This is a genomic window from Streptomyces sp. NPDC055099 (assembly GCF_053607685.1).
The window spans coordinates 309,716-363,327 of the sequence record NZ_JBSGUA010000009.1 but is presented as its reverse complement, the minus strand read 5'-3'; the positions used below and the strand labels follow the sequence as shown (position 1 = coordinate 363,327).

The window sequence follows — 53,612 nt, the reverse complement described above, 5'->3', positions numbered from 1 at the left end:
GCGGGGGCGGGGCCCTACCCCCGCCCCCACCACCGCTTCCCCTACTTACGGAGCCCTCATGGGACGTTATGTGATCCGGCGTCTGCTGCAGATGATCCCGGTCTTCTTCGGCGCCACGCTGCTGATCTTCCTGATGGTGAACGTGATGGGCGACCCCATCGCGGGCCTCTGCGGGGACCGGAAGTGCGACCCCGCGACGGCCACCCAGCTGAAGAAGGAATTCGGCCTCGATAAGCCCGTGTGGCAGCAGTACGTGACCTACATGGGCAATGTCTTCACCGGCGACTTCGGTACCGCCTTCAACGGGCAGAAGGTCACCGAACTGATGTCGACCGCCTTCCCGCTGACCATCCGGCTGACGCTCGTCGCCATCGTCTTCGAGATCGTCATCGGCATCTCGCTGGGCGTGGTGACCGGGCTGCGGCGCGGGCGTCCCATCGACACCGTCGTGCTGCTCCTGACGCTCGTCGTCATCGCCATCCCCACCTTCGTCACCGGCCTGCTCCTCCAGCTGCTGCTCGGCGTCGAATGGGGCGTGATGAAACCCTCCGTCTCCTCGGAGGCGCCCGTCAACGAACTCATCGTGCCGGGACTCGTGCTCGCCTCGGTGTCCCTGGCGTACGTCACCCGGCTCACCCGGACCTCTATCGCCGAGAACCGCCGCGCCGACTACGTCCGTACGGCCATCGCGAAGGGCCTGCCCAGGCGCCGCGTCATCACCCGGCACCTGCTGCGCAACTCACTCATCCCGGTGGTCACCTTCATCGGCACGGACATCGGCGCGCTGATGGGCGGCGCGATCGTCACCGAGCGCATCTTCAACATCCACGGCGTCGGCTTCCAGCTCTACCAGGGGATTCTCCGCCAGAGCACCCAGACCGTCGTCGGCTTCGTGACCGTCCTCGTCCTGGTCTTCCTGGTGGCCAACCTGATCGTCGACCTGCTGTACGCCGTACTCGACCCGAGGATCCGCTATGCCTGAACCCCGAGAGCCAGACGGAGCCATCGCCCCGACCGGCGCGGGCGGCGCCATGGACCTCGCGGCGACCGAGGGGTCGACGCTGGAGAAGGCCCCCACGGGTTCCGGCGGCCCCGGCCCCTCCGCCCCGGCCCGCAGCCTGTGGTCCGACGCCTGGCGCGAGCTGCGGCGGAACCCGGTCTTCATCATCTCCGCCCTCATCATCGTCTTCCTCGTCGTCATCGCGATCTGGCCCTCCCTGATCGCCTCCCGCAACCCGCTCGACTGTGACCTCGCCAACGCCCAGAAGAGCTCCACGGCCGGCCACCCCTTCGGCTTCGACGGACAGGGCTGCGACGTCTACACGCGGACCGTGTACGGGGCCCGCGCCTCCGTCACCGTCGGCGTCTGCGCCACGCTCGGCGTCGCGATCCTGGGCAGCGTCCTCGGCGGGCTCGCGGGCTTCTTCGGCGGGGTCTGGGACGCGATCCTCTCCCGCATCACCGACGTCTTCTTCGCCATCCCCGTCGTACTCGGCGGCCTGGTGCTCCTGTCGGTCGTCACCAGCAACACCGTCTGGCCGGTGATCGGCTTCATGGTCCTGCTCGGCTGGCCGCAGCTCTCCCGCATCGCCCGCGGCTCCGTCATCACCGCCAAGCAGAACGACTACGTGCAGGCGGCGCGCGCCCTGGGCGCCTCCAACTCGCGGATGCTGCTTCGGCACATCGCGCCGAACGCCGTCGCCCCGGTGATCGTCGTCGCCACCATCGCGCTCGGCACGTACATCGCCCTGGAGGCGACCCTGTCGTACCTCGGCGTGGGGCTGAAGCCGCCGACCGTGAGCTGGGGGATCGACATCTCGGCCGCGTCGCAGTACATCCGCAACGCCCCGCACATGCTGCTCTGGCCCGCGGGAGCCCTTGCGATCACCGTGCTCGCGTTCATCATGCTCGGCGACGCGGTGCGCGACGCCCTCGACCCGAAGCTGAGGTAGGCGCCCATGGCAACCGTGGCATCCGAGGCGTCCGTCAACCAGGCGCCCCCGCTGCTCGAAGTGCGTGATCTGCACGTGGAGTTCAGGACCAGGGACGGCGTCGCCAAGGCCGTCAACGGCGTCGACTACACCGTCGGCGAGGGCGAGACGCTCGCCGTGCTCGGCGAGTCCGGGTCCGGCAAGTCCGTGACCGCGCAGGCCATCATGGGCATCCTCGACATGCCGCCCGGAAAGATCACCGGCGGCGAGATCCTCTTCAAGGGCCAGGACCTCCTCAAGCTCAAGGAGGAGGAGCGGCGCAAGACGCGCGGCGCCGGAATGGCGATGATCTTCCAGGACGCCCTGTCGTCCCTCAACCCAGTGGTCAGCGTCGGCCAGCAACTCGGCGAGATGTACGTCGTCCACCAGGGGATGTCCCGCAAGGACGCCAGGGCCAAGGCCGTCGAGCTCATGGACCGGGTGCGCATCCCGGCCGCCAAGGAACGCGTCGGGCAGTACCCGCACCAGTTCAGCGGCGGCATGCGCCAGCGCATCATGATCGCCATGGCGATGGCCCTCGAACCCTCGCTGATCATCGCCGACGAACCGACCACCGCCCTGGACGTGACCGTGCAGGCCCAGGTGATGGAACTCCTCGCCGAGCTCCAGCGCGAGCTGCACATGGGCCTGATCCTCATCACCCACGACCTGGGCGTCGTGGCGGACGTCGCCGACAACATCGCCGTCATGTACGCGGGCCGCATCGTCGAGAAGGCCCCCGTCCACGAGATCTACAAGGCCCCGGCGCACCCGTACACGCGCGGTCTGCTTGAGTCGATTCCCCGGCTCGACCAGAAGGGCCAGGAGCTCTACGCGATCAAGGGCCTGCCGCCCAACCTCATGAACATCCCGCCGGGCTGCGCCTTCAACCCCCGCTGCCCGATGGCACGGGACGTGTGCAGGACCGACGAGCCGCCGCTCTACGAAGTGGCCTACGAAGGTCTGACCGCCGACCGCCGGAGCGCCTGCCACTTCTGGAAGGAGACGCTCGATGCCTCACGGTGAGCACATCAGCAAGAAGCAGCTGGAGGACGAGGGCGAGACCGCGCGGCAGCTCATGCACAAGGCGCGGGCGGAGCACGAGTTCGCCGCGCACGGCTCGGCGTCGGGCCGCGAGCCGATCCTCCAGGTACGGGGCCTGGTCAAGCACTACCCGCTCACCCAGGGCATCGTCATCCGCAGGCAGATCGGCGCGGTCAAGGCCGTCGACGGCGTCGACTTCGACCTCGGGCACGGCGAGACGCTCGGCATCGTGGGGGAGTCCGGCTGCGGCAAGTCGACGGTCGCCAAGATGCTGGTGAACCTGGAGCGGCCGACGGCGGGCGAGATCCGCTACAAGGGCGAGGACATCAGCAAGCTGTCCGGGCGCGCGCTGAAGGCCGTGCGGCGCAACATCCAGATGGTCTTCCAGGACCCCTACACCTCGCTGAACCCCCGGATGACCGTCGGCGACATCATCGGGGAGCCGTACGAGATCCATCCTGAGGTCGCGCCCAAGGGCTCGCGGCGGCAGAAGGTGCGGGAACTGCTCGACGTGGTCGGGCTGAACCCCGAGTACATCAACCGCTATCCGCACCAGTTCTCGGGCGGTCAGCGCCAGCGCATCGGGATCGCGCGGGGTCTTGCGCTGCGGCCCGAGATCATCGTGGCGGACGAGCCGGTGTCGGCGCTCGACGTCTCGGTCCAGGCGCAGGTGGTGAACCTGCTCGACCAACTGCAGAGCGAGTTCGATCTGTCGTACGTGTTCATCGCGCACGACCTGTCGATCGTGCGGCACATCTCTGACCGGGTGGGTGTGATGTACCTGGGGCGGATCGTCGAGATCGGCTCCGACCAGGAGATCTACGAGCATCCGACGCATCCGTACACGCAGGCGCTGCTGTCGGCTGTGCCGGTGCCGGATCCCGATGCTCGGGAGCATCGGGAGCGGATCATTCTCTCCGGGGACGTTCCGTCGCCCGCCAATCCGCCCTCGGGGTGCCGGTTTCGTACGCGGTGCTGGAAGGCGAGGGAGCGGTGTGCTCTGGAGGTGCCGCTGCTTGCCGTTCCGGCGGAGTTCCGGGGGGTCTCGGGCCCGGCGGCCCATGACTCGGCGTGCCACTTCGCCGAGGAGAAACAGGTGGTGCCGTAGGGGCGGGGCCCTGCGGGGCTCTCCCCAATCCCGCCCTTTCCCGAAACTGGGGCTCCGCCCCAGACCCCGCTCCTCGAACGCCGGAGGGGCTGATAGAGCCCGTCCGGCGTTTGAGGACGAACTCGGCGGAGCCGGTGATTGCGGCACGCAAGGCTCCCGCGCCGAACGGGTTTTCGGGAAGGGGCGGGGTTGGGGAAGAAGCCTGTTCGTGCTTTACACGCGGGCAATCGCTCTGTCGCGTCAGCGATATACGCACCCGGCAGGCTGAGCCTCGTACGGCCGTGCGGGTGCCGTAGGTCGGCCGGGGCAAGCCATGTCGCCCCGGCCGACCGTCACTTGCGGTGCATGCCCAGGGACCGCTTCAAGAAGTCCACCTGAAGCAGCAGCAGGTTCTCCGCCACTTGTTCCTGCGGAGTCATGTGCGTCACCCCGGACAGGGGGAGGACCTCGTGCGGGCGCCCTGCGGCAAGCAGCGCCGACGACAGGCGCAACGCGTGCGCCACCACCACGTTGTCGTCCGCGAGCCCGTGCACGATCATCAGCGGCCGGTGCGGGTCCTCCGGCGCCACCAGGCCCTCCTCGGTGACGAGGGAGCTCAGGGCGTACGGCGCCGGGTCGGTGCCCGGATCGCCCAGGTACCGCTCCGTGTAGTGCGTGTCGTACAGCCGCCAGTCCGTCACCGGCGCCCCCGCGATGCCCGCGTGGAAGACATCGGGGCGGCGCAGGACCGCGAGCCCCGCGAGGTAACCGCCGTAGGACCAGCCCCGGATGGCGACCCGGGAGAGGTCGAGGGGGAACGACTCCGCGAGGGCCTGGAGCGCGTCCACCTGGTCGTCCAGGGTGAGCGTGAAGTCCCGGCGGATCTCCTTCTCCCAGGCGGGGGAGCGGCCCGGAGTGCCCCGGCCGTCCGCGACGATCACCGCGAAACCCTGGTCGGCGAACCACTGGGACGTGAGGTACGGATTGTGGGCGGCGAGGACCCGCTGACCGTGCGGGCCGCCGTACGGATCGAGGAGCACGGGCAGCGGGCCCGAACCCTCCTGGTAGTCCGTGGGGAGCAGGACGGCGCACGGGATCTTGCGTGCGCCCCCCTCGGTCAGTGTCACGCGCGGTGTGAGCTCCGGATGCCGCGCGTACGAGGCGACGGTCGCCACCTGCTTGCCGTCGCGCAGTACCTGGACGCGTGAGCCCGGCTGGTCGAGCGTGGCCGTCACGAGGACCGTGAGGCCTCCCGAGCGGACCGCCGAGTGCACCCCGGGTTCGGTCGAGACGCGCTCGACGCCTAGTTCGTTGACCCGGTAGACGTGCACCTCACCGGTCTCCGGAGCCGCCGCGGCCGCACCCGCCGACGCCGAGATCAGCACGTCGTCGTCCGCCACGTCCAGCACGGCGCGGACGTGCAGCTGCGGCCCCGTCAGGGGGCGTTCGCCCACCGCGAGGACCCGTGCGCCGCCCTCGTCCACGATCCGGACCAGGCGTCCGCTGGGGGACCAGGAGGGGGCGCCGGGGAAGAGTTCGAGCCACTGCGGGTCCTCCTCCGCGTGCACCATGCGGGTCGAGCCGTCGTCCGGGTCCACCGCCAGGTAGAGCTGGCTGAGCTGGTCCCTCGACTGCACGAGGAGCAGGGGAGCCCCTGCCGACGACCAGTGCACGCGCGCCAGATACGGGTAGCGGGCGCGGTCCCACATCACCTCGGTGCGGGCGCCGTCCAGGGTCACGACGAAGAGGCGTACGTCCGCGTTGGCCGTGCCCGCGGCCGGGTACGCGACCCGGGCGGGCTCCGTCTCCGGGTGCGCGGGATCGGCGATCCACCAGCGCCGTACGGGGGCGTCGTCGGCGCGCGCGACGAGGAGCCGGTCCGACTCGGGCGACCACCAGAAGCCCCGCGAACGCTGCATCTCCTCGGCCGCGATGAACTCCGCGAGGCCGTACGTCACGGTCTCCTTCTCGACGGAGTCGGGCTCCGGCGCCACCAGGGCCCGGTCGCCCTCGCCGTCGGCGCCCGTCACCCGCAGGGCGCCCCCGGCGACGTACGCGATGTGGCGGCCGTCGGGGGAGGGACGCGGGTCGATCACCGGTGCGGGGGCGGGCAGTTCGCGTGCCGTGCCCACGCGCAGCTCCGCGGCGAAGAGCCGCCCGGACAGCGCGAAGGCGGCGAGTTCCACCGCCGCGTCCGTGGCGTAGCCCACGATGCCCGCGCCGCCCTCGCGGCTGCGTTCACGGCGGGCGCGCTCCTCGGCGGAGAGGCGCTCGACGGCGCCTTTCAGCAGGGCCTCGGGGTCGGCGGCGACACGCTCCGTGGCGCCGTCCGCCAGGTCCAGGACCCAGAGTTGGTTCGCCCGGTCCGTGCCGGACGACGAGCGCAGGAAGGTGACGCGGGACCCGTCCGGCGCCACCGTGAACGCGCGGGGCGCACCGAGAGTGAAGCGTTGCGTGCGGGCGTGCAGGCGGGGGAAGGAGAGCCGCTGCGCGTGACTCTCGGCGGGCCCGGCGGTTCCGTGCGTCTCGGTGGTCATCCCCCGAGCCTATGGGGCATGCGCCCCCTTGTGCTGCCGTGCTCCGACTCATGCGGACCCACGGATAGTTATGATCCGTAGCGCTTAGTGGGTATGTACCTGCTGGCGTCCGCACTGGTGCAGGGTCTGGGACTTGGAGGTGAGCCGCCGTGGCACTTTCGATTTCGGTGGTGGTGCTGCTGGCGATCATTGTCTTCTTGCTGGTCAAGAAGTCAGGGTTGAAAGCGGGCCACATGATCGTCTGTGTCTTGCTCGGCTTCTATCTGGCGAGTTCCTCCATCGCCCCGACCATCAACGAGCTGACGACGAACGTGGCGGGGATGATCGGCGACATCAAGTTCTGACCCGCGCGCATCACGTTCTGATCACTGCGCGGGGTGCTCGTAGGGTGGTCCCATGACGGAACTGCCCGCCCGGCGTCTGCTGCTCGTGCACGCGCACCCCGACGACGAGTCGATCAACAACGGCGCGACGATGGCCAAGTACGTGGCCGAAGGCGCCCATGTCACCTTGGTGACGTGCACGCTGGGCGAGGAGGGCGAGGTCATCCCGCCCGGCCTCGCCCATCTCGCGCCCGACCGCGAGGACGCGCTCGGCCCGCAGCGCATCGGTGAGCTGGCCGCCGCGATGAAGCAGCTCGGCGTCGCCGACCACCGCTTCCTCGGCGGTACCGGCCGCTACCGCGACTCCGGGATGATGGGCGTCGAGCAGAACCACCGGACGGGCGCCTTCTGGTCCGCCGATCTCGACGACGCCGCCGCGCACCTCGTCGAGGTGATCCGCGAGGTGCGTCCCCAGGTGCTCGTGACGTACGACCCGGACGGCGGGTACGGCCACCCCGATCACATCCAGGCCCACCGCGTCGCGATGCGCGCGGCGGACCTCGCGGCCGAGAGCGCCTTCCGCGCGGATCTTGGCGAACCTCACACCATCGCCAAGATCTACTGGAACCGTGCGCCGCGGTCCGTCGTCGAAGAACGGTTCCGGTGGATGGAGGGGGCCCTGCGGCACTCACCGTTCACGACCCCCGGCGTGGTCGCGGACGTGCCCGGTGTGACGGACGACGAGCGGATCACGGCGGAGATCGACGGGACCGCCTTCGCCTCGGCGAAGGCGGCGGCGATGCGCGCGCACGCCACGCAGATCGAGGTGCAGGGACCGCTCTTCGTCCTGTCGAACGGGCTCGCGCAGCCGATCTTCGATGTGGAGTACTACGAACTGGTGCGAGGAGGAAGCGGTGCGATGGACGGCGAGCGTGAGACCGATCTGTTCGCGGGGCTCGCTGACGCGGGGCTCGAAGGGCTCGAAGGGGTGACGACGTCGTGAGTACTCGTTCGCGTGCCACGTCGGCATCGTCGCCGGCTTCCGGTTCGTCGTCCGCCGCGTCCCCGCCGGGCGGCAGCGCCCTCGCGCAGCCGCTGGACTTCGGCCGGCTCGCCTCGTACGGAGGTCTCTTCGTGCTGGGAGCGGTCGTCGGCGCGGCGGGCGCCCTCGTCCAAGGGGCCTGGTTCCCCGGCGGGTTGCTGCTCGCGCTCCTCGGGGCCGCCGGGCTCTTCCACGGAGGGACGCGCGCCCTCGGCACCAGAGCGGGGGCGGTCGCGCCGGCGGCGGGCTGGCTCGTCTCCGTCATGCTGCTCACGGCCAGCCGGCCCGAGGGGGACTTCCTCTTCGGGGCGGGACTCGGCTCGTACGCCTACCTGCTGGGCGGGATGGCGGTCGCTGTGATGTGTGCCACCCTCGGGCAGTCACCGCAACCAGGCGGGCCCGCCGCCCGACTTGGCAAGTGACGTACTACTTCAACCCGTGTCCCGCACGGGTTTGACGGCGGTCACAGGATGAGTGCCGACGGCGGCCAGTATGGTGGTGCGCGCCGCCGAGCCTCCCCCAGCCTCCGGCCGGAGGGAAATCTCCTCCGCGCGGGGAGCGCACGGGCGGCGGAGCCAACCGGGAGAACCTGCCTTGAGTCGTGAAACTGACAGTTCGTCCTCCGGGCCCCAGGGGCGCGGTGGAGCCGCTTACCCCTCGGGGACGCCGCCGTACGGCTCCCCCGCGCAGGGTGCCGCGTCGGACGGCGCCGTGGACGGCGCGCAGCGGCAGACCGCCGACGAGCGGCCCGACGAGCCCAAGACCGAGACCACGCTGACCACGCGTATCCGGATCAACATCCCCGGGTCGCGGCCCATCCCGCCGGTCGTCATGCGCACGCCCGTCGCGGACAGCGACCCCGGTGCGTCACGTCCGCTGGACGGGGGCCGCGCGGCGGCCGACGCCGCTGACGGTGCCGGACGCCAGGGGTCCGCGAACGGCGCGGGCGGACCTGGTTCCGCCGGGCTTCCCGCGTCGGGCTCCGCGCCCGCCGGGCCTGCCGCTGCCGCGCCCTCGTCGCCTTCCGCTCCGGCGGAGGAGAAGACGAGCGACTGGTTCGCGCCGCGCAAGAGCGGTCCGGCGACGAGCGGCGGAAACACCGCGTCCGGCAATGCCGCGTCCGGTTCCGGCAATTCGGGTGGCAACGGCTCCGGTTCGGGTACGGGCTCCTTCGACGTGTCCGGCGCCGTGGCGGCGGGTCCGCTCGGCACGGGTGCGCCGCAGGGCGGTGACCCGCAGCGCGGGGACCTGCCGTACTTCTCCGGAGGTGCCGCGGGCGAGGGTGGCCGTGGTCCTTCGGGGCCGACCGGCGGACCGGTGACCGGCGAAGGGCCGCTGGCGCCGAAGCCCTCCGACCCGTCGCACCCGGCGAACCAGGCCAACCCGGCGGGCCGGGCGAACCCGATGGCGGCGCCGAATCAGGGCGCACCCGGCAACCCCAGCAACCCCGGCAACCCCGGCAACCAGGGCATTCCCGGCAATCGACCCAACCCGGCCAATCCCGCGGCCCGTTCGGGCGCGGGCGCCGGTGCCCCCGTCATGGGCGACGACACCGCCATCCTCACGCCGCAGAAGGCGGGCCCGCTCCAGGGTCCCGGCGGTGGTCCGCGGCCCCCGGCCGCGGGCGGTCCGGTCCCCGGCGGCCCCGGCTCCATCCCGGGCGGCCCGAGCGCGCCCTCTCCCGGGACCAACGTCTCCGGCGACACCCTGACCAGCGGCATCCCCGTGGTGCCGCCCGCGCAGAACTCTCCGTTCGCCACGGCCCCGCAGTCCGACGGGCCCGTGCCGCACACCCCGCCCAAGCTGCCCGAGCCGGTGCAGCCGAACGTGCCCGTCGCCGCGGCCCCGCCCAAGAAGAAGGGGCGCAACAAGCTCGTCCTCGTGGCCGTCGCCGTGGTCGTCGTGGCCTGCGGTGCTTACGGCGCGGGGCTGTTGATGAACCACGCCGACGTGCCCAAGGGCACCACCGCGCTCGGCGTCGACATCGGCGGCGGCACGCGCGACGAGGCCGTCAAGAAGCTCGACGCGGAGATCGGCGAGCGCGTCGCCAAGCCCCTGAAGCTGTCGGTGGACGGCGAGGCGGTCACGCTCAGCCCGGACCAGGCGGGCCTGACCCTGGACAGCCAGGCGACCGTCCGCGAGGCCGCGGGCAGCGACTACAACCCCGTCTCGGTGATCGGTTCGCTCTTCGGCGGCGCGCGCGTCGCCGAGCCGGTCATGCCGGTGGACGAGGAGAAACTGGCGGCCGCCCTGGAGCGCGCCGCGGGCGGCTCCGGCTCGGCCAAGGAGGGCACGGTCAAGTTCGTGCCCGGCAAGGCCGTCCCCGTGTACGGCAAGGCGGGCAACGGCATCGACGTCGCCGCGTCGACGAAGGCCGTCTCGGAGGCGTACAAGAAGCAGGTCGAGACCGGCAGCGCCGGCACCGTCGAGCTGCCCGTCACGACCCGCAAGCCGACCGTGCCCAACGCCGAGGTCGACAAGTTCATGACGCGCTTCGCCAAGCCCGCCATGTCGGCCAACGTCACGATCAAGGCGGGCAACGCGTCGATCCCGTTCGGCCCGGCGAAGTCGCTGCCGAAGGTGCTCGAGACGAAGGTGCTCAAGAACGGCACGCTGCAGGTGCACTACAACACCGTCGAGCTCAAGAAGCTCTACGGCAACGTCTTCGACGGCATCCTGATCCAGCGCGGCAACGGCGAGAAGACCCCGGTCCAGCCCACGGACGTGGCCGCCGCGATGAACAAGGCGCTGATCGGCAAGACACCGGCGGAGCGGATCGGCGTGATCGAGACCGACGCCAGCTGATCCCCCTACGCCCACGAAGGCCGGCCGGCTCACGTCAGTGATCCGGCCGGCCTTCCGCGACCATCCTGAAGCCTCTCGCAGCGGCTCAGTTCAGCATCGCCCGCGCCCCGTGTGCCTCCTGCCGCAGCCGTACCGCGGCCGCCTCGTCCGTCGCGGCCAGGGCATCGGCGTACGTCTCGATCTCCACGGCGCCCGCCAGGAAGTCGCCGCGCTGGACCAGGAGTTGGGCGCGGTCGTAGTGCAGCCGGTCGGAGTGCGCGGGCAGCAGCAGGGAGAGTTCCACCGCCCAGAGGGCGACGTCCGAGCGCTCGGGGCGGGCCGCCGCCCACGCGCGGATGTTGTTGAGGACGCGCAGGACGATGTCCAGGGGCCCGGCGGGGCTCAGCATCGACGGCACGAGCGGCGCGCCCGTGGCCCCGGCGACCAGCAGCTCCGCGTCCATGGGCGTCAGCACGTCGCCGCCCGCGAAGGGATTGGCGAGGACCTGCTCGTCGTGGGTGCCGAAGCCGACCACGAAGTGGCCGGGCAGGGCCACCCCGTGGACGGGCACGCCCGCACGGCGGGCTACCTCGATCCACACCACCGAGAGCAGGATGGGCAGGCCTCTGCGCCGCCGCAGCACCTCGTGCAGCAGCGCGGACCGCAGGTGCTGGTAGTCGCCGGGCCTGCCCTTGAACCCGTAGCGCGCGCCGAGCAGTTCGGCGAGCGCGAGTGCCCAGGCCAGGGGGCCGTCGGCCTGGTCGGGCAGCCGCTCGGCCAGTTGGTCGGCAAGGCGGTCGAGGATGCGCCGTGCCGCGCGCATGCCCGCGTCGTCGAGGTCCGGGTCCGCCTCCGCGCCGATCAGCAGGCACAGCAGCGCGAGATCGGGCCGCGCCGCCCGTGCCTGATCGGCGAAGAGACGTCGCCGCTCGGGGGATTGGGGGTGCATAGGAGCTTCGTGCCCTGCCGGACCGATCGATAGCGCTCCGATCTCACCCCTTGGTTCCGGCCCCGTCGGTCAAGGGTGCATCCGGGCCCCTTTGAGGACCTTGTCGACGGCGTTGCGCGGCCCGTGCACGAGGAGCCCCACCAGGTCGAGCTGGTCCGTCGGCACGGCGCGCACCGCGGCCCGGTTGTCCCGGTCGTTGCCGGTGGTGAACAGGTCGGACGTGAACACCGCCCTCGGCAGCGCACGCGAGAGAGCGCGCCTGTGCGCGGCGCTCATGGTCTCCTTCGTCCCCTCGAAGACCAGGACGGGCTGGCGGATCATCGACAGGTAGGGGGTGCCGTCGGCGTCCTCGTACGGCTCGCCGATCACCTCGGGTGCCGCCGTGCCAAGCCCGCTGACCAGGAACGCGGTCACGTTGAGGCGCTGCCAGGGCTCCAGGTCGTCACGGAGCAGGACGGCGATCTTCGTGTCGAAGCGGACCGGGGCCTCGTCCGTCGTCGCGGCGGCGGAGGTGTCTGTCTCAGCGGTAGCGGTGGTTCTCATGCACTGAGACTGCCGAGTGGACCGCCGCCACGTCTTGTACGTTCTTAGCATGGTGGCCCGGCAGGAAATTTCCGCATGGCGCCCGCCGGTCGCGGGTGTCGTGGAGGTCTTCCACGCCCACTTCACGGAGCACGCGTACCCGATGCACGTCCACGACGCGTGGACCCTGCTGATCGTCGACGACGGAGCCGTCCGCTACGACCTGGACCGTCACGAGCACGGCACCCCCGGTGACACCGTCTCCCTGCTGCCGCCCCAGGTCCCGCACAACGGCTCGCCCGCCACCCCCGACGGTTTCCGCAAGCGCGTGCTCTACCTGGACATGACACAGCTCGACGCGAGCTACATCGGCCCCGCGGTGGACGGCCCCGACCTGGTCGACCCCGTCCTGCGCACACGCGTGGGCCGGCTCCACGCGGCCCTGGCGTGCCGGGGCGACGAACTGGAGGCCGAGAGCCGCCTGGCCCTGATCGGCGAGCGGCTGCGCGGCCACCTGCGCCCCAGGGTCACCACCGAGACCCCCGGCGACACGGGACGGAGTGTCGCCCAGAACCTCCGTGACCTTCTCGACGAGCGGCTGCTCGACGGTGTGACCCTGGAGGAGGCGGCGCGCCTGGTCCACGCCCACCCCACGCACCTCGTGCGCGCCTTCAGCGGGGCCTACGGCATCGCGCCGCACCAGTACGTGATGTCCCGCCGCGTCGACCGCGCCCGCCGTCTCCTGCTGGCGGGGCAGCCGCCGGGAGAGGTGGCGACCGCCGCCGGTTTCTACGACCAGTCGCACCTCAACCGGCACTTCAAGCGGGTGGTGGGCATCGCGCCGGGGCGCTATGCCCGCACTGCCAGAACCCTCAGTTGAGCATCGCCCTGGCGGCCCGCGCCTGGTCCCGCACGCGGTCCGCCGTGGTCGGCTCCACCGCCGTCACCACGTCGGCGTACTCCTCCAGCTCGGCGGCGCCCGCGAGGAAGTCCCCTCGCTGCACCAGGAGTTGGGCCCGTTCGTAACGCAGCCGTGCCGGGTGGGCGGGCAGCAGCAGGGAGAGTTCCACGGCCCAGAGCGCGACGTCCGAGCGCTCGGGGCGGGCCGCCGCCCAGGCGCGGATGTTGTTCAGGATGCGCAGCACGATGTTCAGCGGATCGGCGGGCGTCAGCATCGACGCGGACACCGAGCCGCCCGACGACCCGGAGACGAGCAGCTCCGCGTCCGCGCCCGTGAGCAGCCGCCCGCCCGCGAAGGGGTCGGTGAGCACCTGCTCCTCGCGGGTGCCGAAACCGACCACGAAATGACCGGGAAGCGCGACGCCGTAGACGGGTGCTCCCGCCCGGCGGGCCACCTCGATCCACACCACCGACAGCAGGATCGGAAGGCCCCGGCGCCGCCGCAGCACCTCGTGCAGCAGGGAGGACTCCAGGCGCTGGTAATCGGCGGGCGTACCCATGAACCCGCACCGCGCGCCGAGGAGTTCGGCGAGGGCGGCCGCCCACTCCCGGGCCCCGCCGGGGCGGTAGGGGAGCTGCCCGGCGAGCCGGTCGAGCTCGATCTGCGCCGCGTCGATGCCGTCGTCATCGAGCCCGGGGTCCGCCTCCGCGCTCACCAGGAGGCACAGCAGGGACAGGTCGGGCCGCTCGGACCTGGCCTCCTCGGCGAACCGCCGCCGGGACGCGGCCGTCCTTGACTCCTCGTGCATGCGTGCCTCGTGCCTTACTTACCGAGCCGACCGGTAGGAGCTACCGAGCCGACGGGTATCGATAGTGGTGGTACGTGTGGTGCGCGGCGAAACCAAGACCGCCGTACAGCGCCCGCGCACCTTCGTTGTCGTCCTCGACCTGCAGCCAGGCCGCCGAAGCGCCTTCGGCGAGCGCCTGCCGGGAGAGCGCGGCCATCACCGCCGTCGCCAGCCCCTGCCTGCGGTGCGCCGGATCCACCTCGACCGCCATGAATCCCGCCCAGCGTCCGTCCACGACGCACCGGCCGATCGCGGCGGGCCCCGCGTCAGGAGAGGCCCCGGGCACGGAAGCGAACCACACCGAGGGGCCGCCCGCCAGCACCTTGCGCACATGAGGCCCCGGGACCTTGAATCGCTTGTACCGGCGCAGCCACGCCTCGTCGAAGGAGCGCGCGAGGAGCACCTGCTCCGCCCCTGCTCCGGGCACGTCCGCTTCACCGAGGGGTGCCAGAGCGCCGACGTGGATCGCGGAACTCACCTCGCGCTCCCAGCCCCGGTCCTCGAGCTCGGCGCAGAGCAGCTCCTGGGTGTCCTCGGCCCCGGTCGCGGTCTGGATGTACGCGGGCAGCTCCCGCTCCGCGTACCACTGACGTACGTACGCGAGGGCCTCGTCCAGCGGGCGTCCGGGATCGCCCAGCGGCAGCACCGAGTTGGCCCGCCGGGTGAATCCGGCCGCCGCGCGCAGCTCCCACGCGCCGAGCGGCTCGCTCTCCACGGGCGGCCAGGCGCGCGCCGCCACCCGGGCCAGCTCCCGGTAGGAGGCCGCAGGGCCGCGCCTGCGGGCCGGGGCGGAGGGGACCACCTTGCCCGCCACCAGGGAACTTTCCGCGATGTGGACACGCTCGCCGTCGCGGCGTGTGATCAGTACCACACCGTCGTTCCACGATGTGAGAACACCCACCGTGTCAGTGAACTTGCCACCCGCCCCAGGCCCTTCGTTCAGGCGGCGTACCGACACCCGTTTGCCCACGTCAGCAGGGCTGATGCGCACCTCAAGCCGTCCGCCCGCAGTGAATTCCACAGCTCTGTACGCCCCTCCTGTTCGGATCATGCCCGGGAACGGAGATACTAGAGGCGGGCATCGACGACGCCGCGCTCCCGCGCGCCAGGCGAGCGGAGCCTGAGGACGGCCCGCCAGCGCCCGTATCGAGGAGGAACGACAGCGTGACCTACGTCATCGCGCAGCCTTGTGTCGACGTCAAGGACAAGGCGTGCATCGAGGAGTGCCCGGTCGACTGCATTTACGAGGGCTCCCGGTCCTTGTACATCCACCCGGACGAATGCGTCGACTGCGGAGCCTGCGAACCGGTCTGCCCGGTCGAGGCGATCTTCTACGAGGACGACACTCCTGAAGAGTGGAAGGACTACTACAAGGCGAACGTCGAGTTCTTCGACGAGCTCGGATCGCCCGGTGGTGCCAGCAAGCTCGGCCTGATCGAGCGCGACCACGCCTTCATCGCCGCATTGCCGCCGCAGAACCAGTAACGGCGGCTTGAAGCGCCGCCCCGGTCCCGTACGGCACATGTCGCCGTGCGGGACCGAGGCATTTCCCCATACACGCAGTACGTACACGCAGTACGGGAGTCAGCACGTGTCCGTAGTCTCCGGTCTCTCCGGCCGCCTTCCCGCCTTCCCCTGGGACAAGCTCGAGCCGTACAAGGCCACGGCGGCCGCCCACCCCGGCGGCATCGTCGACCTGTCGGTGGGCACCCCGGTCGACCCGGTCCCCGAGCTGATCCAGAAAGCGCTGGTCGCGGCGGCGGACTCGCCGGGCTACCCGACGGTGTGGGGCACGCCCGAGCTGCGTGACGCGATCACCGGCTGGTGCGAGCGGCGCCTCGGCGCGCGCGACGTGACACATCGGAACGTGCTGCCGGTCGTGGGCTCCAAGGAACTGGTGGCCTGGCTCCCGACGCAGCTGGGCCTCGGCCCGGGTGACGTCGTCGCCTACCCGCGCCTCGCCTACCCGACGTACGAGGTGGGCGCACGGCTGGCCCGCGCCGAGTACGTCTCGTACGACGATCCCACGCAGCTCGACCCGACGCACCTCAAGCTCCTCTGGCTCAACTCGCCCTCCAACCCCACCGGTCGCGTCCTGTCCAAGGACGAGCTGACCCGCACGGTGGCCTGGGCTCGTGAGCACGGCGTCCTGCTGGTGAGCGACGAGTGCTACCTGGAGCTCGGCTGGGAGGCGGAGCCGGTCTCGGTCCTGCACCCGGACGTGTGCGGCGGTTCCTTCGAGGGGATCGTCGCCGTCCACTCGCTCTCCAAGCGGTCGAACCTGGCGGGCTACCGCGCCGCGTTCATCGCCGGCGACGCGGACGTCCTCGGCGAGCTGCTCCAGATCCGCAAGCACGGCGGCATGATGACGTCCGCGCCGACGCAGGCGGCGGTCGTCGCGGCGCTCGGCGACGACGAGCACGTGCGCGAGCAGCGCGAGCGGTACCTGGCCCGGCGCACCGCCCTGCGCGACGCCCTCCTGAAGCACGGCTTCCGCATCGAGCACAGCGAGGCGAGCCTCTACCTCTGGGCGACCCGCGACGAGTCCTGCTGGGACACCGTCGGCCACCTCGCGGACCTGGGCATCCTCGTGGCCCCCGGCGACTTCTACGGCCCGGCGGGCGACCGCTTCGTGCGCGTGGCCCTCACGGCGTCGGACGAGCGGGTGGCGGCGGCGGTCGAGCGGCTCGCCTGATCCGCTGACCGCAGCCCCGGGGCGAGGGCGAGCGTGACGGCGACGGACGCCATGGCAAGGACGGCCATGGCGGCCGGAGCCGATGTCAGCTGGGCGACGCCGCCCGCGAGCGCGGCGCCCACGCCCTGCATCGTCAGCATCCCGGACGTGTGCAGGCCAAGGGCGTGCCCGCTCAACTCGTCCGGCGTCAGGGCCATCAGCTGCTCCTGGAGCAGCAGGCTCGCCGAGAACCCGACCGAGGCGAGCGTCACCGCCGTCAGGGCCAGGGGCAGCTCGGGCCGCAGCGCGAAGACGAGATACGGGACGGCGAGCAGCAGCCGCAACGGCGCCCCGAGCCGCTCCCGCCACCGGCGCGACAGGAACCGCCCGGCCAGCACGTCCCCCGCGAGCATCCCGAACGCGGCGAAGGCGAACAGGAGCCCCGCGTGCTCGGGGTCGAACGGCACGAAGAGCGACTCGCACCCCACGATCAGGCCGTTGGGCACCCACAGCGCGAGATAGACCGAGCGCCGCGGCCGGGACGACCAGAGCAGCGCGTTCGTACGCCACGTCGCGCCGATCGAGGGGCGTCCTTCGGCACGTGGCGCCCTGCGGGTGAGCCCGGCGCGGGCGGCGACCGCGGCGGCCAGGTACAGCGCGGCGCCGGCGAGCAGCGTGCCGCGCGGCGAGAACACGGTGACCATGACGCCGCCGAGTCCGAAGCCGCAGATCTGCATGGTGCCGCCCGACATGTTGATCACCGAGCGGCCCAGGAGGTAACCCTCCCCTGAGCGAGGCCAGGCTCCCGAGCACCAGGAGCAGCGCGAAGGCGGCCCACAGCGGCAGACCGGGGGCGGCCTGGGCGGCGGTGGCGACGGCGAAGAGCAGCGCGAGGCCCGCCGTCGCACCGCGCGGCGGCAGCCGGTCGGCCGCCGACAGCAGACAGGCGGCGCCCACGACCTGGGCGAGCGCGGGGCCGAACATGCCGAGCGAGGAGAGCAGGGGCGAGCCTGTCCTGTCGTAGATCAGCGTGCCCAGGGCCAGGCCGCTCACCGTCTGGGCCGCCGCCAGGAACGAGGCGGTCAGGAAGAACGGGGTGAACTCCGGGGTGCGGAAGAGCTCGCGGTAGGTGCGCATGCGCGGAGTCTTCGGGGGCCTCACGCAGGGGAGTTAATGTTTCGCGCGGCGGCGAAAGGTGCCGGGGGGAGGGGCGGTGGCATGGGCTGGTGGCAGATCAACGCGGACACCCTCGCGGGCAGCCGCTTCGTCGTCTCGCCGCTTGCGGAGGCGACCGCGAGCCTTTTCTCCCTGGAGCGGCGCACGGTCACACACCCGGGGGAGCGCGCCTGGCTCGACGCCCATCTGCCCGCCTACCGCGAGCGGCTCGCCGCCGATCCCGGCCTCGCGGAGCTGGTGCGGGCGGCGCTCGGTGAGCGGACGCGCTGGATCGCGGACTTCCTCACCCCGACGCCGACGGGCGAGGGCGAACCGTCCTTCTCCGAGGAGCTGGAGCGCATCCGTGAGACCCCCGACGAGGCCGCCCGCGCACACCTGACGGTGGCCCACGGCGGCCCGCTCCCCGAGAAGCTCAGGTGCCCCGGCGTCCCGGACCTGATGGCGGACCTCCTGGAGTGGGTGTGGACGCGGACGGTGCTGCCGCGCTGGCCCCGGATCCGTACGGTCATAGAGGCCGATGTCATCGCGCGCACCGCCCAGTTGAGCCAGGGCGGCTGGGCCGAGGCGCTGAACGGCATGCGGCCGGGGATGCGCTGGCTGGGGGAGAGCAGGCTCCAGATCAACACCCACGAGTACCCGCCGCGCGAGATCTCCGGGGCCCGCCTGCTCTTCGTGCCGGTGACGCCCCGCCAGGGCTGGGTCTCGTGGGACGCGGCGGACCGGTACGCGGTGGTGTACCCGTGCTCGGGGGTGCTCGCCGACGCCGACCGGCCGACGGCGGTGCCCGAGGCGCTCGGTCGACTCCTGGGCCCCGCGCGGGCGGGCGTCCTCGTGCTCCTCGCGGCACCGAAGAGCACCTCGCAGCTCGTGGCGCTGACGGGCCAGGGGCTCGGCTCGGTGGGCCGGCATCTGCGGGTGCTGCTGGACGCGGGGCTCGTACGCAGACGGCGTACGGGACGGGCGGTGCTGTACTTCCGTACGGCGGCGGGGGAGGTCCTGATCGAGGCGCAGCGGGACGGGTGAGGCGTCAGGTGGGCGACGCGCGAGGAGGGCCCGGAGCCAGTGGCTCCGGGCCCTCCTCTCAGATGCGCGGCGGTCAGCCGATCGGCAGGCTCTTGACCGGCAGCTGGTCGGTGGGCAGTCCGCCCTTGGTGACGGCGTCCGTCGGCAGACCCTCGCCGACGGCGTCGGTCGGCAGGCCGCCCTTGGTGGCGGTGCCCGCGGTGTCGCCGACCACGTCACCGGCGCTGCCCGCGAGGTCGCCCGCGGCCTTCTGCGCGGCGGGAGTCGCGGTCTTGGCGCCCGACCCGACGACCTTGCCCGCGGTCGGCACGCCCTTCTTCACGGCCTTGCTGCCGGTCTCACCCGCGAGACCGGTGGTGTTCTGAGCTGCGCCGTCGACGGTGTTGCCCAGACCGGCGGTGTCCAGGGCGGAGACACCGCCCAGGTCGGGGGCGGCCGGAAGCTGGGCGGCGCTTGCGGAGCCGGCCGCACCGACCACGGGAGCCGCCCCCGCTGCGATGAGCAGCGCGGCGCGGGCGATCCTGCGGGTCAGGGGGAGGGACATGATGCTCCTTCAGACGGGAGAGAACGTTGGTGTGTCCGGCCGGATGGGGCCCGGCGTTCGGACGCAGTGACTACCGCTCGAAGCCCTTGAAGGTTGCGGTGGGCCAACGCAAAGAATTGGCAATGCATCGCATAATCGGCTGTGGATAAAAACGGGCAAAACGATCAGTTCAAGCGGGGCTGCTGAAACGTCAATGCGCTGTGCGGACAAGGGGTCCGGTGGATGCCCACGTGAGGGCGCGAGCCTCTGGGCGGCACTTCGACCATGAGTGATCAGCGTGACTCGATCGGGTGATCCGCCGTACTACTGCCCAAGGACGATTCGGACGTCGCCCGCGCCCGTTCCGCCGTCCGCGGGCCGCCCGTCCCCGCCGGTCGCGCCCGCCTTGCCCGGCTTGCGCCATTCCTTCCCCGAGCCCTCGGCGCTCCACTCCCGGCCGCCGTACGAGACGCGCTCGATGCCGAGCGCGGACGCCTGGGCCACCGCCCAGTGCGCCAGCTCCCAGCCACGCTGCTCGCCGCCGCCCCCCACGCCTGACGCCGTGGAGTTCACCGGCACGGTGACGGTGTCCCCGCTCTTCCCGCTGCCGCCCTTCGGCACCACCTCGCGGCCGAAGTCGCGGACCAGGGCGGCCCGCACCTTCGCCGGATCGCCCGGCTCGTCCGCCGTGCGGCCCTCGCAGGTGAGGGTGGCGGGGGCGCGGCCGGTCAGCGCGGCGGCGAGCAGCACGGCGTCCGGCTCGTGCTTCGCGTACGCCTGGGGGTAGCCGCTGCGCTGCACGCGCTGCGCGGCGACGGTGAGGGGGAGCCGTGAATAGCCCGGGACATCCTTGAGGTGGTCGTAGAAACGCGCCGCCGAGTACGCCGGGTCCATGATCTGTTTCTCGTTGCCCCAGCCCTGTGAGGGCCGCTGCTGGAAGAGGCCGAGAGAGTCCCGGTCGCCATGGCTGATGTTGCGGAGCCCCGACTCCTGCAGGGCCGTCGCCAGGGCGATGGTGACCGCGCGCTCCGGCATGCCGCGGGAGGTGCCCACGGCGGCGACCGTCGCCGCGTTCTGAGCCTGCTCGGCGCCGAATTCGTACGACGCCCCGTCGCCGTTGCCCGAGACGACCTGGCAGCGTGGCGCCGCCTTGCCCCCGAAGACGTACTGGACGACCACATAGCCCACGAGCGCGAGCAGGACCGCGACCGCGGCCCCGATACGGAGGAGGCGGCCGCGCCGGACGAGGGTGGGGGGCTCAGGCACGCGACCAAGGTACTGGAGGCCACCGACAGGGCGGCGCGCCGAGGGGCGTTAGGGTCGAAACCATGGCTCAGACCTCACACGACGCGTCGCTCGACCTCACGCTCGACGCTGCCGCGCTCACCGCCCAGCTGGTCGACTTCCCGTCGCCGAGCGGCCAGGAGAAGGTCCTCGCGGACGCGATCGAGACGGCCCTGCGCGGTCTGCCGCACCTCACGGTCGACCGGCACGGCAACAACGTGGTGGCCCGCACGAACCTGGGCCGGGCCGAGCGCGTGATCCTCGCCGGGCACATCGACACCGTCCCGATCGCGGACAACGTGCCCTCGCGCCTGGACGAGGACGGCATCCTGTGGGGCTGCGGCACCTGCGACATGAAGTCGGGCGTCGCCGTCCAGCTGCGCATCGCGCAGACCGTGACCGAGCCGAACCGCGACCTCACCTTCGTCTTCTACGACAACGAAGAGGTCGCCGCCCACCTGAACGGCCTCGGCCACGTCGCCGAGGCCCACCCCGACTGGCTCGCGGGCGACTTCGCGGTCCTCCTGGAGCCGACCGACAACCAGGTCGAGGGCGGCTGCCAGGGCACCCTGCGGGTCTTCCTCAAGACGAAGGGCACGCGCGCGCACTCCGCGCGCGCGTGGATGGGCTCGAACGCCATCCACAAGGCCGCGCCGATCCTCGCGAAGCTCGCCGCCTACGAGCCGCGCAAGCCCGTCGTCGACGGCCTCCAGTACCACGAGGGCCTCAACGCCGTACGCGTCGAAGGCGGCGTCGCGACCAACGTCATCCCCGACGAGTGCACCGTCGTCGTCAACTTCCGCTACGCGCCGGACCGCTCCGAGGACGAGGCGCTCGCCTTCGTGCGCGACTACTTCGCCGACTGCGAGATCGACGAGTTCATCGTCGACGACCACACGGGCGCCGCGCGCCCCGGCCTCGACCACCCGGCCGCCGCGGCCTTCATGGCGGCCGTCGGCGGCACGGCGCAGCCCAAGTTCGGCTGGACGGACGTCTCCCGCTTCAGCGCGCTCGGCGTGCCCGCCGTGAACTACAGCCCGGGCAACCCGCTGCTCGCCCACAAGATCGACGAGAGGGTGCAGGCCTCCCTCATCCCGGAGGCGGAGAAGCGGCTCAGCGCCTGGTTGACATCCTGAGTTCTGTTGAGGATGCGACGCCTGTAACGCCCGTAGACCTACGCTGAAGCGGCACGTCGAGCAAGAGTGTCAGCGGAAGGGGATGTTCATGGGTAGTCCAGAAGGGCAGGGCCCGCGGGACGAGCAGCACTTGGGGCCCGTGGTGCGGCGGCGTGAGCAGATCACCCCGGGCACCACAGACCAGCGTCTCCTCGACACCGACGGTGAGGGTCAGTCGGAGTGGGTGCACACCGACCCCTGGCGCGTCATGCGCATCCAGTCGGAATTCGTCGAGGGCTTCGGCGCGCTCGCCGAACTCCCCAGCGCCATCAGCGTCTTCGGCTCGGCACGCACGCCGGTCGGTTCGCTGGAGTACGAGGCGGGCATCCGCATCGGCAAGGCGCTCGTCGACGCGGGCTTCGCCGTGATCACCGGGGGCGGCCCCGGCGCCATGGAGGCCGCCAACAGGGGCGCGCGGGAGGCCAAGGGCGTCTCCGTGGGCCTCGGCATCGAGCTGCCCTTCGAACAGGGCCTCAACGAACACGTCGACATCGGCGTGAACTTCCGCTACTTCTTCGTGCGGAAGACCATGTTCGTGAAGTACGCCCAGGGCTTCGTGGTCCTGCCCGGCGGCCTCGGCACCCTGGACGAGCTCTTCGAGGCCCTCACCCTCGTCCAGACCCGCAAGGTGACCCGCTTCCCGATCGTCCTCTTCGGCTCCGCGTACTGGGGCGGGCTCGTCGACTGGCTGCGCGACACCGTGGTGGCGGGCGGCAAGGCGTCCGAGCACGACCTGCACCTCTTCCACGTCACGGACGACGTGGACGAGGCGGTCGCCCTGGTCACCAAGGAAGTCGGCCGCTAGGGCCCCAGACCCTCTGCCGGGCGGGCCCACACCTGGCCCGCCCGGTGGCCGTACGCCCCGCTACGCCAGTCCCCGGCGGGCCACGGCCGGGTCCCGGTGCCCGGCGATGGTGGCGACCATGTCCAGGACCTGCCGCGTCTCGGCGACCTCGTGCACCCGGTACACCTGCGCCCCCAGCCAGGCCGACACCGCGGTCGTGGCCAGCGTCCCGAGCACCCGCTCCTTGACCGGCTTGTCGAGCGTCTCGCCCACGAAGTCCTTGTTGGACAGGGACACCAGGACGGGCCACCCGGTGTCGACCATCTCCCCGAGCCGCCGCGTCGCCTCCAGCGAATGCCGCGTGTTCTTCCCGAAGTCGTGCCCGGGGTCGATCATCACGGACTCACGCGGCACCCCGAGCGCGACCGCGCGCTCGGCGAGGCCGAGGGTGACCGAGAGGATGTCGGCCATGACGTCGTCGTACGCAAGGCGGTGGGGGCGGGTCCGCGGCTCGGCGCCACCCGCGTGCGTGCACACCAGACCCACGCCGTAGCGCGCGGCGACCTCCGCGAGCCGGGGATCGACTCCGCCCCACGCGTCGTTCAGGAGGTCGGCGCCCGCCTCGCAGACCGCCTCGCCGACCTCATGCCGCCACGTGTCGACGCTGATGACGACATCGGGGAACCGCTTGCGCACGTCGGCGACGAAACCGACCGTACGGCGCGCCTCCTCCTCGGCCGTCACCTCCTCGCCGGGACCGGCCTTGACCCCGCCGATGTCGATGATGGCGGCGCCCTCCGACACCGCCTGCTCCACGCGGGCGAGCGCGGGCTCGTCACGGAACGTGGCGCCCTGGTCGTAGAAGGAGTCAGGGGTCCGGTTCACGATCGCCATGATCACCGGCTCGTGCGCGTCGAATTCACGCCTGCCAAGCCTGAGCATCCCCGGTGAGCCTCCTTCGTCGGTGCCGTGGTCCGGCCGCCTGCGACCTTAACTGTCACAGGGGCATGGCACGATCAGAGCCTGACAGTTTCAGCACGGCAGTCGAGCGTGGGGGCCTGAAGAGATGGTCTTGTTCTTGTTCCTGGTCATCGCCCTCGTCGTGGTGGTCGGCGCGGTGACCCTGGCCGTGGTGGGCGGCGGGGAGCGCGCCGTGCTGCCCGACGTGCCGGCCGAGCGGTTCACCGACCCGCTGCCGCCGGACCGCGCCCTGCGCCGCGCGGACGTGGAGGCACTGCGCTTCCCGCTGACCGTGCGGGGCTATCGGATGGCGGACGTGGACGACGCCCTCGGCCGCGTCGCCGCCGAACTCGCCGAGCGTGACGCCCACATCGCGGAGCTGGAGGCGGCCCTCGCGGGCGCCCAGGCCACCGCGGTCGGCGGCCCCGGCCTTCTCAAGACGCACGCCCCGGCGATGCCGGAGGACCGGGCGGCCCCGAAGTCCCCGCAGGCACCGAAGCACCTGAAGGACGCGGCCGAAGAGGAGAACGGACGGTGAGCGGCGACGCGGTGGCGGGCCCGGACGGCAGACTGCGCTGCCCCTGGGGCCTCTCGACCGAGGACTACGTGGCGTACCACGACGAGGAGTGGGGCCGCCCGGTCCGCGGGGACGACGCGCTGTACGAGCGGCTCTGCCTGGAGGCCTTCCAGTCGGGCCTCTCCTGGATCACGATCCTGCGCCGCCGCGAGGGATTCCGTGCCGCCTTCGCGAACTTCGAGATCGCCGAGGTCGCGCGGTTCACGGACGCCGACCGGGAGCGGCTCCTCGCCGACCCCGGCATCATCCGCAACCGCGCCAAGGTCGACGCGACCCTCGCCAACGCGCGCGTGCTCGCCGGCTGGTCCGAGGGAGAGCTCGACGAGCTCATCTGGTCGCACGCGCCGGACCCGGCGTCCCGCAAGGCCCCGGGCGCGCTGGCCGACGTACCGGCTATCACGCCCGAGTCCACGGCCCTGTCCAAGGCCCTGAAGAAGCGCGGCATCCGATTCGTCGGCCCCACCACGGCGTACGCCCTGATGCAGGCCTGCGGCCTGGTGAACGACCACCTGGAGGACTGCGTCATCCGCGTCCCCCAGGACGGCTAGAGCGGCCTAGCGGCCCAGGTACTTGGGCTTCGCCTTGTCCAGGAACGCCTGGACGGCGATCGCGTGGTCCTCGGACGCGCCCGCCTTCGCCTGGAGCTCGTCCTCCTTCTCCAGGGCCTCCTCCAGGGTGTGGCCCGCCGCGTAGGCGAGAGACTCCTTGAGGGCCCCGTAGGCGAGGGTGGGGCCCTCGGCCAGGGTGCGGGCCACCTTCTCGGCCTCGGCCGCCAACTCGGCCTCGGGGACGACCCTGTTGGCGATGCCCAGGTCGTACGCCTCCTGTGCGCCGATGTTGCGCGGGAACAGCAGCAGGTCGCTCGCGCGGCCGGGCCCGATCACGCGCTGCAGCGTCCAGGAGACGCCCGAGTCGGCGGTCAGCGCGACCCCGGCGAAGGACGTGTTGAAACGCGCGGTGTCCGCGACGATCCGGTAGTCGGCGGCGAGCGCGAAGCCGAGCCCCGCGCCCGCCGCGACGCCGTTGACCCCGGCGACGACCGGCTTGGCCATCCCGGTCAGCGCGCGCAGGACGGGGTTGTAGTGCTCCCGCACCGTGCTCATCGTCTGTCCGGTGCCCGCGGCGCGGTCCGCCATGAGGGAACCGACGTGTTCTTTCAGGTCCTGCCCCACACAGAAGGCGCGCCCGGTCGCGGTGAGCAGTACGGCACGGACGGCGGGGTCCGAACCGGCCGACCGCACCGCCTCCCGCAGGGCGACCTTGGCCTCGATGTTCATCGCGTTCATCGCCTCGGGGCGGTTGAGCGTGATGGTCGCGAGCCCGTCGCTCACCTCGTAGAGCACGGTGTCGGCCATGGTGAATCCCCTCCAGTGGTCCTGCGCCGGTCATCTTTGTCCGAGCCCAGCATGACGGAGATCATCGGGCTCCGACATGAGGGGAGATATGTGACCTGCGTCAAAGAATTCCTGGCCATGGAGGCGTAAGAGGCGGCGAAGTATCGCAGCCACATCGCCGAATTGAGTGGTTTTGCGGGCGCGCGTTGCGCAAGCGATGCAGACCGATGTTGGTCATCGGGTCCTGCCATGCGGGATAATGGCCTGGAAGCAATGTGTTCGATGCCGGTGACACCTGGGTTGTCGGCTGCGATGAGCTGGTTTCAGGAAGGGGAACGAGCATGGCGGCCATGAAGCCGCGGACGGGCGACGGCCCGCTCGAGGTGACCAAGGAGGGGCGGGGCATCGTCATGCGCGTTCCGCTCGAAGGCGGCGGACGACTTGTCGTCGAACTGACTCCGGACGAGGCCGATGCACTCGGCGACGCCCTGAAGAAGGTCGTCGGCTGACGCGGAAGCGCCCACACTTTTTCACTGCCCCGGCATCGTCAAGACATGCCGGGGCAGTGCTATGTCCGCTGCGGGAGCGATCAGCGCTTGACGGCGCAGAGAAGGCCGTCGCCCACCGGTAGCAACGCCGGCATCAGGTCCTGGCTCTCGCGCACGGTCCGCAGGAGCTCGCGGATGCGCAGCACCTCGACGGGCTGCGGGCCGGAGTCCACCGTCCGGCCGTCGGAGAAGGCGCCCTCGAAGCAGACGAGCCCGCCGGGGCGCAGCAGGCGCAACGATTCAGCGAGGTAGTCCAGGTACTCCGTGCGGTCGCCGTCACAGAACACGAGGTCGTAACCGCCGTCCGCCAGGCGCGGCAGTACGTCGAGTGCGCGGCCGGGGATGAAGCGCGCGCGGTTGCCGGCGAACCCGGCGGCGCGGAAGGCCTCCCGGGCGAACTGCTGGCGCTCGGGCTCGGGGTCGACGGTGGTCAGCACGCCGTCGGGTCGCATTCCGTGCAGCAGGTGGAGCCCGGACACGCCCGTGCCCGTCCCGATCTCGGCGACGGCCTTGGCGTCCGCCGTGGCGGCCAGCAGGCGCAGCGCGGCGCCGGTACCGGGAGACACCGAGGGCAGGCCCGCGTCCTGGGCCCGGTCACGGGCCCAGCGTGTGGCCTCGTCCTCGGCGACAAAGGCGTCGGCGAACGCCCAGCTCGTCTGCCGGTTGCCGGTAATGGCCCTCTCCTGTCCCCGTGGATGCCTGGCCGTGACTGTATCCGTAAGGGGTGGGAACCCGCAGATGGGACCGGGCGTTTAGTGGGGGTAGGCGGACGCCGGGGGTAACGAATGGATCAAGACTGGCTGCGGGCCCTGCGACCAGGCAGGACACCTGGCGGGAAGCCCGTACCAAATTCCAGTAAAAACGCTTATCCGGAGCTAACGGGCGAGGTGGTTATGGTAGGGGCTCCACTGGACACCACCAGAGCCGACAGGGGAGGTGCGGCTGCGTCCGCGGATCGGGGAGGAGCGCTGAGGCGCTTTCTCGGGTTGGCGGGTGAGCCGAAATCCGTGACCGACACCGCTGACCGATTCCACACCGCCAACTCCGCTCAGACCGCGACCTTTGCCGCTGATGCGGAATCGCAGGCGTGGACTCCGCCCACCTGGGAGGAGATCGTCAGCACGCACAGCGGACGCGTCTATCGCCTCGCCTATCGCCTGACCGGCAATCAGCACGACGCCGAGGACCTCACGCAAGAGGTCTTCGTCCGTGTCTTCCGGTCCCTGTCGACGTACACGCCCGGCACGTTCGAGGGCTGGCTGCACCGCATCACCACGAACCTCTTTCTGGACATGGTGCGCCGCAAGCAGCGCATCCGTTTCGACGCCCTCGGGGACGACGCGGCCGAGCGCCTCCCCAGCCGTGAGCCGTCGCCGCAGCAGGTCTTCAACGACACGCACTTCGACGCGGACGTGCAGCAGGCGCTCGACACCCTCGCGCCCGAGTTCCGTGCGGCGGTCGTCCTGTGCGACATCGAAGGTCTCTCGTACGAGGAGATCGCCGCGACGCTCGGCGTCAAGCTGGGTACGGTCCGCAGCCGTATCCACCGCGGCCGTTCGCAGCTGCGCAAAGCCCTTCAGCACCGGTCGCCCGAAGCCCGCGCCGAGCGCCGCTCGCTCGCAGGAGCCGTGGCGCTGGGAGGAGGGGGCGCGACCGCGTGAGTGGATCACGGTCGAATCCTGCCGAGCGGCATCTGGCCGAGCAGCATCTGGGGGACCGACTCGCCGCCCTGGTGGACGGTGAGTTGGGCCATGACGCGCGTGAGCGGGTTCTCGCTCATCTCGCGACCTGTCCGAAGTGCAAGACCGAGGCCGACGCGCAGCGCCGGCTCAAGAGTGTCTTCGCCGAGGCGGCGCCGCCGCCTCCCTCCGAGAGTTTCCTCGCCCGGCTGCAAGGCCTTCCCGGCGGTGGCAGCGAGCCTCCTTCCGGCCCCAGGACCCCTGGAAGCGGCGGCTTCGCCACCGCGGACAGTGAGTCGGGGCTGCCGCCGAGCGGTGTCTTCGGCGTGCGGCCGGAGACCTTCGGCTATGCGCCGTCGGGCAGCCATGCCGCGGTGCTGCCGGGGTCGGGGCGCGGTTTCCGCTTCCATGACGTCGACCGCCGTGACGTGGGCCGCGATGTCGGTCGTGCCGAGGCCGAGCGGTCGCTGTGGCGCGGGCGGCGGTTCGCCTTCGCCGCCGCGGGCGCGGTGTCGCTGGCCGCGATAGCACTGGGCGGTGTCACGACGGGCATTCCCGCCGACCCCGGTGACCCGCGCGCGGGCTCTGGCACGAGCAACAGCTCGGGCAGCAACACCTCCGGCAACGGCACATCGGGCAACAGCAAGAGCAACGCGTCGCCGATGCGTTCGCCGGGCTCGGGGGTCACCGCGGCTCCCGATTCGGTGCGCCGCCGTGGCAGCGGGCCGCTGTCGGTGCAGGGCCAGCGTCCCGGGGTCCTCGCGGCCCCGGTCGCGCCCACGCAGGCGACCGGGCCCCTGCTGCCCGGAGTGCCCGCGCGGGGTCCGCGCGTCCAGCCCGAGCCGGTGTACGCGGGGCATCAGGTCGCGGCGCCGATGCTGACCGGCGCGGCGATCATGTCCCCGCTGATCCGTCCCGTCCCTCCCGTCGTCCAGGGCAGCGCGTCCCCCGCGGGCACCGTGCCGACGGTGGGCGGCGCGGACCCGGAGCGCACCGCGGCGGCCTCGCCCGTCGAGGGCACGCTGCGGGGCGCTTCGCAGATACGCTGACGTGCTCTGCGCTTCGGCGCGGGAACCTGGTTGAATCCTCGGTGGGCCGTGCCTGCCCGAGGTTTGTGGCGGGCGCGGAGATGAGCACGTGATCGGCGTCCGCCGTAGGCCAGGTGTGGGGAGAGCATGGACGAGGGCAAGCCCACGAAGGCGAAGTGGTGGAGCCGCCCCAGGTCGGCCTCCGCGCCTGACGGCGCGGGGCGACCGGAGGGTACAGGCGCCACCGGCCGAGCGGAGGACGCCTCGGGCGACTTCACCCTGGCCGCGGCAACTCCGCCCGACCCGGCAACGGCAACCCCCGCGCCTGCCGAGCCCGGCGCTGCGGCTCCGGGGGCTCGCGCCCAGGCGGGCATGGCTTCCGGTGCGGTCGCCGACGCCGCTCCGGGTGGTCCGGCTGGGGACGCTTCGGCCCCGGCTTATCCCGCCGACGCTTCGGCGACTCTGCCCGGCGCGACCTCCGCGCCCGCCGAGCCCACCGCGCCCGGCGCCGCGGCTCCGGCCGCCCCGGGGGTTCCCGCCCAGGCCGGCGTAGCTTCCGGTGCGGTCGCAGAGTCTGGCTCAGGTCCCCTGACCCCGTCCGACCCGGCCACCGCCCCCGGTGGCCCCGCCGAGCGCCCCCGCCCCCTGCACGACCCCGATCCGTACAGCACCCCGCCCTACGGCGAACCCGGCCCCTGGGCCCCCGCCCCGCCCGTACAGCACCCGGCGGCGACCCCGGCGCACGGCACGCAGCTCCCGGCGGCGAATCACGGCGGAACCCCGCCCCACGGCACCCCGGGCCCGCAGCAGCCGCCGCAGGCCCAGCCTCAGCCGCACCCGACTCCGCAGCAGCAGCCGCAGGCCCAGCCTCAGCCCCACCCGGCCCCGCAGCAGCAGCCGCAAGCCGTTGCCCCGCCCCGGCAGCCCTATGACCCCTGGAACGCGCCCCTGCAGCAGAGTGGTGCCGTTCCTGTCGATGAGGGGAAGCGGAAGAAGCAGGCGCGGCGGCTCGTTCTGGTCGGGATCGTCGTCATCACCCTCGTGGCCGGTGGGATCGGCGGAGCCATCGGGGCCTATGTCGAGCGGAACGCCGGCGTCTCGGACATCGAGCTGCCGCAGGCGGACTCGCAGGACAAGACCCGCGCCAAGGACAGCGTCGCCGGCATCGCGGCGAGCTCGCTGCCCGGCGTCGTGACGCTGCACGTCAGCGGCGACGAGGCGCAAGGCACCGGCACCGGCTTCGTGCTGGACGGCAAGGGCCACATCCTCACCAACAACCACGTGGTCGAGCCCGCCGGGACGGGCGGCGAGATATCGGTGACGTTCAGCGGCGGTGAGACCGCCAAGGCGGAGGTCATCGGCCGCGACGCCGGTTACGACCTCGCCGTGGTCAAGGTCTCCGGCGTACGCGGACTCAAGCCGCTGCCCCTCGGCAACTCCGAGAACGTGCAGGTGGGCGACCCCGTGGTGGCCATAGGAGCCCCCTTCGATCTGGCCAACACCGTCACCTCCGGCATCATCAGCGCCAAGGAGCGCCCCATCACCGCGGGCGGCGAGAAGGGCGACGGCAGCGACGTCAGCTACGTCGACGCGCTCCAGACCGACGCACCCATCAACCCCGGGAACTCCGGCGGCCCGCTGGTCGACTCCCAGGCCCGCGTCATCGGCATCAACAGCGCCATCCGCTCCGCCGACGACAGCTCGGCCCCCGGCGGCGGACAGGCGGGTTCCATCGGCCTCGGCTTCGCCATCCCCATCAACCAGGGCAAGCGCGTCGCCGAAGAGCTGATCAACACCGGCAAGGCCACACATCCTGTGATCGGTGTCACGCTCGACATGGAGTACACGGGCGACGGCGCCCGCGTCGGCGAGAAGGGCAAGGACGGCGGCCCCGCCGTGAACAAGGGCGGTCCGGGCGATGTCGCCGGGATCGAGCCCGGCGACGTCATCACCGAAGTGGACGGCCAGCGCATCCACTCCGGCGACGAACTCATCGTCAAGATCCGCGCCCACCGGCCCAAGGACCGCCTTGAACTGACCGTCCAGCGAGCAGGAAAGGACCGGAAAGTGACGCTGGTGCTCGGCGCCTCGGACGGGAGCTGATCCACGTCTGTCGCCCGGCGGCTACCGGACGGACAGGAACGCCGGGTACCGTGGACCCGGTCCGGATGGCAAGGAGCTCAAGGTGTTCTCAGACATTGGCCCGCTCGAGGTAGTGGCGCTGATCATCCTCGCCGTGCTCGTTTTCGGCCCGGACAAGCTGCCCAAGCTCATTCAGGACGCCTCGCGGACCATTCGTAAGATCCGTGAATTCTCTGACAGCGCCAAGGCGGACATCCGCAGTGAACTCGGCCCGGAATTCAAGGACTTCGAGTTCGAGGACCTGAATCCGAAGACCTTCATCCGCAAGCAGCTCGACAACGACGAGCTCGGCCTGAAGGAAATCCGGAACGGCTTCGACCTGAAGAAGGAGATGGCCGAGGTCACGGACGCCGTGAACGGGCGGGAGAGTGAATCCTCCGACGCCGCGTCCGACGGGGGTGGCGGCCGCGTAGACATGGCCAAGAACGACGGTCGTGTCGACATGGACAAGAAGCCCGAGAACGCCGCGCCCGCCGACCGTCCGCCGTTCGACGCGGACGCCACCTGACCTCCTCCGAGGCGCACCCGGTACGCCCCTGAGCACGCCTCTTGGCGCGTCCTGTGAGACACCCATCTGCCCACCGGTGTCCCGGCTTCCGGAACGGGTGTGGCTATCCTGCCTTGTTGTCCGGCTGAGGACGCCCGAGGGGGGCGGGCCCTGCGGACCGATGAGAACGAGGAGGCGGCCGGGTACATGGAGACGACAAGTCGCGTAGGCGCACAGGCGCCGGCCGCGGACGGCACCGCACAGGCGATGCCCTCCGCCCGGCGCACGGTCGACAGTTATCTGCTGGCGCCCTTCCCCTGGTACGGCCTCGACGAGGCCTTCACGGGCGAGCGCTGGTTGATGCAGGTCGGCACCGCCGCGGACGGCACGGTGGAGCACGGCTCCATCGGGCACGGCGATGAGCCGTCGGTACGGAGTGACGGGCCTTTCGGCAACAACGACAAGGAGCGCTTCGCGGCCGTGGTGACCGTCGCGGCCAACCCGGTGCGGCGCAGCCCGGACGGCACGGGCCTGCTCGAGGCGACATCGGTGTCGTCCGCGGCCTGGCTCGCCGGAGTGGGGCTGCTGTCCTTCACCTGGCCCAGCCAGATGGACCACAGCCTGCGTGACGACTGGCTGGACCAGCAGACCGAGACGGCCTGGGTCCTCGCGGACGACCTGCAGGGCGAGGACTGGTCGACGCTCTCGCTCCCGGTGGACGGGGTGCCGACCTCGTTCCACTACCGCGAGTCCGAGTTCGGCTGGGTGCTCGCCGGGTCCACGGAGGAAGGCGTCCACCTGGGTGCCTACGGCCGCGGCATGAGCGCGTACGGCCTGGGCTTCTCCGTGGTCAAGGACATCCACGACTACGCGGCCGGTTAGGACGCGGCCGGCCGGTCCGGCCGCCGCACACATACGCCGATGGGGGCGCCGCTCATGACGAGCGGCGCCCCCATCGGCGTACGGCAGAAGCCCCGGAGGGCCTCAGAACTTGTTGCGCGGGGTGATCCCCAGGGTCATGCCCGCGAGGCCGCGCTGACGGCCGCCCAGCTTGCCCGCGATCGTGCGCAGCGCCGAGCCCGCCGGGGAGTCCGGGTCCGTCAGGACGACCGGCTTGCCCTCGTCGCCGCCCTCGCGCAGGCGGACGTCGATCGGGATGGAGCCGAGGACCGGGACCGTGGCGCCCGTCGTCTTCGTGAGGCCCTCGGCGACGCGCTGGCCGCCGCCCGTGCCGAAGACGTCGACCATCTCGCCGCAGTGCGGGCAGGGCAGCCCCGCCATGTTCTCGACGACGCCGACGATCTTCTGGTGGGTCTGCACCGCGATGGAGCCCGCGCGCTCGGCGACCTCGGCCGCGGCCTGCTGGGGCGTCGTCACGACGAGGATCTCGGCGTTCGGGACCAGCTGGGCCACGGAGATCGCGATGTCGCCGGTGCCCGGCGGCAGGTCGAGCAGGAGCACGTCCAGGTCGCCCCAGAAGACGTCCGCGAGGAACTGCTGGAGGGCGCGGTGGAGCATCGGGCCGCGCCACACGACCGGGGCGTTGCCCGGCGTGAACATGCCGATCGAGATGACCTTCACGCCGTTCGCCGACGGCGGCATGATCATGTCCTCGACCTGGGTGGGCTTGCCGTCCGCGCCCAGCATCCGGGGCACGGAGTGGCCGTAGATGTCCGCGTCCACGACGCCGACCTTCAGGCCGTCCGCCGCCATCGCGGCGGCGAGGTTCACCGTCACCGAGGACTTGCCGACGCCGCCCTTGCCGGACGCGACCGCGTAGACCCGGGTCAGCGAGCCGGGCTTGGCGAAGGGGACCTCGCGCTCGGCGGTGCCGCCGCGCAGCGCGCTCGCCAGCTCCTTGCGCTGCTCGTCGCTCATCACGTCGAGGGTGACGTCGACGCGCGTGACGCCCTCGACGGCGGCGACCGCGTCGGTCACGTTCTTCGTGATGGTCTCGCGCATCGGGCACCCGGAGACCGTGAGGTACACGGTGACCGCCACCACCCCGTCAGGGGAGATGTCTACCGATTTGACCATCCCCAGCTCGGTGATGGGTCGATGGATCTCGGGGTCGTTCACCGTCGCCAGTGCTTCACGCACCGCGTCTTCCGTAGCCATAAGACCGATAGTACGGCGCGGTAACCCCGCCCCGGAAAGAGCCGTCAACGGTCGCCTACGTCACGCCCGCCGCTCTCCTCGGCCGGGAATACGACGCGGTGGCCCCTGCGCTGCTCCTCCAGCTCCTTGACCAGGTCCTGGAGTTCGCTGCGGATCCAGTCGCGGGTGGCCACTTCGCCCAGACCCATGCGCAGCGAGGCGATCTCACGGCTCAGATACTCGGTGTCCGCGATGGACCGCTCGTTCTGTTTGCGGTCCTGTTCGAGATTGACCCGGTCCCGGTCGTCCTGTCGGTTCTGCGCCAGCAGGATCAGCGGCGCCGCGTAGGACGCCTGGAGGGAGAGCGCGAGGGTCAGGAACAGGAAGGGGAACGGGTCGAAGCGCAGCATCTCGGGCGCCCAGACGTTCCAGGCCACCCAGACGATGATCGTGACCGTCATCCAGACGATGAAGCGCCCCGTGCCCAGGAACCGCGCGATCCGCTCCGAGAGCCGCCCGAACGCCTCGGGGTCGTACTCCGGCAGGAACTTGCGGCGCGGCGGCCGCGGCTGGTCGAGCCGGAAGCGGGGAGCGGTCCGCTGCTCGGCGCGGTTGTCCCGCTCGCGGTCAGCCGGTGGCACGTGGCACCTCCTCCTGGTGGAACTCGGTCTCGCGCCAGTCGTCCGGCAGCATGTGGTCGAGGACGTCGTCGACGGTGACGGCGCCGAGCAGCGAGCCGCCCTCGTCGACGACGGGCGCCGCCACCATGTCGTACGTGGCGAAGAACCCGGCGACCTGGGGCAGCGCGGTCTCCGGCGCGAGGGTCTGCAGATCGTCGTCGAGGATCGAGCTGACCAGCGTGTACGGGGGATCGCGCAGGAGTCGCTGGAAGTGCACGGTGCCCAAGTACTTGCCGGTCGGGGTCTCGTCCGGCGGGCGGCACACGTAGACCTGTGCGGCGAGGGCGGGGGACAGGTCCTGCTGGCGCACCCGCGCGAGGGCGTCGGCGACCGTGGCGTCCGGCCTGAGCACGATCGGCTCGGTCGTCATCAGACCGCCCGCGGTGCGCTCCTCGTACGCCATCAGGCGCCGTACGTCGGCGGCGTCGTCCGGCTGCATCAGCGTGAGCAGCCGTTCCTTGTCCTCTTCGGGGAGCTCGGCGAGCAGGTCGGCGGCGTCGTCCGGGTCCATCGCCTCCAGGACGTCGGCGGCGCGCTCCTCCTTGAGCTTGCCCAGGATCTCGATCTGGTCGTCCTCGGGGAGCTCTTCGAGGACGTCGGCGAGCCGGTCGTCGTCGAGGGCCGCGGCGACCTCCGCGCGCCGTTTCGGCGTCAGGTGGTGCAGGACGTTGGCGAGGTCGGCGGGGCGCAGTTGTTCGAACGTGGCGAGCAGGCTCTCGGCGCCCTGGCCGTGCTCCTCCAGCGAGAAGCCGTCGACGGCCGACCACTCGACGGTCAGCGTCTCTCCCTTGCGCCGGAAGGTGCCGCCCTTCCCTTTGCGCACGAAGACCCGGTCGATCTCCCAGTCACGGCGGGCCGGCAGTTGCTGCACCGCCACGTCGAGGACGGTGACCTCCTCGCCCGTCTCGACGAGCTTGACCCGCCGGTCGAGCATCTCGCCGAGCACCAGCCGCTCGGTGGGCCGCTGCTCGAAGCGCCGCACGTTCAGTACGCCGGTCGTGATGACCTGGCCCGACTCGATGCCCGTCACCCGGGTCATGGGCAGGAAGATGCGGCGCCGCGTGGACAGCTCGACGACGAGGCCGAGCAGCCGGGGCGGCCTGCGGTTCACCCGGAGCATCGCGACCAGGTCGCGCACCCGGCCCACCTGGTCGCCGTTCGGGTCGAAGACGGCGGTACCGGCCAGATGGGACACGAAGACCCGGGAGGCGCTTGCCGCCATTGCACGCCCCCTCCTCTGCTCGTGACCTTTTCATGCCGTTCTGTCAGTCAATGCGGGCTTCAGGCTAGCCCGTCCCGGTCGGATACGCCCCGGTGGGGCGTCCGGCCGGACTGGCGACAATCTACCTAGTCAGCACGGGTACGCTGCCGTACTGCCGTAGCCGTAGCCGTCGTCCCCACGAGAGGCAGCGCCCCCTGTGTCAGCGATTCCCCCGGTCCGCCGTATCCGCAAGACGGCACTCGTGAGCGCGATGTGCGCGGGTCTCGTCCTGGGGGTCACCGGTCTGACCGGGTGCAGCAGCGAAGAGGATCCGGACGCGGGCACGAACGGCATCGGCAAACTCTCCGCCGCGAAGATCCAGAGCAAGTCCCGCGCGGCGGCCGACGCGGCACCCGCGGTGCGCCTCTCGGGCACGCTGGTCAGCAAGGGCCACACGTACAAGCTCGACATGCGGCTCAAGGACGACGGTGGCAGCGGCTCGGTCACCTCCAAGGGCGAGACCTTCAAGCTGCTGCGCATCGGCAAGCAGCTCTTCCTGATGGCCGACTCCGCCTTCTGGACCCACGAGGACGCCAAGGGTGGCGAGAAGCCCGGCAAGGCGGACGAGGGCGCCGCGGCGAAGCTCGACGGCAAGTACGTGAAGGTCCCCGAGGAGGACGCGTCGTACCAGCAGCTGAGCGGCTTCACCGACAAGGACCTCCTCCTGGAGGGCATGCTCACCCTGCACGGCGACCTCGCCACCGGCGAACGCGGCACCACGTCGGGCAACCCCAGCATCAAGATCACCGGCGACAAGGGCGCGGGCGGCACCCTGGACGTCTCCCTCAAGGGCAAGCCCTATCCGCTGCGCCTGCAGCGCGCGGGCGACGCGGGCACGCTCCGGCTCAGCGACTGGGGCAGGGACTTCCCCCTGGAGGAGCCGGCCAAGGACGAGATGGTGGACTACGGCGAGCAGCTGCCCGACTCGTAGGTAGAGGCGCGGTTCGGTGCCCGGTTCGAGGCCCGGTTCGAGGACCGGTCAGCCCCGCCGCTTCTTGCGCTTGAACAGCAGCCGGGGCAGCGCCTCGGGCACCGGCTTGCGGGTGGTCGCCCCGGTCGGCAGGGGCGGGGCCGCGAGGGAGCCGTCGGGCAGGTCGGTGATCGTCTCCAGCGGGGTGAGCCGCACGACCCGGCACTCGTCCGCCCAGCGCTGCGGCATCCGCTCGCCGTCGGGCGCGTTCAGCCGCTTGCCCTTGAGCTCGGCGACGGCCGCCTCCCACGCCTCGGAGCGCGGCGCGAGCTCGGTCACCTCCGCCGTCCAGGCGATGAGCCGGCCGCCCTTGTCCTTGCTGCGTACGGTCACCTCCGCGGTGCCGCCGTCGACGAGACCCGGCAGCGGCTGCTCGCCGGGCCCGTCGCCGATGAGGCACGCCGCGCCCTCGTGCCACACGTGCCACAGGGCACGGGCGGGGCCTTCGCCGCGCACCCAGATGAGGCCGGACTTCTTGGTGGCCTCCTCGACGAGGGCCTGGGCGAGCAGCGTGTCTGTCATGCGCGCAGCCTATCGAGCCGCTCGCCGCCTGCGCCGGGGTACTAGAGCCAGCCGTTGCGCTTGAGGGTGCGGTGGATGGTGTAGCAGGCTCCGGCGATGAGACCGAGCACCATCGGGTAGCCGAACCGCCAGTGCAGCTCGGGCATGTGGTCGAAGTTCATGCCGTAGACCCCGCAGACCGCCGTCGGCACGGCGATGATCGCCGCCCAGGAGGTGATCTTGCGCATGTCCTCGTTCTGCGCGACCGCGGCCTGCGCGAGGTTGGCCTGAAGGATCGAGTTGAGCAGTTCGTCGAAGCCGACGACCTGCTCCTGGACGCGGGCCAGGTGGTCGGCTACATCGCGGAAGTACTTCTGGATGTCCGGGTCGACGAGCCGCATCGGCCGCTCGCTCAGCAGCAGCATGGGCCGCAGCAGCGGCGAGACGGCCCGCTTGAACTCCAGGACCTCCCGCTTGAGCTGGTAGATCCGCCCGGCGTCGACACCGCGCGCGGAGCCCTTGCCCTTGCTCGGGGCGGAGAACACCTCGGTCTCGACCTCGTCGATGTCGTCCTGCATGGCGTCGGCCACCGCGAGATAGCCGTCGACGACGTGGTCGGCGATGGTGTGCAGGACGGCCGAGGGCCCCTTGGCGAGGAGCTCGGGCTCCTCCTGGAGCCGGCGCCGCAGACCGCGCAGCGAGCCGTGGCCGCCGTGCCGGACCGTGATGAAGAAGTCCCGCCCGGTGAAGCACATCACCTCGCCGGTCTCCACGATCTCGCTGGTCGCGGTGAGTTCGGCGTGCTCCACGTAGTGGATTGTCTTGAAGACGGTGAAGAGCGTGTCGTCGTAACGCTCCAGCTTGGGCCGCTGGTGTGCGTGCACCGCGTCCTCGACGGCGAGGGGGTGCAGCCCGAACTCGGCGGCGATACCGGCGAATTCGGCCTCCGTCGGCTCGTGCAGGCCGATCCAGGCGAAGCCGCCCTCGCGACGCACCTGGAGCATCGCCTCGTGCGGCGTGAGCGTGTCGTCACAGGCCGCGCGGCGGCCGTCGCGGTAGACGGCGCAGTCGACGACGGCGGAGGCGGCGGTGGGGTCGCGCGTGGTGTCGTACGAGCTGTAGGCGCTGCCGTCCTTGCGGAGCGAGGGACGGACGGCGGCGCGAAGGTCACGGATCATCGACATGGGCAGGCTCCTTCGACGGAGGCGGCCTGCGACGGTTGGAACTACCCGGAATGGGGACGTCCTGCTGAGGATGTTTGGCACGTCCACAAAGCGGGGAGCACCGCACCATCGCGGTGGCAGCTTCGCTACTGACTCAGATCAGGGAACACAGAGAGATCAGGTGGAAACGAAGTGCTCTTCCGTCGCACGCGAGCACGGGGAGTACTGGCGCACAGTGGCAGCTACAGGGCTGCGTGAGGTGTCAGACGGAAGAACGGGTGGTACTGCACGGTCGACTTCGATCCATGGCAGCCCCACCTCCTCCGGCCGGTCCCCCGTAGGGGAAGTCCCAAGCGCGTAGCGCGCCAAGTCATCTGCCCGGGCTGAAAGCGCGCTCTGCGTGCTGCCCGGAACCAGCGGCCAACACTATCAGCCGACTGAAGTGTCAAGCCCCGTCTTTACCCTCCCGCCCGTCGCCCGATCACCACCCCCCAACGACAACGCTGTGCGCTGACAGGAACTTTTTCTACGAGTTCTATGCTCGCGTCATGGCTGATGTTCTTGCTCTGGTCGAGGCCCGTCTCCGCACTGGCCTCGGTGAACCGGACGCCCGCGCCGCGGTGACCTTCCTCGGCACCGACCGCGTCGAAGTGCTGCGTTTCACGGACGGGGACCTGGTCAGGTACGCCACCCTCGGCATGTCGGCCCAGCCGATGGCCGATCCCACCGCCGCCCTTGCCGACCCCGTCAAGGGCCCGCGAGCGGAGCTGATCCTCACGGTGCGAGGCGGGGTCGCCGACACGGACAAGGTGCTGCGCCCGCTCGCCGTACTGGCCGCGTCGCCGCAGGTCGAGGGTCTGATCGTGGCCCCCGGCGCCTCGCTCGACGTGGGTGAACCGCTGTGGCCCGGCGCGCAGTTCACGTCGGTGCTCGTGGCCGAGCCCGGCGGTCTGGTGGAGGATCTTGAGCTGGACGCGCCGATGGAGCCCGTACGGTTCCTGCCGCTGCTGCCCATGACGCCGAACGAGGGTGCGTGGAAGCGCGTGCACGGCGCGGGGGCCCTTCAGGAGCGCTGGCTGAACAGCGGGACGGACCTGCGCGATCCGCTGCGCAAGTCCGTGTCCCTGGACTGAAGTCCGCTACCGGTAGCCCTAGTTGGCGAAGACGGTGACGCCGTCCTCCGTCGCGTGCTGCGGTTCGAGCTCCTCGGCTTCGTGCGTGAGGGCGTCCTTGCGGACCCACACCACGACCGCGCCGAGCACCGCCGTGACGGCCGCGATCACGAAGGGGACGTGGATGTTGCTCCACTCCTCGATCTTCGGCGCGAAGAACGGGGCGGCGGCTGCCGCGAACCACCGGACGAAGTTGTAACCGGCGCTGGCCACCGGGCGCGGCGCGTCCGAGACGCCGAGCGCCAGCTCGGTGTAGACGGTGTTGTTCACGCCGATGAAGGCACCGGACAGGATCGTGCAGACGATGGCCGTGGCGTGGTCGCCGTATCCGAGCACCAGCACGTCCGCCGCGAGCAGCACGAGCGAGCCGCCGAGCACCTTCAGCGAGCCGAACCTCGCCTGCAGCCGCGGCGCCACGAGGACCGAGAAGACGGCGAGCAGCAGACCCCAGGCGAAGAAGATCGCACCCGACTTGTACGGGGTCATGTTCAGGACGAACGGCGTGAAGGCCAGGACCGTGAAGAACGTGTAGTTGTAGAAGAACGCGGAGGCGGCGGCCGACGCGAGCCCGCCGTGACCGAGGGCCTTGATCGGCGCGAGCAGTGAGGTCTTCTCCGCGGGTTTGGGCTGCTCCTTCAGGAACGCCGTGATGCACAGGAAGCCGACCGCCATCAGGACGGCCGTGCCGAAGAAGGGGTAGCGCCAGCTCGCGTTGCCGAGCACCGCGCCGAGCAGCGGTCCGCACGCCATGCCGAGGCCGAGCGCCGACTCGTAGAGCAGGATCGCCGCGGCGCTGCCGCCCGCCGCCGCGCCGACGATGACCGCGAGCGCGGTCGACACGAAGAGCGCGTTGCCGAGCCCCCACCCCGCGCGGAACCCGACGAGCTCGCCGACCGACCCCGAGGTGCCCGCGAGGCCCGCGAAGACCACGACGAGCGCGAGGCCGAGCAGCAAGGTCTTCTTGCCGCCGATCCGGCTGGAGACGAACCCGGTCACCAGCATCGCGACGGCGGTGATCAGGAAGTACGAGGTGAAGAGCAGGGAGACCTGGCTTGCGGACGCGTCCAGGCCCTTGGCGATGGAGGGGAGGATCGGGTCGACGAGCCCGATGCCCATGAAGGCGACGACGGACGCACCGGCGGTGGCCCAGACAGCCTTCGGCTGCCGCAGGAGGCTGGTCGCTCCCTCGTCGAACGGATCCCCTGCGGCGGGTCCTGCGGCGGACCCCGCGACGGGCCTTCCTGTGCTGCTGTTCATGCCTGCTCCTTCGCGGCTGCGTAAGCGGCTTCCGTCGAGATCGTTGACGTATACACACATTAGTTAGCCAAGCTAAAAGATGCAAGCTACATCTAGTTTCCCTTGGTGACAGGGCCACCGGACGGGTGATCGTCCTTGACGGGGCGACGGCCGGGGAGGACCGTTGGTCGCTATGAGGGGCGAACCCAGTTGCCCGAAGTGTGGTGGCCGGGTCAGGGCTCCCGGCCTCTTTGCCGACTCCTGGCAGTGCGATGTGCACGGGACGGTGCATCCGCTGCAACCTGTGATCCCGCCGAGCGTCGAGGCGCTCCAGGTCGTGGTGCATCGCGCGCAGGTGCCGGTCTGGATGCCGTGGCCGCTGCCGGTCGGCTGGCTGTTCACGGGCGTGGCCTGCGCGGGCGACGACCGCAGCGGCGGCCGTGCCACCGCCGTGGCCTGCTCCGGCCCCGCGCCGCTCGGCGGCATGGGCGAGCTGGTCCTGGTCGCCGAGGAGCTCGGCGTCGGACTCGGCGCACGGTATGCCGGAGTCGACGGCCCGGACCCCGGTCCGTATCTGAACGTCGAGAAGCCACCGCAGGCCAAGCTCCTCGCGGCAGGCAGGCCGACCCCGATGTGGCATGTGGCGGGCACCCCGGACGACCGCGCGGTCTTCGCGGGCGAGGCGCGCGGCCTGTGGCTGTGGGCGATCGCGTGGCCGGAGCAGTCGGGGCTGTTGATGTACGACGAGCTGGTCCTCACCGATCTGCGGGACGCGGGCGCGGAGGTGGACCTGCTGCCGTGCGGGGCGCTTTCGCCGCGGATCTTGATGCCTTGAGGTGTGGGGGTTGGGGGTGTGAGGGTGTGTGGGCGTGGGGGGCTTTGCGGGGTCGGTGGTGCGTCGGTTGCCATCGCGCCGGTGGAGTGAGGGGTGTCTCCCTTGCGGCGGGCGGCGGAACGTGTCGGTCCCGTTATCCTTGAGCGTCCCCTTCGCGGCCCCTTCCTCGTGGATCGGTCCCGCGCCCGCCCCGTCAGAGCCTGGAGTCCGCGTCGTGCGCATCGACCTGCACACCCACTCCACCGCCTCCGACGGCACGGACACCCCGGCGCAGCTGGTGCGCAACGCGGCCGCCGCCGGACTCGACGTCGTCGCCCTCACGGACCACGACACCACCCGCGGATATGCGGAGGCCGTCGCGGCCCTGGACGGGCTCGACCGGGATCTCACCCTCGTCACCGGCGCCGAACTCTCCTGCCGCCTCGACGGCGTGGGCCTGCACATGCTGGCCTACCTCTTCGACCCCGACGAGCCCGAGCTCGCCCGTGAGCGCGAGCTCGTGCGCGACGACCGCGTGCCCCGCGCGAAGGCGATGATCGGCAAGCTGCGGGAGCTCGGCGTTCCGGTCACCTGGGAGCAGGTCGCGCGCATCGCGGGCGACGGCTCGGTGGGCCGCCCGCACATCGCCGAGGCCCTGGTGGAGCTGGGCGTCGTGCCCACCGTCTCGGACGCCTTCACGAAGGACTGGCTCGCCGACGGCGGCCGTGCGTACGCCGAGAAGCACGAACTGGACCCCTTCGACGCGATCCGCCTGGTCAAGGCCGCGGGCGGCGTCACCGTCTTCGCGCACCCGGCGGCCGTCAAGCGCGGCCAGGTGGTGCCGGAGGCCGCGATAGCGGCGCTGGCCGCCGCCGGACTCGACGGCGTCGAGGCCGACCACATGGACCACGATCCGGCCACCCGCACCCGGCTGCACGGTCTCGCCGCCGACCTCGGCCTGCTCGCCACCGGGTCGAGCGACTACCACGGCAGCCGCAAGACCTGCGTGCTCGGGGAGTTCACCACCGACCCCGAGATCTACGGGGAGATCACGCGGCGCGCGACCGGGGCGTTCCCGGTGCCGGGCGCGGGCGGACGCGCCGGCGCGTAGTCGGCGCGCGGCTGGCCGGCCCACGGCTGACTGGCCCACGGCTGGTGTGCGGCTGACTGGCCCGCGGCCGGTGCGCGGCAGGTGTGCGGTCGGCGTGCAGCCGGTGTGCGGCCGGCGTGCAGGGCTCACTTGCCGCATTTGCCCCCCCGCCACTTCCTGAGCCCCTATTTCTCCCACTGTCCGCCGCGCCCGTGCGGCATTTTCGTACGCTCACTTCACTGCAAGGCCATCACTGTGTTCGACGTCGCCGTCTTCGGCTCTCTCTTCCTCACTCTCTTCGTGATCATGGATCCGCCTGGGATCACGCCGATCTTCCTCGGACTCACCTCCGGCCGCCCGGCCAAGGTGCAGAAGAAGATGGCCTTCCAGGCCGTCTGCGTCGCCTTCGGCGTGATCGCGGTCTTCGGTGTCCTGGGGCACCAGATCCTCGACTACCTGCATGTCTCCGTCCCCGCGCTGATGATCGCGGGCGGTCTGCTGCTCCTGCTGATCGCGCTCGATCTGCTCACCGGCAAGACGGACGAGCCGAAGCAGACCAAGGACGTGAACGTCGCCCTCGTGCCGCTCGGCATGCCGCTGCTCGCGGGACCCGGCGCGATCGTCTCCGTCATCCTGGCCGTCCAGGACGCCGACAGCGTCGGCACGCAGCTCTCCGTATGGGCGGCGATCGTGGCCATGCACGTCGTGCTGTGGCTGGTGATGCGCTACTCGCTGCTGATCATCCGGGTCATCAAGGACGGCGGTGTGGTCCTGGTGACGCGGCTCGCGGGCATGATGCTGTCCGCGATCGCGGTGCAGCAGATCATCAACGGCGTGACCCAGGTGATCAACGGCGCCTAGGGCCCCGTAGGTCCCGGGAGTGCTCGGGCATGCCAAGGGCCCCCGTACCAAAGGTGTACGGGGGCCCTTCAACCTGTGCGCGCAGCCGGTGCGCGCCAACTTAGGTGCACGCAGCCGGTGCGCGCCGACTTAGGCGTGCAACCTGCGACCTGGCGTTACGAGGCCGGGGATTCGGCCGGTCGGATATAGATGCGCTGGCCGATCGCTGCGGCCTGCTGCACGATCCGATTGACGGAGGCGGCGTCTACGACGGTCCGGTCCACGGCGGCGCCGTCGACGTCGTCGAGTCGCATGATTTCGAAGCGCATAAGGCTTCTCCCTTCGTCTGGTCATCCTCCTGAAGGAGAACTACTGGTGTGGTGGCCACCGGGACAGCTGTGTCCGGCGTTCCATACGGGTACAACGAGTTGCCCCCAGCAAACATTCCCTACGCTAAGGAAATTTTTCGACAGACTAATTACTCACGAGTAGCGGAACCAGTTGTGTTCGCTGCGTGACCAACGGGACAATGGCACCGATGAACGACGAGATCGAGCTCAGCTCCCAGGACGGCTCCCGGATCAGCGCGCAGATCAGCACTCAGATCAGTGCCCAGATCAGTGCTCAGCTGGAGCGCGCCACCAGCCTCCTGGAGCGCATGCTCGCCGAGGTGGCGAAGACGCCGTCCACGCACGCGATCTTCGTCGACGCCGGATACGTGTACGCGGCGGCGGGACGGCTCGCGGTCGGCACCGAGGACCGGCGCTCCTTCGACCTGGACGCGGAGGGGCTGATCGAGGCGTTCATCGACAAGGCGCGCACGATCTTCGCGGACAGCCGTCTGCTGCGTGTCTACTGGTACGACGGTGCGCGGCGGCGTATCCACACGGTGGAGCAGCAGTCGATCGCGGAGCTGCCCGACGTCAAGGTCCGCCTGGGCAACCTGAACGCGAACAATCAGCAAAAGGGCGTGGATTCCCTCATCCGGACGGATCTGGAGTCACTCGCCAGGCACCGTGCCATCAGCGACGCGGCCCTGATCGGCGGCGACGAGGACCTGGTCTCGGCGGTGGAGGCGGCGCAGGGATACGGCGCGCGGGTGCACCTGTGGGGCATCGAAGCCCCCGAGGGCCGCAATCAGGCGGAGCCGCTGCTGTGGGAGGTCGACAGCCAGCGCACGTTCGACCTCGACTTCTTCAAGCCGTACGTGTCCCGGCGCTCGGTCACGGCGTACGCGACGTACGAGGCCGCGGGCACGCCGCGGCCCGCGCGCGAGGACGTGCGTTTCGTGGGCGCGCAGATCGCCGCCAAGTGGCTGGCCGCGCGGGGGCGTGCGGCACTGGTGGACCTGCTGCCGGGGCATCCGTACCTGCCCGGGTCGGTGGACCAGGAGCTCCTGGTGGAGGCCGAGAAGCTGCTCGCGTACTCGCTGCGGGGGCAGTCGGATCTGCGGCGGGCGCTGCGGGACGGGTTCTGGGAGCACTTGCAGACGCAGTACTAGGCGCTTCCTTCGCTGCTGTCGATCCGGTCCCAGAAGGCGATGAGGGCGGCGGCGGTTTCCTCGGGGCGGTCGGTGTTGGGGGAGTGCTCGGCGCCGGCGATGACCGTGCGGTGGGCGTGCAGCCGGGCCGCCATGTCGTCCAGCCAGGGGATGGGCCAGGTGTCGTCGCGCTCGCCGGAGATGACGTGCTTGGGCAGGGGGAGCGCGGCGAGCTCCGCGACGCGGTCGGGCTCGACGCAGAGCTGCTTGCCGGTGGCGATGAGCTGGGCGGGACTGTGCCGCAGCCAGCGGGCGCGCAGGGCGTCACCGTCGAGGTCCGTCTCCTCCGGGGGGTCCATCGCTTGAATGGCCGCCCATGCCTCGTCCATCGACAGTACGCCGAGCGCGTCCGTCAGCATCTTGGCGCGGGCCTGCTGCGAGGGGGCGATATGGGCGGGGCCTGACGCCATCAGGGTGAGCGAGGCGAAGGTGGGGGTGGGAGTGAGGGCGGGGGCGCGGAGGGCTGCGGCGCGGGCGATGAGGCCTCCGAGGGAGTGGCCAAGGAGGTGCGGGGGGTGGGGGTCGATTTCGTCGCCGAGGTGGACGTGGGCGAGGGCGTCGACTTGGGCGAGGACGTCCTGGGCCAACTCGTCCTGGGCGTAGGGGAGTTCGTCGTCGGTCGGCCCCTCGGACTCGTACTGGCCGCGTCCGTCGACGGAGACGGCTCGGTACCCGGCATCTGCGATGGGCTTGAGCAGCGCGATGAAGTCCTCCTTGCTCCCGGTGAAGCCGGGCAGCAGCAGGACGGTGCCCTTGGCCTTGCCGGCCGGGCGGGCATCGAGGGCAGCGAAGTCGCCGCGCGCGGTCCGGAGACGCCGGGCGTCGACGCCGGGGGGCGGGGTGAAGGTCGGGGGCCTGCTCATGCCTTGAGGCTAGCTGGCGGGCGGGGTGCGCGGATTGCGGGTGCGGGGCTTCTGCGGGTGCGGGTGTGGGTGCGGGTTCAGGTGCGGGTGCGGGGTCCGGGCTGGGGCTTGCGGGCGGGCTCCTGCTGGTGCGTTGCGGTGAGGTGCGTCTGCGGGGTCCCGGCGGCCTGCTTACCCCGCGCTGCGCGCGGATTTCTCCCGCCCCGAGGGGGTGCGGGGCTGTCCGACTGACGCGCCACGGGCGGGCACCACACCCGCGCTGCGCGCGGATCTCCCCCACCCACCCGCCCGATTACCCCGCAGTTGCAGGGGGAGGGGCCTGTTCGGCCAGCGCGCCGGCAGTCTCTTGCCCGCGCTGCGCGCGGAACTCCCCCACCCACCCACCCGAGCACCCCGCGGTGGCAGGGGGGTGGGGCTGTCCGGCTGGCGCGCCGCGGCGGTCCTGCCCGCGCTTCGCGCGGATTCTCCCCACCCACCCGCCCGATTGCCCTGCGGTGGCAAGGGGTGGGGCTGTGCGGCTGGTGCGCCGGGGGTCTTGTGCTTGCGCTTCGCGTGGATTTGCTCTGGCCGGTCGGACGAGCAGCCCCCGGTGGGGTAGGTCCGCTGGGGCTGTTGGTGGGGTGTGGGTGTCTTGCCCGAACCCTCCCGCAATTTTTTCCCGTCCGCCTGCCCGATTGCCCTATGTCGGCGCGGGGTGGGTGGGATTTTTTTGCGGGGTGCGCCAGGTCTTGGGCCTGCCTGTATCCCTCACCTGTGCTTGTTCGTCTTGTCCTTGGATTCGGGGGGATTTGGGGACCGGTGGGTGGGGGTAGGCCGAAGGCCCGGTCCCCCAATGGGGGACCGGGCCTTCGGGTGTTGCGGCTTGGGGGAGGGCGTCAGCTCTCCTCGGCCGGTGCTGCCACCGCCTTGCGGGTCCTGCGGCGCGGCTTGGTGACCGTGGCTTCCTCGGCGGCGGCCGGAGCCTCCGCTGCCTTGCGCGTACGGCGACGGGGCTTGGTCTCCTCCGTCGGCTGAGCGGGGATTCCGGCCTCGGTCACCTCTGCCACCGGCGCCTCCGCAGCCTTGCGGGTCCTGCGGCGCGGCTTGGTGGAGGGTGCCTCGGCTTCGGTGGTCTCCGGCGCCTCTGCCTTCGGTGCTTCAGCTGCCTTGCGGGTCCTGCGGCGGGGCTTTTCCGGCTGTGCCTCGGTGGTCTCGGCCGTGTCGAGTGCTGTCTCCGCTGCCTTGCGGGTGCGGCGGCGTGGCTTGGTTTCCTCCGCCGGGGTTTCGGCGGTCTCCGTCACCTCTGCCAGCGGCGTTTCCGCTGCCTTGCGGGTCCTGCGGCGGGCCGGCTTTACCGTCTCGGCCTCGGCCTCGGCGGTCTCGGCCGTGTCGACTGCTGCCTCTGCTGCCTCTGCTGCCTTGCGGGTGCGGCGGCGTGGCTTGGTTTCCTCCGCCGGGGTTTCGGTGGTCTCCGTCACCTCTGCCACCGGAGCTTCGGCTGCCTTGCGGGTCCTGCGGCGGGGCTTTTCCGGCTGTGCCTCGGCCGTGTCTGCCGCGGCCTCCGCTGCCTTGCGGGTGCGGGGCTTTTCTGTCGAGGGCTCGGCGGTCTCGGCCGTGTCGACTGCCGTTTCCGCTGCCTTGCGGGTGCGGCGCGGCTTTGTCGTGAAGGCCTCGGGCTCGGCCGGGGCGACCGTCTCGATCGCTGCCTCCGCAGCCTCCGACCCGCTTCGCGTCCGGCGGCGGCGGCGCGGCGTGCGCGGCTCCGTCGGCTCGGACTCGGGGGCGGCCACCGGCGTCGGTGCGGCGGCCTCGGCGACCGCCACCGCCGGAGCGTCCAGCGGCGTACCCGAACGGGTGCGGCGGCGGCGACGCGGCGTACGCGCCTCACGCGGCTCGCGCTCCTGCTCGGGAGCGCGCCCGCGGTCACGGCCGCCGTCGCGGCCGCTGTCACGCCCGCGGTCGCGGCCTCGCGAGCCGCCCTTGCCGCCCGTCTCGCCGAGGTCCTCGATCTCCTCGGCGCGCAGCCCGGCACGGGTCCGCTCGGCGCGCGGCAGCACACCCTTGGTGCCCGCCGGGATGTTCAGCTCCTCGTACAGGTGAGGAGAGCTGGAGTACGTCTCGACCGGGTCGTTGAAGCCGAGGTTCAGCGCCTTGTTGATCAGCTGCCAGCGCGGGATGTCGTCCCAGTCGACCAGCGTGATCGCGATGCCCTTTGCGCCCGCGCGACCGGTGCGGCCGATGCGGTGCAGGTACGTCTTCTCGTCCTCGGGGGACTGGTAGTTGATGACGTGCGTGACGCCACCGACGTCGATGCCGCGCGCGGCGACGTCCGTGCAGACGAGCACGTCCACCTTGCCGTTGCGGAACGCGCGCAGCGCCTGCTCGCGGGCGCCCTGCCCGAGGTCACCGTGCACGGCGCCCGAGGCGAAGCCGCGCTTCTCGAGCTGCTCGGCGATGTCGGCGGCGGTCCGCTTCGTACGGCAGAAGATCATCGCGAGTCCGCGGCCCTCGGCCTGCAGGATGCGCGAGACCATCTCGGGCTTGTCCATGTTGTGCGCGCGGAAGACGTGCTGCTTCGTGTTCGCGACGGTCTGGCCCTCGTCGTCCGGCGCGGTGGCGCGGATGTGCGTGGGCTGCGACATGTAGCGACGGGCCAGGCCGATGACCGCGCCCGGCATGGTCGCCGAGAACAGCATCGTCTGGCGCTTGGCCGGAAGCATGTTGATGATCCGCTCGACGTCGGGCAGGAAGCCCAGGTCGAGCATCTCGTCGGCCTCGTCGAGGACCAGGCACTTGATGTGCTTGAGGTTGAGCTTCTTCTGGCCCGCGAGGTCGAGCAGACGACCCGGCGTGCCGACGACGATGTCGATGCCCTTCTTGAGGGCCTCGACCTGCGGCTCGTACGCACGGCCGCCGTATATGGCGAGGACGCGGACGTTACGGGCCTTGCCGGCCGTCAGGAGGTCGTTCGTCACCTGCTGGCAGAGCTCACGCGTGGGGACGACGATGAGCGCCTGCGGGGCGTCGGTCAGCTGCTCGGGCTTGGCCCGGCCCGCCTCGACGTCCGCGGGGACGGTGACGCGCTCCAGGAGCGGGAGTCCGAAGCCGAGCGTCTTGCCGGTGCCGGTCTTGGCCTGGCCGATGACGTCGCTGCCCGAGAGCGCGACGGGGAGCGTCATCTCTTGGATGGGGAAAGGGCTGGTGATGCCGACGGCCTCAAGGGCCTCGGCCGTCTCGGAGAGAATTCCGAGATCGCGGAAAGTCGTAGTCAGAGCATTGCCTCTTCTGTGAGACGCGGCCCGAGGCGAACGCTGGGGGGTCGTGACCGTGCCACTACCGCCGGCTGCTTGGGGGGCGGGGCCGGGGGCGCGGGACCACTGCCTGCGCTCGAGCGCTCGTACCGCTGAGGTTCCCTCCTCGTGCCGTCCGCACTGTGCGGGCCGCCTGGAGGGCTGTCGGGTCGGAGCCGATCGGGCCTCCGACCGGGCATCCTCATTCATACGGCCCGTCGAATATTCGGCGGGCGCATTACCACTGTACCCCGGAATCTCGCAGCCGTGTCTGGCGAATTCGTCACGTCACCGTCGTCACAGTCACTGACCAGGCCCTTACACGTTGCTGCGCGCGGGCTATTGTGCGGTTTATGGAGACGCCTGACACCGCCGCTGACACACCTGCCGAACCCACGGGAATCGCTGCCCAGGACTGGACGACCGCTTCCGCCGACCCGAACTACCGCGCCGCGGTCGTGGACCTGCTCGGAGCGCTCGCCTACGGAGAGCTCGCGGCGTTCGAGCGGCTCGCGGAGGACGCGAAGCTGGCGCCGACGCTCGGCGACAAGGCGGAGCTGGCGAAGATGGCGTCGGCGGAATTCCACCACTTCGAGCAGTTGCGGGACCGGCTCTCGGCGATCGGCGCGGACGCGACCGAGGCGATGGAGCCGTTCGTGGCAGCGCTCGACGGCTTCCACCGCCAGACGGCGCCGTCCGACTGGCTCGAGGGCCTGGTCAAGGCGTACGTGGGTGACTCGATCGCCAGTGACTTCTACCGCGAGGTCGCGGCGCGGCTCGACGGTGACACCCGCCGGCTCGTCCTCGGCGTGCTCGATGACACGGGGCACGCGAGCTTCGCCGTGGAGAAGGTGCGTGCCGCGATCGACGCGGATCCGCGGGTGGGGGGACGGCTGGCGCTGTGGGCGCGGCGGCTGATGGGCGAGGCCCTTTCGCAGTCGCAGCGGGTCGTTGCCGACCGGGATGCCTTGTCGACCATGCTGGTCGGGGGCGTTGCCGATGGGTTCGACCTTGCCGAGGTCGGCCGGATGTTCTCGCGGATCACTGAGGCGCATACGAAGCGGATGGCTGCGTTGGGGTTGGCGGCGTAGTCGCAGGGGCTCCGGGGGGCGGGGCCTTGGGTGCGGGTGTGTGGGGGTTCCTCGCGCCGTTCCCCGCGCCCCTGACGGGGCTTGTGCGCTGTCGGCGGCTGCGGGTGTGTTGTGGCTTGTCGCGCCGTTCCCCGCGCCCCTGGCGGGGCCCGGTGTGGTCAGCCCCGCCCTACGCCGTCGCTGAGCGACGGCGTAGGTGGCCGCGGTTGGGGCGGAGCAGGAGTGAGAGCAGGGCCGTTGCCACGGCTGCCGCGCCTACCAGGGTGCCCAGGGCGTGGCCTGCGCCCAGGGCCATGTGCGTGACGAACGCGCCGATCACGGCGCCTGCCGCGCCGGTCGACAGGACCAGCTTGCGCGCGGGGAGCCGCGCGGCCAGTCGGTGGGCCGCCGCCCATGCCAGGGCGAAACCGAGCAGTGCGGAGCCGAGTGCTTCCAGAATCACAGGGTGTTCCCTCCCTCGCGGCCAGGTGCAAAACGGTCGTAGCCGGTCTTACCCCTGGCGGCCGGAATGCAATCCTCCAGAGCTTCCTCCACCGTCTTCCCCCGCTGGTCGCGCCAACGCATCGCGACTGATCACCAGGCATCACGACGCATCAGCACGCACGGGAGCGGCCCGGTGGTCCAAGACCACCGGGCCGCTCCCGTGCGTTGCTTTGCGTGCAGCGCCCTGAACTACAGGGCGCTGAAGCCCACCTTGCGTGCGGTCGGCTCGCCGAGCTCGACGTACGCGAGGCGGTCGGCCGGAACCAGGACCTTGCGGCCGTGGTCGTCCACGAGGCTCAGCAGCGGCGACTTGCCGGTCAGCGCCTCGGACACCGCGTGCTCGACTTCCTCGGCACTCTGGCCGCTCTCCAGCACGATCTCGCGGGGCGCGTACTGCACGCCGATCTTGACCTCCACGGCTTTGTCCCTCCGACGGTCAGTGATGTGCGCGGCCTGCCGCGCCGTACTCAGCACACATTAGCCCGGTGAGGCGACCTGCATGCCTGCGCCGCTGCACGCCAGTAGCGAACAGAGATCGGGAACAGAAGTCAGTGGCCTTCCAGGCCGTGCAGCGGGAAGCCCGCGATGCCGCGCCAGGCCAGCGACGTCAGCAGTTCCACCGCCTTGTCGCGCGGGACCGTGCTGCCGCTGGCGAGCCAGTACCTCGCGACCACCTGGGAGTAGCCGCCGAGGCCCACCGCGAGCAGCATCGCCTCGTCACGGGGCAGGCCCGTGTCCTCCGCGATGACCTCGCAGATCGCCTCCGCGCACTGCAGGGTGACCCGGTCCACGCGCTCGCGGACCGCCGCCTCGTTCGTCAGGTCGGACTCGAAGACCAGGCGGAAAGCACCGCCCTCGTCCTCCACGTACGCGAAGTAGGCGTCCATCGTGGCCGCCACCCGCAGCTTGTTGTCCGACGTGGACGCGAGCGCCGTACGCACGGACTGCAGCAGTGATTCGCAGTGCTGGTCGAGCAGGGCGAGATAGAGGTCGAGCTTGCCGGGAAAGTGCTGGTAGAGCACCGGCTTGCTGACTCCGGCCCGCTCGGCGATGTCGTCCATCGCCGCCGCGTGGTACCCCTGCGCGACGAAGACCTCCTGCGCCGCGCCCAGCAACTGATTGCGTCGGGCACGACGCGGCAGGCGTGTGCCCCGCGGGCGTGCTGCCTCTGTCTGCTCGATGGCTGTCACGCCGCCTCCCATGATCGTGAATGTGCGGTGTGCGCCGCGCGGCCATCGTACTTTTCGGTAACCGCGATGTGCGCGGTACGAGCGGAGAATTTCACGGACCGGACGACCGTGAAAGCCGTGCGTAGCAGGGCAAACACGGGCAGCTCAGCGGTAGTCGTCTTCGTCGAGGCTGACGACGCGTGCCTGCTCGGCCAGGTCGGCCTCGTTGGCCGCGTCCGTGTCCACACCCTGCAAGGAGTCGTCCTCGCGCGGTGCGAGGTCGGTCTGCTGCTCCGCGGCGTCGGCCTCGGGCGCTTCTGTGCTGGTGTCGGTCGTTACCTCGGCCTCGAAGGTCTCGGGGTCGGTCGGGTCGACGGTCATCGTGGCTCTCTTCCGTAGAGGACTAGTGGTGCGAGTGCCCTGTCCGCCTTCTCCTATGAGCGTTTTCGCCCTCTTCTATGAGCGTAGGAGACTGCCGAACCGGGCGCTACGCGATCTCCGGGCGAGATCGGCCGGATCTGTGACGGCGAACACATGAACCACCGTGTGATCGTCTCGTAACATTGCCGCATGTCTTCGACCGAGCTGCCGAACGTGATCGCCGCCACCGTCGCCCCCAAGCCGGGCGTCGTGGCGGTCGCGGCGGGCGAGCGGCTCGACTCGGTCACCCTCCCCGGGCTCACGCTCTCGGTGCGTTCCAGGCCGTCGGTCCGCGAGGGGCTGCCCTCCGCGGTGTACGTGCACGGGCTCGGCGGTTCCTCGCAGAACTGGTCGGCCCTGATGCCGCTCCTCGAGGACGTCGTCGACTGCGCGGCCCTCGACCTGCCGGGCTTCGGCGACTCGCCGCCGCCGGACGACGGTGACTATTCGGTCACAGGGCACGCGCGCGCGGTCATCCGCTATCTGGACTCGCGCGAAGACGGGCCCGTACATCTGATCGCGAACTCCCTGGGCGGCGCGGTGACCACCCGCGTCGCCGCCGTGCGCCCCGACCTGGTCCGCACGCTGACGCTGATCTCGCCGGCGCTTCCCGAGCTCCGGGTGCAGCGCACGGCGGTGCCGACCGGGCTCCTCGCGGTGCCCGGCGTCGCGTCCCTGTTCACCAGGCTCACCAAGGACTGGACGGCCGAGCAGCGGGTCAGCGGTGTCATGGGGCTCTGTTACGGCGACCCGAGCCGGGTCTCGCCGGAGGGGTACAGCGCGGCGGTGCGCGAGATGGAGCGCAGGCTCGCCCTGCCGTACATGTGGGACGCGATGGCCCGCTCGGCGCGCGGCATCGTGAACGCGTACACGCTGGGCGGGCAGCACGGCCTGTGGCGGCAGGCGGAGCGGGTGCTCGCGCCTACACTGCTGGTGTACGGCGGCAAGGACCTGCTGGTGTCGTACCGCATGGCCCGCAAGGCCGCCGCCGCGTTCCGTGACTCGCGGCTGCTCACCCTTCCGGACGCGGGACATGTGGCGATGATGGAGTATCCGGATACGGTGGCCACGGCGATCCGCGAACTCCTCGCGGACACGGGCGAGTTGCATGCATCCGGTCAATCGGGCGCGGGGAGCTGAGGCGGCGAGTGGGACGTCATAGCCGCCGGGGTTCAACCGACCTCGCCGACAACACGGGCAACACCGGCAGTACGAGCAACACGAATACCGACGACATACCGCCACCGCAGGGCGCACGCCCGCCGGGCCCCGGCACGGGGCGCCGCCGACGCGCCCCGGGGGACCCCGGCACGCCCGCGCACGGTGTCCCGCAGGCCACCCCGCCCCATGGCTTCCCGCAGGCCACCCCGTCGCACGGCACGCCCCAGGCCACCCCGTCGCACGGCACGCCGCACGTCCGGGGCGGGCACCCCGAGCAGCGTGAGCCAGGTGGGGCGTGGGGAGCCGGGCCCCGGATGGGCGCCGCCTACGGAACGCCGGGAGCACGGACCGCGCCGCCTCGCATGCCGGGGCCGCGTCGCGAGTACGTGGAT

Annotated in this window: 54 protein-coding genes and 1 pseudogene (1 of these 55 cut by a window edge); 31 read left to right on the top strand and 24 right to left on the bottom strand. The window is 71.2% G+C overall.

Annotated elements, in window-relative coordinates:
• Positions 1 to 58 precede the first annotated feature (58 nt).
• From ACWFRU_RS23875 to ACWFRU_RS23860, 4 genes are read left to right on the top strand one after another with little or no spacing between them, the layout of a single operon-like run.
• Positions 59 to 982, top strand: coding sequence for an ABC transporter permease (locus ACWFRU_RS23875; protein WP_453690020.1), 924 nt, complete (start codon positions 59 to 61; stop codon positions 980 to 982).
• A complete protein-coding gene (locus tag ACWFRU_RS23870; protein WP_453689974.1) occupies positions 975 to 1,952 on the top strand; it encodes an ABC transporter permease in 978 nt (325 codons plus the stop codon). Before ACWFRU_RS23875 ends, ACWFRU_RS23870 begins: the two co-directional genes overlap by 8 nt.
• Before the next feature lie 6 nt (positions 1,953 to 1,958).
• Positions 1,959 to 2,996 carry an ABC transporter ATP-binding protein gene (locus ACWFRU_RS23865; protein WP_453689972.1) on the top strand — a complete coding sequence of 346 codons (1,038 nt, stop codon included), beginning with the start codon at positions 1,959 to 1,961 and terminating at the stop codon, positions 2,994 to 2,996.
• Positions 2,997 to 3,048: 52 nt separating this feature from the next.
• Entirely contained in the window at positions 3,049 to 4,122 is a 1,074-nt protein-coding gene (locus tag ACWFRU_RS23860) for an ABC transporter ATP-binding protein (RefSeq protein WP_453690018.1), read from the top strand.
• Between the two features lie 332 nt (positions 4,123 to 4,454).
• On the opposite strand, the gene ACWFRU_RS23855 is transcribed toward ACWFRU_RS23860, so the two are convergent.
• Positions 4,455 to 6,638 carry a prolyl oligopeptidase family serine peptidase gene (locus tag ACWFRU_RS23855; protein ID WP_453689970.1) on the bottom strand — a complete coding sequence of 728 codons (2,184 nt, stop codon included), beginning with the start codon at positions 6,636 to 6,638 and terminating at the stop codon, positions 4,455 to 4,457.
• 149 nt (positions 6,639 to 6,787) lie between these two features.
• On the opposite strand from ACWFRU_RS23855, the gene ACWFRU_RS23850 reads away from it, so the two are divergent.
• The 4 genes from ACWFRU_RS23850 to ACWFRU_RS23835 all read left to right on the top strand — a co-directional run bounded on the left by ACWFRU_RS23850 (position 6,788) and on the right by ACWFRU_RS23835 (position 10,808).
• Positions 6,788 to 6,982, top strand: coding sequence for a hypothetical protein (locus tag ACWFRU_RS23850; RefSeq protein WP_190082113.1), 195 nt, complete (start codon positions 6,788 to 6,790; stop codon positions 6,980 to 6,982).
• A 52-nt stretch (positions 6,983 to 7,034) separates the two neighbouring features.
• Positions 7,035 to 7,964, top strand: coding sequence for an N-acetyl-1-D-myo-inositol-2-amino-2-deoxy-alpha-D-glucopyranoside deacetylase (gene mshB / locus ACWFRU_RS23845; RefSeq protein WP_453689968.1), 930 nt, complete (start codon positions 7,035 to 7,037; stop codon positions 7,962 to 7,964).
• A 92-nt stretch (positions 7,965 to 8,056) separates the two neighbouring features.
• Positions 8,057 to 8,425, top strand: a complete 369-nt coding sequence (locus tag ACWFRU_RS23840) for a DUF6113 family protein (protein WP_453690016.1) — start codon at positions 8,057 to 8,059, stop codon at positions 8,423 to 8,425.
• A gap of 172 nt (positions 8,426 to 8,597) precedes the next feature.
• A complete protein-coding gene (locus ACWFRU_RS23835) occupies positions 8,598 to 10,808 on the top strand; it encodes a hypothetical protein (RefSeq protein WP_453689967.1) in 2,211 nt (736 codons plus the stop codon).
• Positions 10,809 to 10,893: 85 nt separating this feature from the next.
• On the opposite strand, the gene ACWFRU_RS23830 is transcribed toward ACWFRU_RS23835, so the two are convergent.
• Together ACWFRU_RS23830 and ACWFRU_RS23825 are read right to left on the bottom strand one after the other, a co-directional pair.
• Complete coding sequence (locus ACWFRU_RS23830) at positions 10,894 to 11,736, bottom strand: transglutaminase family protein (protein WP_453689965.1); 843 nt, start codon at positions 11,734 to 11,736, stop codon at positions 10,894 to 10,896.
• 69 nt (positions 11,737 to 11,805) lie between these two features.
• Positions 11,806 to 12,279, bottom strand: coding sequence for a DUF2000 family protein (locus ACWFRU_RS23825; RefSeq protein WP_453689963.1), 474 nt, complete (start codon positions 12,277 to 12,279; stop codon positions 11,806 to 11,808).
• 49 nt (positions 12,280 to 12,328) lie between these two features.
• On the opposite strand from ACWFRU_RS23825, the gene ACWFRU_RS23820 reads away from it, so the two are divergent.
• On the top strand, positions 12,329 to 13,138 hold the full coding sequence (locus tag ACWFRU_RS23820) for an AraC family transcriptional regulator (protein WP_453689961.1): 810 nt from the start codon (positions 12,329 to 12,331) through the stop codon (positions 13,136 to 13,138).
• Here ACWFRU_RS23820 and ACWFRU_RS23815 read toward each other — a convergent pair.
• Entirely contained in the window at positions 13,131 to 13,967 is an 837-nt protein-coding gene (locus ACWFRU_RS23815; protein ID WP_453689959.1) for a transglutaminase family protein, read from the bottom strand. The two genes, ACWFRU_RS23820 and ACWFRU_RS23815, sit on opposite strands and share 8 nt — an antisense overlap.
• A gap of 40 nt (positions 13,968 to 14,007) precedes the next feature.
• A complete protein-coding gene (locus ACWFRU_RS23810; protein ID WP_453689957.1) occupies positions 14,008 to 15,027 on the bottom strand; it encodes a GNAT family N-acetyltransferase in 1,020 nt (339 codons plus the stop codon).
• Between the two features lie 143 nt (positions 15,028 to 15,170).
• Here ACWFRU_RS23810 and fdxA point away from each other — a divergent pair, with 143 nt between their 5' ends.
• Entirely contained in the window at positions 15,171 to 15,491 is a 321-nt protein-coding gene (fdxA, locus tag ACWFRU_RS23805) for a ferredoxin (protein ID WP_030573070.1), read from the top strand.
• 106 nt (positions 15,492 to 15,597) lie between these two features.
• Positions 15,598 to 16,701 (top strand): bifunctional succinyldiaminopimelate transaminase/glutamate-prephenate aminotransferase, encoded by a 1,104-nt coding sequence (locus tag ACWFRU_RS23800; RefSeq protein ID WP_453689956.1) that lies wholly within the window; start codon positions 15,598 to 15,600, stop codon positions 16,699 to 16,701.
• On the opposite strand, the pseudogene ACWFRU_RS23795 reads toward ACWFRU_RS23800, so the two are convergent.
• Positions 16,614 to 17,817: pseudogene (locus tag ACWFRU_RS23795) on the bottom strand (MFS transporter). The gene ACWFRU_RS23800 and the pseudogene ACWFRU_RS23795 sit on opposite strands and share 88 nt — an antisense overlap.
• An 81-nt stretch (positions 17,818 to 17,898) precedes the next feature.
• On the opposite strand from ACWFRU_RS23795, the gene ACWFRU_RS23790 reads away from it, so the two are divergent.
• Entirely contained in the window at positions 17,899 to 18,879 is a 981-nt protein-coding gene (locus tag ACWFRU_RS23790) for an ArsR family transcriptional regulator (protein WP_453689954.1), read from the top strand.
• Positions 18,880 to 18,952: 73 nt separating this feature from the next.
• Here the strand turns inward: ACWFRU_RS23790 and ACWFRU_RS23785 are convergent, their stop codons facing one another.
• Positions 18,953 to 19,423, bottom strand: a complete 471-nt coding sequence (locus ACWFRU_RS23785) for an ATP-binding protein (RefSeq protein ID WP_453689953.1) — start codon at positions 19,421 to 19,423, stop codon at positions 18,953 to 18,955.
• A gap of 303 nt (positions 19,424 to 19,726) precedes the next feature.
• Positions 19,727 to 20,668, bottom strand: coding sequence for a heavy metal transporter (locus ACWFRU_RS23780; protein ID WP_453689951.1), 942 nt, complete (start codon positions 20,666 to 20,668; stop codon positions 19,727 to 19,729).
• Between the two features lie 62 nt (positions 20,669 to 20,730).
• Here ACWFRU_RS23780 and dapE point away from each other — a divergent pair, with 62 nt between their 5' ends.
• On the top strand, positions 20,731 to 21,822 hold the full coding sequence (gene dapE, locus ACWFRU_RS23775; RefSeq protein ID WP_453689949.1) for a succinyl-diaminopimelate desuccinylase: 1,092 nt from the start codon (positions 20,731 to 20,733) through the stop codon (positions 21,820 to 21,822).
• An 88-nt stretch (positions 21,823 to 21,910) separates the two neighbouring features.
• Positions 21,911 to 22,666 (top strand): LOG family protein, encoded by a 756-nt coding sequence (locus ACWFRU_RS23770; RefSeq protein WP_453689947.1) that lies wholly within the window; start codon positions 21,911 to 21,913, stop codon positions 22,664 to 22,666.
• A 60-nt stretch (positions 22,667 to 22,726) separates the two neighbouring features.
• Here the strand turns inward: ACWFRU_RS23770 and folP are convergent, their stop codons facing one another.
• The gene (gene folP, locus ACWFRU_RS23765; RefSeq protein WP_365820236.1) at positions 22,727 to 23,587 is read right to left on the bottom strand and encodes a dihydropteroate synthase; all 861 of its coding nucleotides are present in this window, start codon (positions 23,585 to 23,587) and stop codon (positions 22,727 to 22,729) included.
• A 124-nt stretch (positions 23,588 to 23,711) separates the two neighbouring features.
• On the opposite strand from folP, the gene ACWFRU_RS23760 reads away from it, so the two are divergent.
• Complete coding sequence (locus tag ACWFRU_RS23760; RefSeq protein ID WP_453689945.1) at positions 23,712 to 24,143, top strand: DivIVA domain-containing protein; 432 nt, start codon at positions 23,712 to 23,714, stop codon at positions 24,141 to 24,143.
• Entirely contained in the window at positions 24,140 to 24,730 is a 591-nt protein-coding gene (locus tag ACWFRU_RS23755; protein WP_453689943.1) for a DNA-3-methyladenine glycosylase I, read from the top strand. The genes ACWFRU_RS23760 and ACWFRU_RS23755 overlap by 4 nt, the downstream gene beginning before the upstream one ends.
• 6 nt (positions 24,731 to 24,736) lie before the next feature.
• Here ACWFRU_RS23755 and chcB read toward each other — a convergent pair whose 3' ends face one another.
• Entirely contained in the window at positions 24,737 to 25,537 is an 801-nt protein-coding gene (gene chcB / locus ACWFRU_RS23750; RefSeq protein WP_453689941.1) for a 2-cyclohexenylcarbonyl CoA isomerase, read from the bottom strand.
• A gap of 320 nt (positions 25,538 to 25,857) precedes the next feature.
• Between chcB and ACWFRU_RS23745 the strand changes: the two genes are divergently transcribed.
• Entirely contained in the window at positions 25,858 to 26,025 is a 168-nt protein-coding gene (locus ACWFRU_RS23745; protein WP_003966491.1) for a DUF3117 domain-containing protein, read from the top strand.
• 80 nt (positions 26,026 to 26,105) lie between these two features.
• On the opposite strand, the gene ACWFRU_RS23740 is transcribed toward ACWFRU_RS23745, so the two are convergent.
• A complete protein-coding gene (locus ACWFRU_RS23740; protein ID WP_453690014.1) occupies positions 26,106 to 26,804 on the bottom strand; it encodes an O-methyltransferase in 699 nt (232 codons plus the stop codon).
• A gap of 153 nt (positions 26,805 to 26,957) precedes the next feature.
• On the opposite strand from ACWFRU_RS23740, the gene sigE reads away from it, so the two are divergent.
• From sigE to ACWFRU_RS23715, 5 genes are all read left to right on the top strand, one after another.
• The gene (sigE, locus tag ACWFRU_RS23735; RefSeq protein WP_363209104.1) at positions 26,958 to 27,725 is read left to right on the top strand and encodes an RNA polymerase sigma factor SigE; all 768 of its coding nucleotides are present in this window, start codon (positions 26,958 to 26,960) and stop codon (positions 27,723 to 27,725) included.
• Complete coding sequence (locus tag ACWFRU_RS23730) at positions 27,722 to 28,792, top strand: zf-HC2 domain-containing protein (RefSeq protein WP_453689938.1); 1,071 nt, start codon at positions 27,722 to 27,724, stop codon at positions 28,790 to 28,792. Before sigE ends, ACWFRU_RS23730 begins: the two co-directional genes overlap by 4 nt.
• A 126-nt stretch (positions 28,793 to 28,918) precedes the next feature.
• On the top strand, positions 28,919 to 30,874 hold the full coding sequence (locus ACWFRU_RS23725) for a trypsin-like peptidase domain-containing protein (RefSeq protein WP_453689937.1): 1,956 nt from the start codon (positions 28,919 to 28,921) through the stop codon (positions 30,872 to 30,874).
• Positions 30,875 to 30,956: 82 nt separating this feature from the next.
• A complete protein-coding gene (locus ACWFRU_RS23720; protein ID WP_453689935.1) occupies positions 30,957 to 31,421 on the top strand; it encodes a sec-independent translocase in 465 nt (154 codons plus the stop codon).
• A gap of 186 nt (positions 31,422 to 31,607) precedes the next feature.
• On the top strand, positions 31,608 to 32,282 hold the full coding sequence (locus ACWFRU_RS23715; RefSeq protein WP_363209109.1) for a hypothetical protein: 675 nt from the start codon (positions 31,608 to 31,610) through the stop codon (positions 32,280 to 32,282).
• Between the two features lie 102 nt (positions 32,283 to 32,384).
• Here the strand turns inward: ACWFRU_RS23715 and ACWFRU_RS23710 are convergent, their stop codons facing one another.
• The 3 genes from ACWFRU_RS23710 to ACWFRU_RS23700 are packed head-to-tail and all read right to left on the bottom strand — an operon-like array spanning position 32,385 to position 35,399.
• The gene (locus ACWFRU_RS23710; RefSeq protein WP_363209110.1) at positions 32,385 to 33,518 is read right to left on the bottom strand and encodes an Mrp/NBP35 family ATP-binding protein; all 1,134 of its coding nucleotides are present in this window, start codon (positions 33,516 to 33,518) and stop codon (positions 32,385 to 32,387) included.
• Positions 33,519 to 33,562: 44 nt separating this feature from the next.
• Complete coding sequence (locus ACWFRU_RS23705) at positions 33,563 to 34,138, bottom strand: DUF1003 domain-containing protein (RefSeq protein WP_453689933.1); 576 nt, start codon at positions 34,136 to 34,138, stop codon at positions 33,563 to 33,565.
• Positions 34,125 to 35,399, bottom strand: coding sequence for a magnesium transporter MgtE N-terminal domain-containing protein (locus ACWFRU_RS23700; protein WP_453689931.1), 1,275 nt, complete (start codon positions 35,397 to 35,399; stop codon positions 34,125 to 34,127). Before ACWFRU_RS23700 ends, ACWFRU_RS23705 begins: the two co-directional genes overlap by 14 nt.
• Before the next feature lie 250 nt (positions 35,400 to 35,649).
• Between ACWFRU_RS23700 and ACWFRU_RS23695 the strand changes: the two genes are divergently transcribed.
• A complete protein-coding gene (locus ACWFRU_RS23695) occupies positions 35,650 to 36,369 on the top strand; it encodes a hypothetical protein (RefSeq protein ID WP_453690012.1) in 720 nt (239 codons plus the stop codon).
• Positions 36,370 to 36,417: 48 nt separating this feature from the next.
• Here ACWFRU_RS23695 and ACWFRU_RS23690 read toward each other — a convergent pair whose 3' ends face one another.
• Together ACWFRU_RS23690 and ACWFRU_RS23685 are read right to left on the bottom strand one after the other, a co-directional pair.
• Positions 36,418 to 36,930 carry a hypothetical protein gene (locus tag ACWFRU_RS23690; protein WP_453689929.1) on the bottom strand — a complete coding sequence of 171 codons (513 nt, stop codon included), beginning with the start codon at positions 36,928 to 36,930 and terminating at the stop codon, positions 36,418 to 36,420.
• Between the two features lie 41 nt (positions 36,931 to 36,971).
• The gene (locus ACWFRU_RS23685; RefSeq protein ID WP_453689927.1) at positions 36,972 to 38,093 is read right to left on the bottom strand and encodes a magnesium and cobalt transport protein CorA; all 1,122 of its coding nucleotides are present in this window, start codon (positions 38,091 to 38,093) and stop codon (positions 36,972 to 36,974) included.
• Positions 38,094 to 38,620: 527 nt separating this feature from the next.
• Here ACWFRU_RS23685 and ACWFRU_RS23680 point away from each other — a divergent pair.
• A complete protein-coding gene (locus ACWFRU_RS23680; protein ID WP_453689925.1) occupies positions 38,621 to 39,205 on the top strand; it encodes a suppressor of fused domain protein in 585 nt (194 codons plus the stop codon).
• 18 nt (positions 39,206 to 39,223) lie between these two features.
• Here the strand turns inward: ACWFRU_RS23680 and ACWFRU_RS23675 are convergent, their stop codons facing one another.
• On the bottom strand, positions 39,224 to 40,501 hold the full coding sequence (locus tag ACWFRU_RS23675; RefSeq protein WP_453689923.1) for an MFS transporter: 1,278 nt from the start codon (positions 40,499 to 40,501) through the stop codon (positions 39,224 to 39,226).
• Positions 40,502 to 40,673: 172 nt separating this feature from the next.
• Here ACWFRU_RS23675 and ACWFRU_RS23670 point away from each other — a divergent pair, with 172 nt between their 5' ends.
• From ACWFRU_RS23670 to ACWFRU_RS23660, 3 genes are all read left to right on the top strand, one after another.
• A complete protein-coding gene (locus ACWFRU_RS23670) occupies positions 40,674 to 41,315 on the top strand; it encodes a DUF6758 family protein (protein ID WP_365820266.1) in 642 nt (213 codons plus the stop codon).
• A 214-nt stretch (positions 41,316 to 41,529) separates the two neighbouring features.
• Positions 41,530 to 42,405 (top strand): PHP domain-containing protein, encoded by an 876-nt coding sequence (locus tag ACWFRU_RS23665; protein WP_453689921.1) that lies wholly within the window; start codon positions 41,530 to 41,532, stop codon positions 42,403 to 42,405.
• Positions 42,406 to 42,639: 234 nt separating this feature from the next.
• Positions 42,640 to 43,245: a MarC family protein gene (locus ACWFRU_RS23660; protein WP_453689919.1), complete on the top strand. Its 606-nt coding sequence runs from the start codon at positions 42,640 to 42,642 to the stop codon at positions 43,243 to 43,245.
• Positions 43,246 to 43,400: 155 nt separating this feature from the next.
• Here the strand turns inward: ACWFRU_RS23660 and ACWFRU_RS23655 are convergent, their stop codons facing one another.
• Positions 43,401 to 43,553 (bottom strand): hypothetical protein, encoded by a 153-nt coding sequence (locus tag ACWFRU_RS23655; protein WP_167829028.1) that lies wholly within the window; start codon positions 43,551 to 43,553, stop codon positions 43,401 to 43,403.
• Positions 43,554 to 43,762: 209 nt separating this feature from the next.
• Between ACWFRU_RS23655 and ACWFRU_RS23650 the strand changes: the two genes are divergently transcribed.
• Positions 43,763 to 44,725, top strand: a complete 963-nt coding sequence (locus tag ACWFRU_RS23650; RefSeq protein WP_453689917.1) for an NYN domain-containing protein — start codon at positions 43,763 to 43,765, stop codon at positions 44,723 to 44,725.
• On the opposite strand, the gene ACWFRU_RS23645 is transcribed toward ACWFRU_RS23650, so the two are convergent.
• Together ACWFRU_RS23645 and ACWFRU_RS23640 are read right to left on the bottom strand one after the other, a co-directional pair.
• Positions 44,722 to 45,627: an alpha/beta fold hydrolase gene (locus ACWFRU_RS23645; protein ID WP_453689915.1), complete on the bottom strand. Its 906-nt coding sequence runs from the start codon at positions 45,625 to 45,627 to the stop codon at positions 44,722 to 44,724. The two genes, ACWFRU_RS23650 and ACWFRU_RS23645, sit on opposite strands and share 4 nt — an antisense overlap.
• A gap of 875 nt (positions 45,628 to 46,502) precedes the next feature.
• Complete coding sequence (locus ACWFRU_RS23640; protein ID WP_453689913.1) at positions 46,503 to 48,785, bottom strand: DEAD/DEAH box helicase; 2,283 nt, start codon at positions 48,783 to 48,785, stop codon at positions 46,503 to 46,505.
• 464 nt (positions 48,786 to 49,249) lie between these two features.
• Between ACWFRU_RS23640 and ACWFRU_RS23635 the strand changes: the two genes are divergently transcribed.
• Entirely contained in the window at positions 49,250 to 49,987 is a 738-nt protein-coding gene (locus ACWFRU_RS23635) for a ferritin-like fold-containing protein (RefSeq protein WP_363209124.1), read from the top strand.
• Positions 49,988 to 50,156: 169 nt separating this feature from the next.
• Here the strand turns inward: ACWFRU_RS23635 and ACWFRU_RS23630 are convergent, their stop codons facing one another.
• The 4 genes from ACWFRU_RS23630 to ACWFRU_RS23615 all read right to left on the bottom strand — a co-directional run bounded on the left by ACWFRU_RS23630 (position 50,157) and on the right by ACWFRU_RS23615 (position 52,020).
• On the bottom strand, positions 50,157 to 50,429 hold the full coding sequence (locus ACWFRU_RS23630; protein WP_453689911.1) for a hypothetical protein: 273 nt from the start codon (positions 50,427 to 50,429) through the stop codon (positions 50,157 to 50,159).
• Positions 50,430 to 50,659: 230 nt separating this feature from the next.
• Positions 50,660 to 50,887, bottom strand: a complete 228-nt coding sequence (locus ACWFRU_RS23625) for a DUF3107 domain-containing protein (RefSeq protein ID WP_055565193.1) — start codon at positions 50,885 to 50,887, stop codon at positions 50,660 to 50,662.
• 131 nt (positions 50,888 to 51,018) lie between these two features.
• Positions 51,019 to 51,660: a TetR/AcrR family transcriptional regulator gene (locus ACWFRU_RS23620; RefSeq protein WP_249587903.1), complete on the bottom strand. Its 642-nt coding sequence runs from the start codon at positions 51,658 to 51,660 to the stop codon at positions 51,019 to 51,021.
• 144 nt (positions 51,661 to 51,804) lie between these two features.
• Positions 51,805 to 52,020 (bottom strand): hypothetical protein, encoded by a 216-nt coding sequence (locus ACWFRU_RS23615; RefSeq protein ID WP_453689909.1) that lies wholly within the window; start codon positions 52,018 to 52,020, stop codon positions 51,805 to 51,807.
• Between the two features lie 189 nt (positions 52,021 to 52,209).
• Between ACWFRU_RS23615 and ACWFRU_RS23610 the strand changes: the two genes are divergently transcribed.
• Positions 52,210 to 53,199, top strand: coding sequence for an alpha/beta hydrolase (locus ACWFRU_RS23610; RefSeq protein WP_453689907.1), 990 nt, complete (start codon positions 52,210 to 52,212; stop codon positions 53,197 to 53,199).
• Between the two features lie 8 nt (positions 53,200 to 53,207).
• Positions 53,208 to 53,612, top strand: partial view of a DUF3152 domain-containing protein gene (locus ACWFRU_RS23605; protein WP_453689905.1) — the start only. 1,080 nt of this gene lie beyond the right edge of the window; the window shows 405 of its 1,485 coding nt (coding positions 1-405); the start codon lies at positions 53,208 to 53,210; its stop codon lies beyond the right edge, outside the window.

Bases quoted from the DNA above. Each gene is read 5' to 3' on its own strand.
- ACWFRU_RS23610 (WP_453689907.1), top strand. From the start codon at position 52,210: ATGTCTTCGACCGAGCTGCCGAACGTGATCGCCGCCACCGTCGCCCCC.
- ACWFRU_RS23715 (WP_363209109.1), top strand. From the start codon at position 31,608: ATGGAGACGACAAGTCGCGTAGGCGCACAGGCGCCGGCCGCGGACGGC.
- ACWFRU_RS23815 (WP_453689959.1), bottom strand. From the start codon at position 13,967: ATGCACGAGGAGTCAAGGACGGCCGCGTCCCGGCGGCGGTTCGCCGAG.
- ACWFRU_RS23700 (WP_453689931.1), bottom strand. From the start codon at position 35,399: ATGGCGGCAAGCGCCTCCCGGGTCTTCGTGTCCCATCTGGCCGGTACC.
- ACWFRU_RS23710 (WP_363209110.1), bottom strand. From the start codon at position 33,518: ATGGCTACGGAAGACGCGGTGCGTGAAGCACTGGCGACGGTGAACGAC.
- ACWFRU_RS23870 (WP_453689974.1), top strand. From the start codon at position 975: ATGCCTGAACCCCGAGAGCCAGACGGAGCCATCGCCCCGACCGGCGCG.
- chcB (WP_453689941.1), bottom strand. From the start codon at position 25,537: ATGGCCGACACCGTGCTCTACGAGGTGAGCGACGGGCTCGCGACCATC.
- ACWFRU_RS23690 (WP_453689929.1), bottom strand. From the start codon at position 36,930: ATGACAGACACGCTGCTCGCCCAGGCCCTCGTCGAGGAGGCCACCAAG.
- ACWFRU_RS23865 (WP_453689972.1), top strand. From the start codon at position 1,959: ATGGCAACCGTGGCATCCGAGGCGTCCGTCAACCAGGCGCCCCCGCTG.
- ACWFRU_RS23645 (WP_453689915.1), bottom strand. From the start codon at position 45,627: ATGAGCAGGCCCCCGACCTTCACCCCGCCCCCCGGCGTCGACGCCCGG.
- ACWFRU_RS23860 (WP_453690018.1), top strand. From the start codon at position 3,049: ATGCACAAGGCGCGGGCGGAGCACGAGTTCGCCGCGCACGGCTCGGCG.
- dapE (WP_453689949.1), top strand. From the start codon at position 20,731: ATGGCTCAGACCTCACACGACGCGTCGCTCGACCTCACGCTCGACGCT.
- ACWFRU_RS23655 (WP_167829028.1), bottom strand. From the start codon at position 43,553: ATGCGCTTCGAAATCATGCGACTCGACGACGTCGACGGCGCCGCCGTG.
- ACWFRU_RS23855 (WP_453689970.1), bottom strand. From the start codon at position 6,638: ATGACCACCGAGACGCACGGAACCGCCGGGCCCGCCGAGAGTCACGCG.
- ACWFRU_RS23680 (WP_453689925.1), top strand. From the start codon at position 38,621: ATGGCTGATGTTCTTGCTCTGGTCGAGGCCCGTCTCCGCACTGGCCTC.
- folP (WP_365820236.1), bottom strand. From the start codon at position 23,587: ATGCTCAGGCTTGGCAGGCGTGAATTCGACGCGCACGAGCCGGTGATC.
- ACWFRU_RS23685 (WP_453689927.1), bottom strand. From the start codon at position 38,093: ATGTCGATGATCCGTGACCTTCGCGCCGCCGTCCGTCCCTCGCTCCGC.
- ACWFRU_RS23790 (WP_453689954.1), top strand. From the start codon at position 17,899: ATGGGCTGGTGGCAGATCAACGCGGACACCCTCGCGGGCAGCCGCTTC.
- ACWFRU_RS23820 (WP_453689961.1), top strand. From the start codon at position 12,329: ATGGTGGCCCGGCAGGAAATTTCCGCATGGCGCCCGCCGGTCGCGGGT.
- ACWFRU_RS23615 (WP_453689909.1), bottom strand. From the start codon at position 52,020: ATGACCGTCGACCCGACCGACCCCGAGACCTTCGAGGCCGAGGTAACG.
- ACWFRU_RS23760 (WP_453689945.1), top strand. From the start codon at position 23,712: ATGGTCTTGTTCTTGTTCCTGGTCATCGCCCTCGTCGTGGTGGTCGGC.
- ACWFRU_RS23830 (WP_453689965.1), bottom strand. From the start codon at position 11,736: ATGCACCCCCAATCCCCCGAGCGGCGACGTCTCTTCGCCGATCAGGCA.
- ACWFRU_RS23825 (WP_453689963.1), bottom strand. From the start codon at position 12,279: ATGAGAACCACCGCTACCGCTGAGACAGACACCTCCGCCGCCGCGACG.
- ACWFRU_RS23875 (WP_453690020.1), top strand. From the start codon at position 59: ATGGGACGTTATGTGATCCGGCGTCTGCTGCAGATGATCCCGGTCTTC.
- ACWFRU_RS23725 (WP_453689937.1), top strand. From the start codon at position 28,919: ATGGACGAGGGCAAGCCCACGAAGGCGAAGTGGTGGAGCCGCCCCAGG.
- sigE (WP_363209104.1), top strand. From the start codon at position 26,958: ATGGTAGGGGCTCCACTGGACACCACCAGAGCCGACAGGGGAGGTGCG.
- mshB (WP_453689968.1), top strand. From the start codon at position 7,035: ATGACGGAACTGCCCGCCCGGCGTCTGCTGCTCGTGCACGCGCACCCC.
- ACWFRU_RS23640 (WP_453689913.1), bottom strand. From the start codon at position 48,785: ATGACGCTCCCCGTCGCGCTCTCGGGCAGCGACGTCATCGGCCAGGCC.
- ACWFRU_RS23670 (WP_365820266.1), top strand. From the start codon at position 40,674: ATGAGGGGCGAACCCAGTTGCCCGAAGTGTGGTGGCCGGGTCAGGGCT.
- ACWFRU_RS23785 (WP_453689953.1), bottom strand. From the start codon at position 19,423: ATGTCCCTCCCCCTGACCCGCAGGATCGCCCGCGCCGCGCTGCTCATC.
- ACWFRU_RS23745 (WP_003966491.1), top strand. From the start codon at position 25,858: ATGGCGGCCATGAAGCCGCGGACGGGCGACGGCCCGCTCGAGGTGACC.
- ACWFRU_RS23650 (WP_453689917.1), top strand. From the start codon at position 43,763: ATGAACGACGAGATCGAGCTCAGCTCCCAGGACGGCTCCCGGATCAGC.
- ACWFRU_RS23695 (WP_453690012.1), top strand. From the start codon at position 35,650: ATGTGCGCGGGTCTCGTCCTGGGGGTCACCGGTCTGACCGGGTGCAGC.
- ACWFRU_RS23675 (WP_453689923.1), bottom strand. From the start codon at position 40,501: ATGAACAGCAGCACAGGAAGGCCCGTCGCGGGGTCCGCCGCAGGACCC.
- ACWFRU_RS23770 (WP_453689947.1), top strand. From the start codon at position 21,911: ATGGGTAGTCCAGAAGGGCAGGGCCCGCGGGACGAGCAGCACTTGGGG.
- ACWFRU_RS23635 (WP_363209124.1), top strand. From the start codon at position 49,250: ATGGAGACGCCTGACACCGCCGCTGACACACCTGCCGAACCCACGGGA.